The following is a 57,671-nucleotide window of genomic DNA, read 5'->3' on the forward strand; positions in this document are numbered from 1 at the left end:
CGCAAGCTGCTCGGGGACGACGTCACGATCGAGCGTCGGCAGCCCGGCTATCTGCTGCGCGCGCCGCACAGCAGCGTCGACCTCCTGGAGTTCGAGCGGCTGGACGCCATGGGACGCGCGGCGCTGCGGCGCAAGCGCTTCGGCGAGGCGGAGGCGCTGCTCACGGAGGCCCTGGGCCACTGGCGGGGCGCCGCGCTCGCCAACGTGACCGAGCACCTCGCCGACGCCGAGTTCCCCCAGCTGGAAGAGGCGCGGACGCTCGCCCTCGAAAGCCGGATCGAGGCGGACCTCGCGCTCGGGCGGCATGAGCAACTGACCGCCGAACTCACGGGGTTGGTGGCGCAGTTCCCGCTCCGGGAGAAGTTGCGGGCCCAGTTGATGACGGCGTACTACCGCAGCGGGCGGCAGAGCGACGCGCTGCACTGCTACTACGAAGGCCGGGGCCTGCTCGCCGACCAGTTGGGCGTCGATCCCGGCGAGGCCCTCGGCTCGACCTACGCGGCCGTGCTCGCGGGTCACCGGGGCGCGGGATCCGGAGCGGGATCCGGGGGCGGCGCTGCCGGCCGGCCGGGACGCCCCGGCCACTCCGCCTCTCCGGCCGCCATCGCCTCTCCCGTGAACTCCACGCACCCCGGATACGAGGACGACGACGTGCCCTCGATGCTGCCGCCGGACGCCGAGGAGTTCATCGGGCGGCAGCCCGAACTTGCCGCGTTACGCGCTCAGCTCGCGGACTCGGCGGGCGGCCGGGGCCCGCGCCACCTGCTGGTCACCGGCATGGCGGGGGTCGGCAAGACCGCGCTGGCGGTGCACGCCGCGCACCTGAGCGCCGCCCACTACCCGGACGGCTGCCTCTTCGCCGAACTGGTCGGGCCCGATGGCCGGCCGAAGCCGCCCGCCGAAGTCCTCACGGGGCTGCTGCGGGGACTGGGCGGTTACGTCGGCAAGGTCGGCGGCGGCCGGGCAGGCGACGGGGACCGGGGCGGGGACGGGGACGCCGAGCTGGACGAGCTGCTGCGCCTCTACCGGGCGCGCACGGCCGGCCGGCGGCTCCTGGTGGTGCTCGACGGCGCGGTGGACAGCCGCCGCCTCGACCCGCTGCTGGCGGGTTCGCCCGACGCCGTCGTGCTGATCACCGGGCGCGCCCGGCTCACACAGGTGACCGGAGCGCGTACGACGGCGCTCGCCCCGTTCGGCGACGGCGCGGCGTTCGACCTGCTGGCCGCTTCGGTGGGGCGGGCGCGGCTGCTGGCCGAACCCGACGCGACGGACGACGTCCTCGCCTACTGCGCGGGGCTGCCGCTCGCCCTGCGGATCACCGGCAACAGGCTCGCCGCCCGCCCGTACTGGCCCGTGGCCCGGCTGGCGGAGCGGCTGGCCGATCCGGCGAGCCGGCTGCCGGAGATGTCCTTCGGCGGCACGGACGTGCTGGGCGCGCTGATGCCCTCCCTCCAGCAACTGCCCGATGCCGACCGCGCACGGGCCACGCTCGTCCAACTGGCCGGTATCGGCGGGGAGTCGTTCCCCGCCCAGCGGGCGGCCACCTATCTGGGCACACGGGAGGCGGCGGCGGAGCAGCGCCTCGAACAGCTCGTGGACGGGGCCCTGTTGGACATCTGCGGCGTCGACCGCCAGGGCCGACCGCTCTACCGCTTCCATGAACTGGTGCTGCTCCTCGCCGGTTCGCTGAAGCACTCCGCGCATCGGGAACAGCCCGAACCCACCGGAGCCCGTTGAGCGTTGCGCCCCGAGGACGAGCGGCGACGAACGGGGGCGGCCCTACGCGTTGCCGGGCAGGTGCAGCCGTACCTGCCCCCGGGGCGTCGCGGCCCCACCCGGATCCGCGGGCCCTGCCGGTCCCGCGGGCTCGGCGACCGCCGCCGCCACGCCCGTGGACAGTGCCAGATCCTGTACGACCCAGGCGGTGCGGCCGCCCGTGCAGGGCGGGCCCGGACAGTGCAGCAGCACCGCGCCCGTCACCGCCGGGTACGACTCGATCCGGTCCAGCCGGATGTCGTTCACCCCGTGCCCCACCGCTTTGAGCACGGCCTCCTTCCGGGTCCAGCACCGGTAGAAAGCCGCGTCCCGGACCGGGCCCCGGGGCAGCGCCAGCAGATGGAGGGCCTCGTCGGGGGTGAGCCACGACTCGCTCAGCACGTCCTGGCGTACGGGCCGCAGCATCTCCGCGTCCACCCCTATCGCCGATCCGGTCCCGGCCGCCAGGACCGTGTGACCCCCGGCCCGGGCCAGATCGAGCGCCAGCGGCACCTCGGGCCGGCTCAGTCGCGTCGGCCCGTGCAGGGAGTCCCCGCAGGCCGGGCAGAGCGGCGGGCCGATGTCGACGTCCTCGGCGGCCATGCCGAGAAGTGCGCCGAGGGCTCTACGGGCGGTCGCCCGGGTATGCACGAACGCGGCCGCGTCCCGTTCCGAACGCAGACACAGCGCCTGGCGGAACTCCTCCGTGTTCAGCAGGGCGAGATCGGCGGGATCGGTGGACAAAGGCTGCCGCCACCACCAGATATGCGTATCGCCACCGGCGCGCAGCGCGCGGAACAAGGCCGCGGGGCTGTTTTCGGCCCCGCGGCCCCTGCTGTTCTCGTACATGTCGTGAGGCGGCGCCATGGCACTCTCTGTCATTTCGACTGCTGACTGCGTGGCGCGGACCGTACCGTCCCCGTATATACCGCGAATATATTGCCCGGCGCCGCGCCGCCGACCTCCTGTCCACAGCAGCGACTCCTCAGCAGCGGCGCCGCACCAGCAACCCCATGCCAGCAGGAGCCCTCAGCAGCAGCCCTCAGCAGCAGACGCCGGCAGCGGACGCCGGTCAGGGGCGTCCGCTGCCGGCGTCTGTCGTCAGTCGCCCGTGGTGACACGTCGGTGCTGCCGGGTGCGCGGCTTTGGCGCTGGTCGTGTCAGTGCCAGCCCTCGTCGGCGTTGAGATGGGCGAGCTCGGCGGTGCCGAGGACGCTTTCGACGGTGATGCCTGCGGACGGCGTCACGGACCGGCTGCCGGGCGTCGCGGCCGTCGCCGTACCGGCGCCGAGAAACGCGCACAGTGCTACGAGGGCAGTGGTGGCGGTGACCGTCGCGACGGTGTTGCGGACGTTCTTCATTTCTTCCCCCCTGTCGTCAACCTGCTCTGTGCTGAACAGTACGAGAGACGGGCTTCGGATCATTATCGCTCGGCTTTCGGTTTCCGCGGCCCCCGATATCCCGGACGGACCGCGAAGAAAAGGGATTGCGGGATTCCGGTAATAGCGGCCGAACAGTCAGGGAACCCCGGGCGTTTCCCCCGCCTCCGCGACACCGACCCCGGAGAGCGCGCGGCCGGCCCGTTCCGTCCACTCCTCCATGTCGATCCGTACGAATGCGTCCCGGGCTTCGGTGAAATGGCGGCGGGCGGCGGCGTACTCACCGCATTTCCGGCACGCCTCCCCGAGGGCCAGTTTGATTTTCCCCTCGACCAGGGCGCTGTCGACCAGCCCGGCGATTTTCAGCGCGTGCGTCAGGGTCGCCCTGGCCTGCCCCCAGCTCCGCGCGCCGAGCCTCGCCTCGCCCAGGCCGAGCAGGCCGTGGGCCAGCCCGAGCATGTCGGCCTTGTCCCGGACGATCCGGATCATCCGCAGGAACGCCGCCTCGGCCGAGCCGTACTCGCTCTGTGCGAGATACACCCGGGCCAGCCGGTGGAGCCCCAGCGCCAGACTGCGGGAACCGCCCTCGCCGATCGCCCGGGAGACCTGGAGGGACTCCAGGCTCAGCCGCTGCGCCGCGTCCGTACGACCCCGATCCAGCTCGATCTGCGCCATGTTGTTCAGCACATGGGCCTCCGAGGAGAGATCACCCACCGCCCGGAACGTCGCCAGGGCCAGCGTGCTGCGGTCCATCGCCGTGTCCAGCTCACCGCGCATCTCGTCGATCATCGCCATGTTGCGCAGCACGAGGGCGCGGCCGTGCTCCTCGCCCGCCCGCTCGTGCAGGACCAGCGCCTCGCCGAACAGGCCGTACGCCTGCGAGAAGTTGCGCAGCCTCATCTCCAGCGCGCCCAGGTTGTGCAGCATCGCCGCCTGCCCCCGGTCGTTGCCCGCCGCCCGGGTCGCCGCGAGCGCCCGCTCGCTGCACTCGCGCCAGTCGTCGAGGTAGTTGCGCGTCTCGAAGAGCACCACGGCCGACATGGTGAGATCCCAGGCGAGCTCGTCCAGGCCGAGCGTCGCGGCCTGGTCGACCACCGCCGTCAGCGAGAGCCGCTCGGTCTCCAGCCAGTCCAGCGGGGCGCTCAGCAGCCCGGCGCACAGCTCGTCGGGCAGCGGATGACGGGGGGCCGAACCGTGGATGATGCTGAAGTCGCCCCCGTACGCGCGCCGGTGGGCCTGCTCGGCGAGCGAGAGGTAGGCGCGGAAGGCACGTTCCTGCGCGGCCCCCCGGTCCTCGGCGCTCTCCTCCGCCTCGGCCCGCTCCCGGGCGAAGAGCCGCAGCAGGTTCTGGAACCGGTAGCGGGGGTGACCGGTGCCGTCCAGTCCGATGACGTCCAGGAACTGGGCGTCGACCAACTGCTCTATCAGCCGCTCCCCGGTGAGCGGATCGGTGTCCAGGAGCGCTGCGGCGACCCACGCCCCGAAATCCGGCGCGTCCAGCAGCCCGAGTCTTCGGTACAGCAACGCCGTCGCCGCCGACAGCCCCCGGTACGTCAGGGCGAAACTGGCCCGCACCTGCGACTCGCCCGAGCTGAGCTCGTCCAGCCGCTGCCGCTCGTCGCTCAGCCGGCGCACCAGGTGCGCGACCGTCCAGTGCGGCTTCGAGGCGAGCCGGGCCCCCGCGATCCGCAGCGCGAGCGGCAGCAGGTCGCACAGCTCCACCAGCCGGGCGGCGGAGACCGGGTCGGCGCAGACGCGGTCCTCGCCGACGATCTTCCCCAGCAGTTCGACCGCCTCGTACGGGGACAGCCGTCCCAGCCGCACCCAGGCCCCCGGCGGCCAGGCGAGCATCTCGGAGAGCTGCTCCCGGCTGGTCACCAGGACGCAGCAGCCGTCGCTGCTCGGCAGCAACGGGCGTACCTGCGCGTACGTGCGAACGTTGTCGAGGACCACCAGCACGCGGCGGTCGGCCAGCAGGCTGCGGTACAGCGCGGCGCGTTCCTCCGGTTCGGCGGGGATCTGGCCGATGGGCACCGAGAGCGAGCGCAGGAACCGGCCGAGGATCTCCCCGGCGGTCGTCGGCTCCAGGTGTTCGTCGTAACCGCGCAGGTCCGCGAAGAGCTGCCCGTCCGGGAAGCGGTCGGAGACGCTGTGCGCCCACTGGACCGCCAGACACGTCTTGCCGACCCCGCCGACCCCGGTGATCAGGCCCGTCGCCGGACCGTGCGCCCCCGCGCCCAGGTCCAGCATCTCGTCGAGCTGGGCGAGCTCCTGCTTGCGGCCCGCCAGCCCCTGTATGACCGGGGGCAGTTCCAGCGGGTCCCCGACCGGTTTCGGCGGCGGGCCCTCGCCCTCCGCGCCCCCGGGTTCGCGCGCGGTGAGGGAGGGCTCGTCCTGGAGGATCGCGTCGTGCAGCTTGGACAGGGCGGGGCCCGGCTCCAGGCCGAGCTCGTCGATCAGCCACCGCCGCCCGTCGCGGAACGTCTCCAGCGCCTCCGCCCGCCTGCCCGCCTGGTACTGGGCGGTGATCAGCTGATGCCGTGCGCGCTCGCGCAGCGGGTGCTCCCGGACCATCGCGGCCAGGTCCGGGAGGATCTTCTGGTGGTCGCCGAGCCTCAGGTGCACCGCCGTGGCGTTCTCGTACGTGTCGAGCCTCAGCTCCTCCAGCCGCCGGGCCTCGTCCTCCACCAGCCGGCCGGTCACGCCCGCCAGGGGGCGGCCGCGCCACAGGTCCAGCGCGTCCGCGTAGCAGCGGGCGGCCTCGGTGAGCCGGTTCTCCCGGACGGCCAGCTCCGCCGCCGACACCAGCCCGGAGAACTCCTCCGAGTCCAGCCGGTGCATCCCGACCTGGAGGAGATAGCCGGGGTGCGCGGTGACGATGACCTCGCCGGGGAAGCCGGCGGACTTGAACGTCTTGCGCAGCGCGGCGATGCAGATCGACACCTGGGTGCGCGCGGTGGCCGGGGGACGGTCGCCCCACACGGCCTCGATCAGGCTGTCGGCGGCGACGATCCTGCCCGGACTGAGCAGCAGCACCACGAGGATCGTCCGGTGCCTGGGCCCCCCGACGGGCACCTGTTCGTCCCCCGACGTCACTTCCAAGGGGCCTAACACTTTGAAGTTCAGCCGCTTTTCCATGTGACCCTGCATCCCCCTTGCTCCCGGACGAAAGAAGCAACCGTTCCCCTGACGCGACGGGCCGCCCAGCCTGCCGCGCGCCTTGCGGCCCCACTCCCGCCGGGAATGCGGGAGCTCCGAACCGTTCGGTCGTGCTTTTCGAGCCAGTTCTTTGAGCCACGATACGGCGACCGGGCGATGTACCGCCCGGTACCCCGCCAACTACTCCGGAGTAAGGGGCGTTTTGCCCTGGGTAAATTCCCTGTCACCCGGCCGCGACGCTTCGAATATGCCGGGGGAGCGTCGGGCGAGTGGATTCTCGACGTCATCGGCGGGGATGGCGAGAAAAGGCCCCCGTGTCGATTCAAAGTGAGTTCTGTTCATGTTTCCCCCGGTAGCCAATTCCCCGGCCGTCGCCGCGGGAATCAATCGGACCACGACGGCGGAGAGGGGCGAAGGGATAGGCGCGTCCGGGAGTGTCGGGAGACGGCGAAGGCCCCGCACACCGTGAGGCGTACGGGGCCTTCGCACCACCGGTCCTTCGAGGCTGCCCCGAGGCTACGGAGCAGCTCGGAGGGCGTGCGGCAGCAGTGATCGAGGGCGGGCGGCAGCCGTGGTCAGAGCCGCTCGGGCGTCCGGATGCCGAGCAGCGCCATGCCCCGGTGCAGGGTCCGGGCGGTGAGGTCGACGAGGAAGAGCCGGTTCTCCACGACCTCCGGCGCGTTGTCCGGGCTGAGCACCTGGCACTGGTCGTAGAAGGTCGTCAGGTGCGACGCCAACTGGTAGAGGTACGCGGCCAGTTTGTGCGGCTCGTACCCCGAGGCGACCTCCGCGAGCACCTCGCCGAACTGGTCCAGGTGCAGACCGAGCGCCCGCTCCGCCGGGGCCAGCTCCAGCTCCGGGTGGGCGGCCGGCACCGCGTCGCCCGCCTTGCGCAGGATCGACTGGATCCGGGCGTAGGCGTACTGGAGGTACACCGACGTGTCGCCGTGCAGCGACACCATCTGGTCCAGGTCGAACTTGTAGTCCCGTACGGCGGAGGTCGACAGGTCCGCGTACTTCACGGCTCCGATGCCGACGTACCGGCCGTTCTCCACGATCTCGTCCTCGGAGAGCCCGACCTTGGCGGCCTTGTCCCGGACGACCGCCGTGGCCCGCGCGACCGCCTCGTCGAGGAGGTCCTCCAGCCGGACGGTGACGCCCTCACGGGTCTTGAACGGCTTGCCGTCCTTGCCGAGGACCGTGCCGAAGGCGAGCTGCACGGCCTTGACGCCGTCGTTCAGCCAGCCCGCCCGCCGGGCCGTCTCGAAGACCATCCTGAAGTGCAGCGACTGCCGGACGTCGACCACGTACACCAGGGTGTCCGCCTTGAGGTCCTGGACCCGGTCGCGGATCGCGGAGAGGTCGGTCGCCGCGTAGCCGTAACCGCCGTTGGTCTTCTTCACGATGAGCGGGACCTTGTTGCCGTCCGGGCCCAGCACATCGTCGAAGAACACGCAGAGCGCACCCTCGGAGCGGACGGCGACACCCGTCTCCTCCAGGATCCGGCAGGTCTCCTCCAGCATGTCGTTGTAGCCGGACTCACCGACGATGTCGGGGTCGCTGATCTCCATGTCGAGCTTGTCGAAGACCGAGTGGAAGTAGATCTTCGACTCGTCGACGAAGCCCTGCCACAGCTCCAGCGTCTGGGGGTCCCCGGCCTGGAGGGCCACCACCCGGTCCCGGGAGCGCGCCTTGAACTCCTCGTCCGAGTCGAACAGGACCCGCGACGCCTTGTAGACCCGGTTCAGCGTCGACATCGCCGCCTCGCCGTCCGCCGCGTCGCCCTCGTGCGCCAGGGCGCCCGGGTGCTCGATCAGATACTGGATGAGCATGCCGAACTGGGTGCCCCAGTCGCCGATGTGGTGCCGCCGGACGACGTTCTCGCCGGTGAACTCCAGGATCCTGACCATCGCGTCGCCGATGACCGCCGACCGGAGGTGGCCGACGTGCATCTCCTTGGCCACGTTCGGCTGGGCGTAGTCGACGACCGTGGTCCCGGCGTCGGCCTGCAGCGGCACGCCGAGGCGGCCCCCGGCGTCCGCCGACCGGGCGGCCAGCGTCTCGATGATCGCCTTGTCGGTGAGCGTGATGTTGAGGAAGCCGGGTCCGGAGACCTCGATGTCCTTGATCAGCTCGCTCGCCGGGAGGGCGGCCGTGACCCGGCCCGCGAGCTCGCGCGGGTTGCCCTTGAGCTTCTTGGCGAGCGCCAGGATGCCGTTGGCCTGGAAGTCGGCCCGGTCGCTTCGGCGCAGCAGCGGGTCCGCGGCGCCGGCGTCCGGCAGAGCTGCCGTCAGGGCGTCCGCCAGCTGCTGCTGGAGCGTGGAAGCGAGGGAAGGGACCGAGCCGTGCTCAGGCATGGGACGGGCTGCCGTTTCCGTAGGGGTACAAGGGATCCCCCCAAGTATCCCACGGGGTGTAAAGCCGTTTTCGCGCTGCGGGGGGTACCTGGGAGAATGGTCCGTACCCCGTCAGGAACCGACAGACGAGAGAAGGACGTGCCGACCGTGGCCGAGAGTCAGACCAGCACCGAGACCGACTGGGTCTCCCGCTTCGCGGACGATGTCATCGCCGAATCGGAGCGTCGTGCGCCTGGCAAACCGGTCGTCGTCGCCTCCGGTCTTTCCCCGTCCGGCCCGATCCACCTCGGCAACCTCCGCGAGGTCATGACCCCGCACCTGGTCGCCGACGAGATCCGCCGCCGGGGTCTCACCGTGCGCCACCTGATCTCCTGGGACGACTACGACCGCTACCGGAAGGTCCCGAACGGGGTCCCCGGCGTGGACGCGTCCTGGGCCGAGCACATCGGCAAGCCGCTGACCTCGGTGCCCGCCCCGGCCGGCTCCGCGTACGCGAACTGGGCCGAGCACTTCAAGGCCGCCATGACGCGGGCCCTGGACGAGCTGGGCGTCGAGTACGACGGGATCAGCCAGACGGAGCAGTACACCGCCGGGGCCTACCGTGAGCAGATCCTGCACGCGATGAAGCACCGGGGCGACATCGACGCCGTACTCGACCGCTACCGCACCAAGAAGGACCCGGCGGCCGGTTCCGCGCCCCAGAAGAAGAAGCCGCAGCAGCAGAAGAAGGTCGACGAGGCCGAGCTCGAGGCCGCCGAGGGCTCCGGCGCGGCCGAGGAGGACGACGGCAGCGGCAACAGCGCCGGCTACTTCCCGTACAAGCCCTACTGCGGCAACTGCGAGAAGGACCTCACCGTCGTCACCTCCTACGACGACGACACCACCGAGCTGAACTACACGTGCTCGGCCTGCGGCTTCGCCGAAACGGTCCGGCTCAACGAGTTCAACCGCGGCAAGCTCGTCTGGAAGGTCGACTGGCCGATGCGCTGGGCGTACGAGGGTGTGATCTTCGAGCCCAGCGGCGTCGACCACTCCTCGCCCGGCTCCTCCTTCGTCGTCGGCGGCCAGATCGTCCGCGAGGTCTTCGACGGCGTGCAGCCCATCGGCCCCATGTACGCCTTCGTCGGCATCTCCGGCATGGCCAAGATGTCCTCCAGCAAGGGCGGGGTCCCCACCCCGGCCGACGCGCTGAAGATCATGGAGGCGCCGCTGCTGCGCTGGCTCTACGCCCGCCGCAGGCCCAACCAGTCGTTCAAGATCGCCTTCGACCAGGAGATCCAGCGGCTGTACGACGAGTGGGACTCGCTGGGCCGCAAGGTCGCGGACGGCACGGTGCTGCCCGCCGACGCCGCCGCGTACACGCGCGCCGTCCGCACGGCGGCCGGGGAGCTTCCCAGCACCCCGCGCCCGCTCCCGTACCGGACGCTCGCCTCGGTCGCCGACATCACCGCCGGCGCGGAGGACCAGACCCTGCGCATCCTCAGCGAGCTCGACCCGGAGAACCCGCTGACCTCGCTGGACGAGGCCCGCCCGCGCCTCGACCGCGCCGAGAACTGGATCACCACCCAGGTCCCGGCCGAGGCCCGCACCATCGTCCGCGACGAGCCCGACAAGGAGCTCCTGGGCTCCCTCGACGACCAGGGCCGCGAGTCCCTGCGCCTCCTCCTGGAGGGCCTGGACGCGCACTGGTCGCTGGACGGGCTCACCACGCTCGTCTACGGCGTGCCGAAGGTCCTGGCGGGCCTCGACGCCGACGCCAAGCCGACGCCCGAGCTGAAGGCCGCCCAGCGGTCCTTCTTCGCCCTGCTCTACCGGCTGCTCGTCAGCCGCGACACGGGCCCCCGCCTGCCCACGCTGCTGCTCGCGGTGGGGGCTGACCGGGTGCGGAGGCTGCTGGGCTCGTAGGGCCGTGGCACGCGTACGCACACGGGTACGCGTGCGGGTGCGCACAGCGAAGGGCCGCCGCCCGGGGAGTCCGGGCGGCGGCCCTTCGCCGTACGGCGCGCGTCAGGGGAACTCCGGGCCGCCGGGCGGCCGACCGTACGTCAGGCGCTCTGGTCGGCCGTCGTCCGCTGCGAGTAGTGGTCCCTGAACTGCGGCATCAGATGCTGGAGCAGCTGGGTCGAGCGCGGGTGGTGCAGATCGTGCCGGTCGGCCAGGTGGATGTCGAGGGTCTCGACGTTCGGGTACTGGCCCTCCTGGTCCGTGTACGCGCTGAACTCCTCGTAGGCCCGGTTGGCGAAGTCCTCGTCCTCCTGGGACCACGGCTCCAGCTGCGGCGCCTCTCCGGACGCGGCGGCCGGCTCCTCGGACGCGGCGATCGGCTCCCCGGACCCGGCGGACCGCTCCTGACCGGCCGCCTGCTGCATGTGCTGCTCTGCCTGCTGCACGTGCTGCCCTGCCTGCGGTACGGGCTCCGCCTGCTGTACGTGCCCTGCCCGCTGTACCGGCTCCGCCTGCTGTACGGGCTCCGCGGCCGCGTGGGGTCCCGTCTGCTGCGGGAGCTCCTCGCGGCGGGGGTGCGGCACCGCGCCGATCGTGCCGACGTTCCCGAGGGGGCGGGTGCGGCCCGGGCCCAGGGGGACGGCGGCGGGGGTGGGCTCCAGGCCCTCGACATACTGCGGGTCGTACCCGCCGGCGTGCGTGCCCTCCGGCAGCTTCTGGGCGGCGAACCAGGGGCTGTCGTGGGTGGGCGGGACCTGCGGGGTGTCCGGGGCCTGGGGCTGGGGCTGTTGTTGTTGCTGTTGTCCCTGCTTCTGGAGCGACATCGGGTTCTGCGGCTGGGACTGGAGCTGGGGCTGCGGCTGCTGCGCGTGCTGTTGCTCCGACTGCTCCGACCGGTCCGATTGCTGCTGCGGGTGCTGCTGGGCCTGCTCCTGCTGCGGCCCCTGCTCCTCGCGCCCCCGGGCGTGTCCCTGGCCCTCCGCGCGGTCCTGCTCCCGCCGGGGCTCGTACGCCAGCTCCGGCAGTTCCGCCTTGGGGGCGGGCGGCAGCAGGGCCGGTTCGATGCCGGCGGCGGCGAGCCCGGCCGGGGCGGTCTCGGCGAGCGGGACCCCGTACTTCGCCAGTCGCAGCGGCATCATCGACTCGACCGGGGCCTTGCGACGCCAGTTGCGGCCGAACCGGGCCTGGAGGCGGGCCTGGTAGATCAGCCGCTCCTGTTCGAGCTTGATGACCTGCTCGTAACTGCGCAGCTCCCACAGCTTCATGCGCCGCCACAGCTTGAACGTCGGTATGGGGGAGAGCAGCCAGCGGGTGAGGCGCACGCCCTCCATGTGCTTGTCGGCCGTGATGTCCGCGATCCGGCCCACCGCGTGGCGGGCGGCCTCCACGGAGACGACGAACAGGACCGGGATCACCGCGTGCATCGCGGTGCCGAGCGGGTCGGGCCAGGAGGCCGCGCCGTTGAACGCGATGGTCGCGGCGGTCAGCAGCCACGCCGTCTGCCGCAGCAGCGGGAACGGGATCCGCATCCACGTCAACAGCAGGTCCAGCGCGAGCAGGACACAGATTCCCGCGTCGATGCCGATGGGGAAGACCAGGGAGAACCGGCCGAATCCCTTGGCCTCCGCCAGCTCGCGCACGGCCGCATAGGAGCCCGCGAAACCGATCGCGGCGATGAGCACCGCACCGGCGACGACGACTCCGATGAGTATCCGGTGCGTGCGTGTCAGCTGCATCGCTGCCACCGGCGATCCCCTCCCCGACTTCTTCTCCGCCCGGCATCCGACGTCCGGCGCTGGCACAGCCTGGCACATGTGTACGAGCGTTGGCGCGCGGGGAGGGGCGAAGCCCGGCCCCCGGGGGAGGGACGGGCTCCGGAAAAACCGTGCGGTACCTGGGAGTTCGACGCTCCGGTTCCGCTCAGGTCACGACTTGGGCGTGGCCTCGGAGCCGGGCTTCTCGTCGCCCTTCTCCTTCTCCTTGTCCTTGCCGCTCCCCTCGCCCTTCTTGTCGTCCTTGGCCGGGGGAGTGGCGTCGGCGCTGCCGGACTTGGCGGTCGCGTCGACGGCGGCGACCGCTTCCTTCGCCGCCTTCTGGGCGCCCTTGAGGACGTCGCCGGCGGACGGGGTCTTCGCCCCCGCGTAACCCGCGCCGTTGTACGTCAGGGTGACGACGACGTTGCCCGTACGGGCCAGGACCGTGGCGTACTCGAAGTCCTCGCCCGTCTTGGAGAGCTTGTACGTGATCACGGTGGCCTCCTCCCCGATGCCGGGGGCGGCCTTGGCGGCGACCTTCTTGGCGCCCTCGCTCGCCTTCTCCTTGACGATCTGCTTGGTGTAGTCGTCGGTGGCGCGCTGGGCGCCGCTGCCCAGCGACTGGTCCGACTCGAAGCGGGTGAAGCCGACGTTCAGCCAGCGGTACTGCGAGCCGTCGACGCCCTTGTCGTCCAGCCCGTTCCACGAGCAGCTGCCGCGCGCCGAGAGGTCGCTGGACTGTCCGGCGTCGCCGCCCTTCTTCTTGGCCTCGGGCACCAGGTCCTCGATCGTCTTCTTCGCGATCGAGGAGCACGCGTCGGGCAGGTCGGCGAACTTCGCCGCCTCGACCGTGGGCTTCGTGGGCTCCTTGCCGGCGGGGCCGGACGAGGAGGAGCCCGCGTTCTTCCTGGTGTCGGAGCCGGAGTCGGAGTCCGACGAGCAGCCGACGGCTACGAGCATCACCGGAACGGCGGCGCAGGCGAGTATGCGGGACAGTCGCGGGGCTGATCGGTGCATGGTTCCTTCACTCGGACGGCACGGAGGTCTCGGTCGTGGAGGCTCGGTCGTGCGGTGTGCGGTCGGGCTCGGTTGCGGTCGGTCGGGCTCGGTGGTCCGGTCGGCCTCGGCTCCGGGCGGTCGGGGACGTCCTTCCGGGTCCGGGGTCTTCCGGAGAGCCACGTTACGACGGGCGGAGGCCAGGACGCGTCCCGGCCGCGTTCTGGCCGGGGGCCCCGGCGGACCGGAAACGGGCCGCCCGGGGTCCGCCGGGGCGGGCCTATTCGCTGATCACCTCGGCCAGCTTCCGGGCCAGTGCCTGGGCCTTCTCCTGGAGTTCCCTGCTGTCGGGCACCTTGGTGACAAGGGCCGGCTGCTCGGCGTACCGGACGGTCACGATCACGTTCGATGTGCGGAATACCACGCTCACCGTGCGGTGCTGTGCGGTGGAACCTGCCCGGGTGAGGAGATCGTCCAGAAACGCGGCATCCCCGAGCCCCTCGAGGACGCGCGGCCGGAGGTCCTCGTCGCCGTCGGGGCCGCCGGTGGCGCCGGGGCTGTCCGAGGCGGAGGGGCCGGATCCGGGCGCGGCGGGCGAGGAGGGGTCAGCCGACCCGCCCGCATCGCCGTCACCGGGCTTCGCGGAGTCCTGCTCCTCCCCGCCCGCGCCGTCCCCCGTACCCGCGTCCGCATCCGCGTCCGCATCCGTGTCCGCGTCCGTCCCTGCTTCCGCCCCCTCCCCCGTGCCCTTCTCCCCGCCCGAGCTCGGAGTGGCCGCCGCCGTGAGATCGGCGGCGTTCTCCTTCTTGACGTACACGCCGCGGGCCCGCTCCTCGTCGCTCACCTCGGGGTCGTACGACACGACGCGTTCGAAGTCGATCGAGAGGTTCCGTGAGGAGTCCGGCGCGTCGGCCTTCCAGCTGCACCCGACCTTGCGATCGGTGTCGTACGTGATGGTCGCCGAACCCCGCAACGCCTTCCCCTGCTGCGGCTGGGGGAGCTCCGCGACGCCCGGCAGCAGGTCCTTGAGCGTGGAGTTCGGCACCGCACGGCAGGGCGGGGGCAGGGTCTTGTACTTGCCCGGGGACGCGGTGGCGATCGTCGGGACGCCCGGCTTGCTGTCGGCGCCGCCCGCGTCGCCCTCGGAGCCGGCACTACAGCCGGCGGCGAGCACTGCGAGGAGTGCGACGCCGGGTACGTACGCCATGTGTCGCACCGTCCCAGGCTCCCTTCGGTACGAAAACAGGTTGCCGCTCCAAGGCGGCCGATGGACACAATGTGTATCGCACGCGCCGCTGTGAATGCCGGTCGGCCGACTCGTTTGCCGACCTTGGGCCCGGTTTTGCGCTTTCCGTCTTTTCGGGGGAATCTCGGGGGAATCGAGGAGTTATGTCGTACGTAGAGGTGCCGGGGGCGAAGGTCCCCATCCGGATGTGGACCGACCCGGCGTCGGTCGAGGACGTCGCGATGCAGCAGCTGCGGAACGTCTCCACGCTGCCGTGGATCAAGGGTCTCGCCGTCATGCCGGACGTCCACTTCGGCAAGGGGGCCACGGTCGGTTCGGTGATTGCGATGCAGGGCGCGGTCTGCCCGGCGGCGGTGGGGGTCGACATCGGCTGCGGGATGTCCGCGGTCCGCACGTCCCTGACCGCGAACGATCTTCCCGGCGACCTGTCACGGCTGCGCTCCAAGATCGAGCAGGCCATTCCGGTGGGCCGCGGCATGCACGACGACAGCGTGGACCCGGGGAGGCTGCACGGCTTCCCCACGGCCGGGTGGGACGACTTCTGGGGACGCTTCGACGGGATCGCCGAAGCGGTCAAGTTCCGCCAGGGGCGTGCCACGAAGCAGATGGGGACGCTCGGCTCGGGCAACCACATGATCGAGTTCTGCCTGGACGGTGATGGGACGGTGTGGCTGATGCTGCACTCCGGCTCCCGGAACATCGGCAAGGAACTGGCCGAGCACCACATCGGGATCGCCCAGAAGCTGCCGCACAACCAGGGGATCATCGATCGGGACCTGGCGGTCTTCATCTCGGACACACCGCAGATGGCCGCCTACCGGAACGATCTGTACTGGTCGCAGGAGTACGCCAAGTACAACCGCGCGATCATGATGGCACTCTTCAAGGACGTGGTCCGCAAGGAGTTCAAGAAGGCAAAGCCGGTCTTCGAGCAGGAGATCTCCTGCCACCACAACTACGTGGCGGAGGAGCGGTACGACGGAGCGGACCTGCTGGTCACCCGCAAGGGAGCGATCCGCGCCGGTTCCGGCGAGTACGGGATCATCCCCGGCTCGATGGGCACCAGCTCGTACATCGTGAAGGGTCTCGGCAACGAGAAGGCGTTCAACTCGGCCTCCCACGGAGCCGGTCGCCGGATGAGCCGGAACGCGGCCAAGCGCCGCTTCACGACACGCGACCTGGAGGAGCAGACGCGCGGCGTGGAGTGCCGCAAGGACTCCGGAGTCCTGGACGAGATCCCGGCCGCGTACAAGCCGATCGAGCAGGTCATGGAGCAGCAGCGGGACCTCGTCGAGGTCGTCGCGAAGCTCAAGCAGGTCGTGTGCGTCAAGGGCTGATCCGTAACGCGGGCCGATGTGCGCGGAACGCCGCGACGAGGGGCGCCGCCGTGCGGCGCGGCGATGCCCCTCCGGCATCCCGCTCAGCGCTACGGGCCGGGCGGGGCCTCCTCGGGACGCTGCACCTTTCCGGTCTTCAGCCGCCAGAGCCGTACCGCACAGGAGGCTTCGCTGCGGTCCCGTTCGGAAGCTGACGCGGCGTCGTCGTCCAGAGCCAGCAGGACGCGGTCCTCCCACGGCTTCCAGCGTCGGCCCGGCGGGCGGATGCTCATGGTCGTGGGGCGCGCCCATGAGGCCAGGGATGCTGCCGCGGTCCGCTTGCGCGCGAGAGACAGGCACCCCGGGTAGTAGAGGTGTCCGGCCAGCTCCACCGCCGCCTCCTTCGTGTACACGACGTTGTAGATCCCGTCGCGGGCATTGCGTCCGATTTGCCGGGCGGCTCCTGTGACCACCTTGGCGTACCGGCACAGGTAGGCGCCGACGGCGACGCTCGCCGTGGTCAGCGAGACGAACGGCAGCCCCTGCCCGGTGTAACCGACGGATCCGTCGGCGTCGATGACTCCTCGCAGATAGTCACGGCGGGAGAACGCCACCCGGGGAGGGGTGATCTTCTTCGACTTCCGGCCGTAGGGGAGACCCAGCCCGTTGACCTTCGTTCTGGCTTCCAGGGCGCAGAGGGTCCAGGTCGCCGAGTGGTGCTGCTCCGCGAAATTCGTGGCACGTACGCGCTCGGTGATGCTGCTGCGAGATCGCCGATCTCGAAGAGTGCGGGCGCGCTAGGGTCGTGTTCAGCCACGGGAAGCCCTACTTCCTTGCTGGTGAGGCCCTCGGACGGGACGGCAATCCTGACCGGGGGCTGCCCTGCGTTCTGTCACGAACGACCCTAGGCAGCAGCTTCGATACCCGGCCGGGCGATCGGCGCTTGATCACCCGTACGAGTGGCCGACAGGGGCAGCGCCACCCTCAGAGCACTCGGTGGACCTTCGTGTTGGACGCCTGGGCGCGGGGGCGGACCACCAGGAGGTCGATGTTGACGTGGCTGGGGCGGGTGACGGCCCAGCCGATCGTGTCGGCCACGTCCTCGGCGGTGAGGGGGGCGTCGACGCCCGCGTAGACCTTGGCGGCCTTGTCGGTGTCGCCGCGGAAGCGGGTGGTGGCGAACTCGTCGGTCTTCACCATGCCCGGGGCCACCTCGATGACGCGGACCGGGGTGCCGACGATCTCCAGGCGCAGGGTCTCCGCCAGGACGTGTTCGCCGTGCTTGGCGGCCACGTAACCGCCACCGCCCTCGTAGGCGGAGAGGGCCGCGGTGGAGGAGAGGATCACGATCGTCCCGTCGCCGCTCGCGGTGAGGGCGGGCAGCAGGGCCTGGGTGACGTTGAGGGTGCCGATGACGTTCGTCTCGTACATCTGACGCCAGTCGGCGGGGTCGCCGGTCGCCACCGGGTCCGCGCCCAGCGCGCCGCCGGCGTTGTTGACGAGCAGGGCCAGGGAGCGGAACGCGGTGGCGAACTCGTCCACGGCCGCCCGGTCCGTCACGTCCAGGGCGTAGGCCGTCGCCTCGTGGCCGGCCTCGGCGATCTCGGCGGCGAGCGCTTCGATGCGGTCCTTGCGGCGGGCGGTGAGGACGACCCGGAATCCGGCCGCGGCCAGCGTGCGGGCGGTCGCGGCGCCGATGCCGCTGCTCGCGCCGGTGACGACGGCGATGGGGGTGGCGGTCATGGCGATCGTTCTCCTCGGGCAAGGGGGCGGTGACGGGGAAAGGATAGGCAGCCGGGGCCGCCGGGCCGGGCCCGGCCTCTGTCTCCGCCCGTTTTTGGCTCTGCGTCGGTGTCTGCGTCCGCGTCTACGTCCCCGTCCGCGTCCCCGTCTGCGCCCCCGTCTCCGTCCGCGTCTGCTTCCCGACTGTGTGGCCGGAGCTGCGTTCCTCCGCCCCGCTCGCCGTACGGCCCCGCCTCCGCCGGTACGGCTACGCCGCCGCGCCGCCGAACTCGCGTACCGCGTCGGAGACGATCGTCTCCAGGTGGCCGTGGTGCGCGCCCCGCCAGTACACCCGGGCGCACGCCGTGCACTGGGCGAACACGTCGTACGCCTGCTGTGTGCCGTGCTCCAGCAGATCGCTCACCGCGTCCTTGGCGGCCGACGCGAGGACGCCGTTGCAGGCGGTGCAGCGGGTCCACGGGGCGAGGACCGGGGCGAAGCGGCCGAGGACGTCGCGGAGCTGCTCCTGCGGGCGGTCGCTGTAGACGTACGCCCCCGCCCAGATCTCCCGGCGGCGCAGCAGCCCGCGGTCCCGGGAGAGCAGGACGCGCCGCTCCCGCGCCGAGAGGGCGGCGAGGGCGGGGTCGCCGATGTCCTCGCTCTCGTACGCCGCGTCCACGCCCAGGAGGCGCAACCGCCGGGCCAGCGTGCCGAGATGGACGTCGAGGAGGAAGCGCAGCGGTGCGCCGGGGACCGGCTGCGGGCGCTCGACGGCCCGAACCTCGATGTGCTCGCCCGGCCCGGGGACGTGCGAGCGGGCCACCGGAGCGCCGTTCACCAGCAGGGCTCCGGCCTCGGTGAGCGGGACGCCGAGGGACTCGATGACGTGGCCGAGGGTGGAGGCGCCGTCCGTGGTGAGGGGCGTGGGTCCCTGGCGGCGCTCGTGGGGGACGAAGAGCCGCAGTTCGGGGGCGACTTCGAGGATGATCCCGGGTCCGTTCACCCGGCCAGGATGCCACCCGCGCGGGGCGGGCTGCCAGGGGATTGGGGCGGCCTACGGCGGTGGCGGCGGCTCCTACCGCTGCGGTGCGGCGAAGGCCGTCGGCGGCACGCCCACCGTGGCGGTGAAGTCGCGTACCAGGTGGGCCTGGTCGCTGTACCCGAGGTCCGCCGCCAGTCGCGCCCAGTCGACGGCCGGGTCCGACTCGGCGCGTTCCAGGGCCTCGTGGATGCGGTAGCGGAGGATGACCCACTTGGGGCCGACGCCGACGTACGCGGAGAAGAGCCGTTGCAGGGAGCGGGCGGAAAGCCCCGCGTCCCGGGCGAGCCCGTCGACCCGGCGCACCGTGCGGTCCGTGCGCACCCGGTCGACGAGGGCCATGGCCAGCGTCGCCTGCGGGTCGGGGCGCGGTTCCAGGGCCAGCAGGCAGGCGTCCAGCGCGGCGACCCGGGCGTCCTCGTCGTCCGGGTCGAGGACGGCGCGGACGGACGGCGGCGGGCGCAGTGCGTCCGCGGCGTCGATCCGCCGGCCGGTCCAGTCGGAGACCGGGCGGCCGGGGGCGAAGGGCCGGAACCCGCCGGGCCGGAACTGTACGCCGCAGACCCGGCCGCGCCCCGCGAGCTTCTGCGTGAAGAGGCCGAGCCCGATGCCCGCCACCTCGGCGTACCCGGCTCGCTCTCGGGCCGTCTCCCCGGCCCCGTACCGCTGGAGGACGAGGTTCACCGAGGGGTGCGGGACGACGTGGGCGGCGTAGGGCTCGGTGAGGTCCCAGTCGATGAGCCAGTAGTGCTCCAGGTACGGGCGCAGTGCCTCGGCGGGCTCGCGGCGGCGGAAGCGTACGTGCGTGAAGAGATGGGGGGCGTCGACGATGCCCCGGGTGTCGCGGCGGGGTCCGGAGGCCATGGCCACGATCCTAGGAGGCGCGTCCGCCACCTTGGCTTGTTGCATTTTTTGGGACGCGCCTGCCGCGTCCTTCCGAGAACGCGCCTGTCGTGTTTGTTCAAGACGTGGAGGGGTCTGCGGCGGAGGGTGGGAGGCATGACGCAGAAGATCAGTGAACTGCTGGAAGCGGCGGCGGGCCGGGCCCTTCCCGTCGTGCGGGGGATCGACGACGGGCAGCTGGGCGACCGTACGCCGTGCGACGAGTACGACGTACGCGGCCTCCTGAACCACCTGTTCCAGGTGGTCGTGAACTTCCAGGCCCTCGCGGCCCGGGAGGAGGCGGATTTCAGCCAGGAGCCGGATTTCGTGAGGGGAGCGGACGCGGGGGCGGACGCCGGGTCGGGCGACTGGAGGCGCCGGTTCGGCGAGGAGACCGCCCGGCTGGTGGAGGCGTGGGACGCGCCGGGGGCCGAGGAGGGTACGGCGGGGCAGATGGGGCTGCCGGCCCGGACGCTGGGGCTCATGGTGCTCGGCGACCTGACCGTGCACGCCTGGGACCTGGCGCGGGCGACGGGCACGGAGTTCGACCCGGACCCGGGTGTGGTCGAGGCGGTGGGCCCGGGGCTGGCGGCCCTCGCGCCGAAGGCCCGGGAGATGAAGGTGTTCGGCGAGCCGTTCCCGGTGGGGGCCGGTGCTACGGCTTTTGAGCGGGTGCTGGCCGTGACGGGACGCGATCCGGGCTGGCGGCGGCCCCGGAGCCGATGAGGGCGGGGTGGGCGGCGGCGGGGCGCGAGGTGGCCGGGGCCGGCGCGTCGTAGAGGGGGCCGAGCGCGGCGCGCGCGTCGTCGACGATCGCCTCGGCCAGGAGCAGCATCTCCTCCTCGGCGAGGCGGGCCGCCCGGTGGGTGTACGGGGACGGTGGGGCCGGGTGCCTGCGGCGCCACCAGCAGTCGCAGGCCGCGTAGATGCCGCCGCCGAAGACGAGGACGGGGATGGACAGAGCCAGCAGAACGTCGCCCACGGCAGACCTCCTTGAGGGTCGGTGTCCTCTGCATCGGCCGATCGGGCAGGTGAGCTGAAGATCAGCCTTCAGCCATTTATTTGGCGCGATTCGACCGAATGGGTGCGCGTGGGCGCGCGTGTGTGAGCGGTTCGAGCGGTTGTACGTCAGTGAGGCCCCGGCCGCCGGTCGACGGCGGCCGGGGCAGTGGTCGGACCGGTCAGTCCAGGGCCTCGGTCGTGCCGTCCGGGTGGATGGCGATGCGGATGGCGCCGCCGTAGCGATCATCGTTGATGACGGCGGGGGTGGGTCCGCCGAGCTGCTGGGCGCGCTGCTGGAGGATCGCGATGACGACGTCCTGGATGTCGCCGTAGGGCGGGGCGGTGATGGGTACGCCGTCGATCAGGGCCGCGTTGGGTGAGAAGACGCGGACGTCGGCGGTGGGCTGGCTGGGATGCACGGAGGGGCGTCCTTCAGGAGTGCGCCGCGAGGGCGTTGTCGGACGGGATGACCACGGCGTACGTGCCGCGGGAGATACGCCGCAGGCGTCCGGCCTTGACCATGGCGGACAAGGCGTTGCTGACCGACTTCGCGGGGTCCTGGTAGGCGTCCCGGTCCAGCGCCAGGAGGACGTCCCGGCCGGTGAAGGGGCTGGGGAAGGAGGTCACGGCCTGCTCCACGGCCCGGCGGAGACTCGGCGCGGCCAGGGCCGTGAGGGGGGCCGCGCTTCCGGCGGAGGCGGCGGAGGAGGATGCGACGGCGGCCCGGACGGGCGCGTCGTGCTGCGCGGGGGTGCGGGCGGCAGCGCCCTCCTGACTCGCGGCCGCGGCCGCTTCGTACCGCTCGATGTGGGACGCGAGGTCGCGGACGGCGGACCGAGCGGCCGCGAGTTCCCGGCCGCCGGGAGCCCCGGTGTCCGGGGGCACGATGTCCTGAGACTGGAGGCTGGGAGGTGTGCGGCCCGGCTGGGTCGGATCCGGCGCGGTCAGGAGGACGGCCGTGATCGCCTCGACGCGTCGGAGCGAGTCGGCGACGCGCCGCAGCAGGGGTTCGAAGATGTCCAGCCGCAGGGCGGTGAGCGGGTCGCTGGTCGCGAGCTCGATGCTGACGGATCCGGTGAGTCCGTTGTCCGAGGGGCTGTGGAAGGCGTCGTTCCCCGTCGCCGTACGCCATGACTCGAGGCAGTGGCGTACCCGCTGGAAGGCGTCGAGCAGCTGGGGCGTCACTCCTGCGGAGGGTATGTGCACCAGCATTCCGGCGAGCTGCTCGCCGACCTCCAGGGCAGGCAGGGTGGCATGCACCAGCGGGCCGAGGACGGCCTGTTCTATGGCGCGTGCCGGATCATCCAGCGAGAAGGAGATCCGTTCGTCGGCGGGGGCCGCCATTGCTACCTCGTTCAGGTTGACGTGCTGTTGAGGGGGGACCGCGCCCCGCCGCGCGTCACGTTCGCGACGGTCGCCGGGCCCGGGCTCCTCGGCCACAGGGGCGGCCGGGGGTGTCCGGTGCTCCTGGAGGGCTTCGAACGCACCGAGTACGGCGCGGAGTTCGACGCGGCGTCCGGTTTCGGAGGGGCCGGAGAGGTCGGAGGCTTCGAGGGGGCCGGTGGGGGTGGTGGAACCGGCGGGCCTGATGGCTGCGTCCGAACCGGCGGCTCCGGCGGCTCCGGCGGCTCCGGCGGCTCCGGTGGGCTGGTGGCGGGGGGCTTTCGGCTGCGTCGTCAAGTCGCCGCGAGCATCGCCGATTCCCAGCCGTCTGCGGATCGTGCGCCGGTCCTCCAGGGTGCTGGCCGCGACGTACCCTCCCGGGTCGGATCGAGTGACGGCGCCTTCAAGGCACGCCGCCCAGAGAGGGCAGTAGGAGCAGAGCTGCCGAGCCGCATGGGTGAGCGCCTTGAGGCTTCGCGACTGCATGGGGAGACCCGGGGCGCCGGCGGGCGGGTTCGCGAGCAGTGGATGCTGGAAGACGTCCGGGCGTCGTCGGCAGGGCAGCGAAACCGAAGTAGTTGCTGGTTGAACGAATTTGGGCAGCGCTCGATGAGCGGTCGTGACCATACGTGGAATCCCCCGTGTCCATATTGACCAGCGGGGACTCTAGAGGACGGCAATTGACGGATGCAAAGTGCTCCTGGACACAGTGCCCCTTGTATGCCGACCTGGAGCCGATTGCCCGTCAAGGCCCTAGTTCTCCGGGTCTGCGGCCGCCGTGGACGGTCGTACACGGAAGGCCCTCGTCCGGCTCATGCGCCGCCGCGCGGCGGCGAGACCGCCGCCGCGGGCCGCCAACACCGCGACCACGCAAAGGAATCCGAGCGGGACGGACGCGGCGGGAAGGACCGTTCCCGCGCCCGAGGCCGCGACGAGCCCGCAGTCGGCGATCACCACGGTGACGCCGCGTCGGCCGGAATGTTCCTTGACCATCCACGCGCCGAGGAGCGCCATCCCGCCGAGTGCCCAGTAGCCGAACACGGCCTGCCCGCTGAGGAGGCCGCTCGCCGTTCCCCGGGCGATGTCGCCCACCGCCGCCAGGTAGCCGGTGGCCGCGGCGGTGATGGTCGTGGACGCGAGCGCGAGCAGCAGTTGACCACGGCGGCGGAGCAGCCAGCAGGACGCGGCGAGCGCCAGTACGGCGCAGACGGCGATGAATGAGGACATGCCGCCCGACGCGAGGAGGAACAGCGTGTACGCGGCGGCCAGCCCGAAGACGACACGCGGAAGCAGCCGGACGGCCCAGGTGTCGTTGCCGTCCTGGCGGAGCAGGCGGCGCACGGGAACGAGCGATGCGGCGATGCGGGCGCTCCTGGTGCGGGGCGGAGTCATGTCGGGCCGTCCATTCCTTTTCCGGCGCTGATGGGTTCGGGGGCGGCTGTGGGGGCGGGGCCGGAGCTGCCGTGGGCGGCGCGGGTGGGTCTCGGGGTGAAGCCTGCCTGCCAGAGGGGTGGGGCGGCTGGTCTGGTGGGCGTAGATGCGGGGGTGGTTGGGGTTGGGGAGGGCGGCGTGGCTGCGTCGGGGGGTGCGATGGCGGGGGCCCGGGGGGTGGGCGCTTCGCCGGCCGGGGCCTCGACGGCCTTCGCGGTGGCTTCGGCGGTCTCCGCTCCGGCTTCAGCCCCTGTCGCGGCGGCTGCGACGGTCTTCGGCTCGGCTTCGGCCCCTGCCTCGGCGGTGTTCGCCTGCCTCTGAAGCTCCGCCGCCGCCAGGACTTCGCTGAGCATCTCCTTGCGGACCTCGGGCTCGTACGTCGCGTAGGCGGCGGGGTCGATGTACCGGGGGCGGCTCGGGTCGTCGAACTGCGCGGTGGCGCGGACGGCGTTCGTGCCGAGCTCGCTGCGGGCGGTTTCGGGCCAGTTCGCAGGTGCTTCGAAGGCGAAGTTGATGTTGTCCAGGCCGACGTTCGCGTTGGCTTGGAGTGTCGGGCTCTCGTCGTTGTGCAGGATGGAGCGCGTATGGGCGCTCTGGGCGAAGACGGCGACCGGGCCTTCGGCCGCCGTGGCGTACGTCTTCGACAGGTCGGCCCAGCACTGCCTGGTGAAGGCGCCGCCGACATCGATCTGCGTATCGACCGCGTTGATCGCACGCAGAACCTCGGGCTCCCAGAGGCGCATGTCGTTCAGTCTTCTGCCGGCCTCGGTGGTTTCGAGGGTCTGCGCCGACCCCGGACGTTCCTCGTTCTGAAGGTGCGCCCAAGCCTCCGCGATGTAGCGGTTGTCAAGAAAGTTCTGGCCGTCACTGTTCTTCGGGGCCTCTGGATGGTCAAGGCCGAAGGACCAGAAGGCGCTGGTGGTGGCGGTTCCTTCCGGTGGGGTTACGCCTTCGCTCTGCTGGACGAAGTCCAGCAGGTAATCATGGATGCTCATGTCCTTGGCCCGCGCCTCGGACATCAGACGCCGGACGATCTTCTTCGGGTTCTTCACGGCCATGGCCTTGGCCGCGTTTTCCCTGTGGGCCAGCTCAAGAGCCAGGGTCTCCACGTTCTCGGGTATAGCGCCCGGACTCACGGTCGTACGCTCCCCGAAGGCCCGGGACAGATGGTCAGGTTGAGGTTCGCGCCGCTGGGATTCTCCGTGCCGGTGACACCGAGGCCGGTACCGAGGTCCACGACCACCAATGGCCGGTCGGGGGAACGTGGCATCCAGTAGGCCAGGCGGTAGGGGTCTTGGTCCTCGATGCGCTCTGTGCGGTCCGGAATCCGGTAGCCGCCGAGCTGCTCGGGGAAGTCGTCGCTGTCCCAGGCGCCTTCCCAGGTGGGTTCTCCCAGCGCGGAGCACGCGGCTGTCAGGTAGAGCGGCCAGACGTGTTCGGCGCGCTCGAGCACCAGCGGATTGTCGGGTCCGGTCTCGGCCCAGGCCCCCCACTGATTCTGGACGACGGACAGGACCGGGGCCCAGCTGCCTCCGCTGGGAAACAGGGTGAGTTCGCCCTCGGTGTCAGTCCGGACGCTCAGGATCCGTTCGAAGCTGGTGGGTACCCAGTTGAACTGTGCGCACCACATGTCCAGGCCCTGCCCGGGGTAGGGGGGCCCGTTCCAGACGGTTTCCCAGTCCACGTCGGCCAGTCCGTGCAGCTCGTCGATCAGCTGCTGGGGGGTGCGGCTCACTCGTTCCAGCTTCAGGCCCATGTCGTACCCGTTCCGTGCGTTCCACGCGTCTCGTGCGTCTTGTGTGTCATCACAGCAGCCAGCCGGGACCTGTGCGTCCTTGCGGGTCGGCCGGGCCGTGGCAGGTGAGGGAAATCGTCGCACTGCCGGGCCCCCAGCCCGGAGCCGTACCCGGTGCGAGGTCCGCGCTCAGCTCGAAGACCGGGGCGGCCGGAGTACGGAAGCTCCACCGGGCGAACCGGTGCGGGGTCCGGTGCTCCAGTCGCCGGTCGGCGTCGCCCCGGTCGGCGGGGGTGTGCGGGGCCGGGAAGTCCGGCGCGTCCCAGGCACCGTGCCAGTCGGGAGGGCCCAGGACTTCCGTCACGGCGGCGAGGTGGGCCGCGTACCGGTCGACGGCTGCCGCCATGAGCGCCGGGTTCTCGGCAGCCTGGTCCGCCCGGGCCCGCCAGGCCGTGTACGAGACTGCGGTCACCGGGCGGCCCGGCGAGGCCGAGGTCAGGTGCAGGCGGCCATTCCGGCGGGTGCGGACCCACAGCCCCGACGCGAACCACAGCGGTTCCCAGCCGAACCCCTCGCACCAGCGGCCGCGCTCGGTGTCGTCCGCCGGGGTCCCGGCCCACACGGTGGGCCAGTCCACGTCGAGGAGACCGGTCAGCTCGTACGCGAGCGTCTGCGGCGGGTGGTCGGCGATCAGGCTTGCCATGGCTCGCGTCTCTTATCGGGGCATGCGGTGGTCGTTGCGGGGCGGCGGGGGCTGTGGGGGCTGCTGAGGGGTAAGGGGTTGTGGCTGCGGTTGTGCCTGCGGCTGCACCTGCGTCTGCCGGGGCCGGGGTTGCGGCTGGGGTTGTGCCTGAGGCTGGGGTGACGGCTGCTGTGCGCCGGGGGAGACGTGGGGTGCGGGCTGGGGCTGTCCGGGCACGGAGGGAGCCGGTGCCGGGGCGGCGGCGCTGACCCGGCCACTGCGGCGCGGCGGCTCCGCCTTCTCCGTTGCGGCGTCCGGTTGCGATTCCGTGGCCGGCTGCTCCCCACCCACGAGCTTGTTGTACTGGTCCTGCTGGATCGCCGCGGCCTGCTGTGCGGACTTGCGCTGCTTCCGCTTGGGGTTGGCGGGGCCGATCCATCCGCCGTTCTGCAACCGGCCCTTGAGCACCTTGGCGTCCAGACCCCGGCCGACGTTCGCCGCACCTCGTCCGGCCACCCGACCGGCTGTACCGGCGGAGCCGGAGGCGCCGGCGGCGACACCCACGGCGGCGCGGGAGCCGCGTTCGGCCATCTTGCCCCCGACGATGTTGGCCATGTCGCTCACGCCGAGCGAGTCCTGCGCACCCGCGATCTTCGGGCTGAAGTTCCCCCCGAGCAGTTTCTTGAGCATCATCACGACGGCGATGGTGATCAGTAGGAGCAGCAGGAGCTGCATGCCCAGGGCGATGTTCGCGGGAAGGATCATCTGGTAGAGCACGAGCAGCACGGTGAGGATGATTCCGAAGCCCGCCCGCAGGACGAAGCTGTGGATGAACGTCTCCAGCCAGCCCTTGAGCAGCTTCTGCTGGGACGGATGGATGCCCAGAGTGGCCACCAGCGGCAGCAGGATGATCAGGATCAGGGTCACCGCGTGCCAGAGCAGCGTCAGGGCGCTGAGGACGATCACCATCAGGCCGACGATCAGGGAGGCGATGAGGGAGTAGAAGGCGAGACCGACCCTTGTCCCGGAGTTCTTTCCGGACCAGTCGTTGAAGGCCACTGGATAGATGCTCTTGTCGGGGGCGTCCTCGCCAACGGCGATCTCCTTCCGGATGTCTTCCCACTCGTTGTTGAACTTGTCGAAGTTGCCGTCCTCGAGGGCCTGCTTGCTGAGCGCCTCCTTGTTCGTCATCGACTGGGCCACCGCCTGCTTCGCCCTGAGGTCGTCGCAGCGAACACCCTTGCCGTAATGGCACTCTGTCGTCGTGTAGTCGGACCTGCACCTGGCGCTCTTGGCGCTCTCGTCCTCGTTCCCGTCCTCCGGCACCTTCCCGACATGATTCAGGAGAATGCAGCGCGTCCCGACTTCGCCGAACTGGCCCAGAGCCCAGGGGCGGAAGGCCAGAGTGTCGTACATAGCGCAACTCGAGATGCGCAGGCCGCGGTTGTACGCGGTGTCGGGCAGATCGCAGGGGGTCTGCATCTCTCCGGTGGCACCGGAGAGTACGGCTTCGGTCAGTCTGGAGTTGAACTGCGCGATACCGGAGTCCGCTTCGGTGACGAGCTTGTCGTAGTTGCCGCCGGTGAGCAGGGCCACGACCGCGACCGTGGTGAGGCCGGCCCAGCCGACGCCCGCCCAGACCTCACGCATCTCGCCCTTGCGCCACTTCGTGAACACCCAGAGCCCGGTAAGGGCGATCATCACAGGGACGGCGGGCACGAAGACGTTGTCCTTGAGGGTCTTCACCACGCTGTCGCGACTCTCGTACAGACCGCTGAGCGGGCTGGGATTGGAGGCGGACTCCTTGATGGAAATGGCCGTACGCGTCAGGAGCTTGGTCCCGTTGAAGACCATGTCGGCGATACCGTTGTTGACGTAGTCCATGATCGCGCAGTCATCGGCACCGCTGCCGACGTCGCCGTTGCTCTCGGAGGCGTCACCCTTTCCCTTGAAGGTCATGGACCAGTTCATCCCGCGCATGCCGTTGAGCTCGTACAACGTGTACTGGTCGGGAGATTTCGGCATCCTGACCGCCCCGGTGACCAGGCCCGTGGTGTCGTTGAGGTTCTTGGCGCGGTCCGCCTTGCCCTCCCACTGATTGACTGCGGGCATGATGGATTCGCCGTTCGACCCCGGCGAATCCATCTGATAGCTGTCGTCGCCGGTGAAGTCGCAGGAAAAGCCCGCGTGCGCCGTGCCCGGCACGGCCAGCGTCAGCGCGAGCAGGGCGAGCACCACGAAGGCCCCGGCCCTGGACGCCCGTCCCACGCGCATCACGCGGTCGCGGAGCGACGGGGCGGCGGTGGCTCCGCTGGACTTGGCGCTAGGGCGCACGAACATCGGCTTCCTTTGAAGTTGCGCGGCAGGGGACAGAGGCCGAACGGGCCTGTCAGCTCGGGATGTAGTCGGTCATGAAGCAGCCCTTGGCCAGCCCGTCGTGGATCTTGTAGCCGCTGGGGATGTCGGACTTGTTGTCCGGATCGCAGCTCGTGATGAAAAGCCCGCCGCCGGTCATCAACGGCCGGACCGTGTCGTCGGCCGTGGGTACGACGGCGAAGTTCTGCCCCACCAGAAAGTCCTTCTCATCCCCGTTGGCTTGCGCCTTGCTGGTCGCCGTCTGGAACTTCGTCATATCGGAGATCGTCAGCAGAGTGATCTGTCGGCCGTTGTCGTCCTTGCAGAGCGCACGTTCTTTGATGGCCCAGTCGGGGTTCGCGGTCTCTTCGCTCAGGTAGGCGGGGTCCCACTGGTCAGAGACGCTGTTGCTGGGTTCGCTGGGGCCCTGGGTCCCCTTGCTCAGCTTCTTGCACACCGCGTGCTCGTTGACGATGCTCGCTACGGAAGCCATGTCGTCCGCCGCCGGAAGCCCGAGGTCGTCCATCGGGCCGCTGCTGTCACCGCCGCAGCCGCTCAGCGTGGTGACGGCGATGAGGGCGGCAGCGGTGGCAAGGTGCTTGGGGAGGCGCATGGCGGCTCTTTCTGCGGTGGGTGGGGGCGTGGTGGTGCGGGGGTGGGACAGGACCCGTCAGCCCGGGAGGTAGTTCGTCAGTACGCAGCCGTCCACCAGCGCGTCCTGCATGACGTATCCGCTGGCCGGTTTCAGATCGGGATCGCAGTTCAGCACCAGCAGGCCGGTCCCGAGCAGGCCGCTCTCCCGGAGCCTGGAGGTCGGATCCACCACGAAATCCGCGCCGATGAGGAAGCGGCCGGAGCGCAGGGTGGTGTTGTCGGTCGTCTTCGACGCCTCCAGGACGTCGTCCCGGTAGACCTGCTGGAACGTCTTCATGTCCTTCGGCAGATAGACGAGCCAACTTTCGCGGTACCGGTTGCCGCAGACGCCCTTCTCCTTGACGCCCCAGGACTTCTGGAAGGTCTTCTGCTCCTCGCTGTCGTCGGGCCACTCGGAGTCGACGAAGCCTTCGATGGGCAGCCGGTTGTCACCGCGGTCGGTGCCCCAGTCGGTGCAGGGCAGTCCGGCCCCCGCGATGAATTCCTGTGCGCCGCGCATGGTTCCGACCCGGGGGAGCCCGTTGTCCGCCGCCTCCTGGCCGTCACCCGACGAACCGGCCGTCGCGGAACCGGAATCCGAACCGCAGCCGCTCACCGCCGCGAGTGCGACGAGGACGGCTCCGGCGGCAAGGTACTTGGTCAAGTGCATGAGACGTGCTCCACGGTCGGCCGGCACACGTGTGCCGGGAGGGTCAGGCTGAGGTCGTCGGACGGGTGTCCGGCTCCGGGTCGGCCTCCTGCATGAAGGTCCAGTCCCAGACGCTGAGCGGCGGGTTGACGCCCTGGCGGGCGGGTCGGGTCGTGCCGTTGGTGTCCGTCGCTGCGAGGATCTCCTTGAAGACCAGGTCCACGGCGACGGTGCCGACCCGCTTGTCGGCGTCGCGTTGCAGGCAGACGCCGGTGCGCAGCTCCTGGAGGGCCGAGATCACCTTGGCGTCGTTCTCGGGGCGGCCGAGCAGCGGCGCCACCAGGGCCGCTTCCTGCGGGGACTTCTGCTTGAAGGCGAAGACGGTGTGGATCTGGTTGGCGCCGCCGCTGCGGGCCTCGGAGTCCTCGATCTGGACGAGGTCGATGGCCTGCTGGGTGATCAGCACGGTGACCGCCAGGTAGGAGCGGCCCTGCTTGAGGGCGCGGCGCATCAGGTCGCGGCCGCTCTCGGTGGCGGTGACGACGTACGCCTCGTCGACGAAGAGCGCCTTGGGCCGCAGGCCGATCTCACCCGTCACCGGGTTCTTCTCGTACCCGACGTCGAGCATCTGGCTGCCCAGCTCCACGACCGCCATCAGCGCGGTGGCGGCCAGCCGCTCCGCCGGGTTCCAGTTGCGCGGGTCGGAGGCGGCCGGGGACTGGAAGCCGCGCAGGGTGATCACGGTGCGGCGCTTGCGCATCGCGGACAGCTGCTGTGGCTGCTCGGCGAACGCGAGCCGGGCGTACGGCAGGGTCCGCAGCTCGGTGAGGAGCATCTGGGCGAGCTTGAGCTCCTTGGCGGCTTCGCGGTCGCCGCCGGCCACCGCCTCGTCGTAGGCCCGTACGACCTCGTCCACGATCTGCCACAACGTCGGTCTGGGAACGGTGAGTTCGGCCTCGCGGGCGCTGAGGCCGCGCTCGGCGGCCTGCCGGATCGCGGAGTTGTACCAGCCCACCACCGTCGCCATCGCCTCGATGACGGGCAGCCGTACGCGCTGGTAGTCGTCGTCGCCGAGGAAGCCGCGCAGCATCGACTCCGCCAGCAGCCGGCCCGAGGGGACGTCGCGGGCGATCACCCACGGGTCGAGCACGCCCGCCTGGCCCTTGAGGAGGTCCACGACCTCCGTCTCGGCCCAGAACTCCGGGTTGACCGGCTGGAAACTGCTCTTCGCGGTCCCCAGGATGCCCGTCTCCGCGTCATGGGCGAAGGCCGGGTCGTTCACCTGGGAGCCGAAGCCCAGGTAGTAGCAGAGCTGGGCGAAGTCGGTCTTGGGGTCGATGACCAGGCAGCGCACGCCCGACTCCGACTCCTCGTAGAACTTCTGTAGCGCGAGCGAGGACTTGCCGCCGCCGGACGCGCCGACGATGGCCAGTCCGCCGCCGTCGTTGCGCGCCGGACCGACGTGCAGGGAGTAGTGGACGGGCATCTTGCCCGCCCAGCCGACCAGGTTGCCCACCCAGCCCAGCCGCTTGCCGGACCGCTGCTCGGGGTTGTCGCCCAACTCGGTACCGGCGGTGGGCAGTCCGGCCCCCAACTGCTCCACCTCCTGGAGCCGCAGGTACGGCGCGATGGGCATCTTCGGTGCGTCGCCCGGCAGTTGGGACTGAAGCAGTCGCCACTGCTGGCGGGTGGGACGCAGCAGGGTCACCTTCAGGTCCTGCTTGAACTGCATCTCCAGGATCCGGCGGCGGCGCTCCAGTTCGGCCACGTCGGGCGCCGAGATGGTGAAGCGGATCTGCGCCTCCATGCCCGGCATCTTGTGCTCCTCCACGTCGTCCAGGAGGTGCTGGGCACGGGTGACCTGGGCGGCGAGCATGCTGTCGGGCGTACGGCCGGAATTGGCCATGTCGTTCATCTCGTCGACGAGGTTGCCGCTGATCTTCCCCGCGCGGTCCTTGAACTTCAGGTACGGGATCAGGGTGAACCGCATGTCGATCTCGACCGGGAACTCGACGTGCTGCGCGGCGTAGCGGGCCCAGGCCGTGGACTGCCGGAACCGGGTCTCGGCGGGCCAGTTGGCGGCCACCAGCGTCGTCGTGTAGTTGGTGTGCTTCTCGCCGGTGACCTCGTCGTACTGGTGCAGCACGATGTGCGTCTTGCGGTTCTCGCCGGAGAAGTCGACCACGAGGTCGAACTGGTCCGGGCCCCAGGACCGGGAGCCGAGCACCGGCTCCGGCGGCACCGGCAGCTCGCCGTGGAGCGGCTTGCGGATGAGCCAGACCAGCTCCTGCCGGGTCAGCGGGGCGCCGCCGAGCGCGTCGAGGCTCTCGTGGACCTCGCGGGCGACCTGCGTCCACTGGGCGAGCACGCCCGGCGCCAGGTACTCGTCGTGCACTCCGGTGGCGGCCGCGGCCGCCTTGTCGGCGGCGGCGCGCAGGGAGCGGGTCAGGCCGGGCTCGTCGATGGGGTCGTCGTCGCCGGGAAGCACCCCGCTGCCGCCGCCCGAACCACCCGAGCCGCGCTTGAGCGAACCCAGCTTGACCAGCAGTACGTTGCGCTCCCGCATCGCCCCGATGCGCTCCTGGTACTCCGCCTTGCGCAGGTTGTACGCCTTGTAGTTCTCGGTCGGATCCCAGGCCACGACGTTGAGTTGCTCGGCCCACTCCACGGCCGTGATGGGCCGGTACACCTTGCGGTAGTGGCACTCGACGTTACGGTCCCCGCGGGCGAGGTTGAGCAGCCCGCGCGCCGGGCCCTCGGCCATGGCCTGGAGCTCGGTCGCGTTGAGGTACTCGTCGATGGCGGTGGGCAGGACGAGCCCCGTCCAGACCGATTCGCCGTGGACGAAGATCATGTCGTCGGCGTAGCGGTAGGGCAGCCGCGTCTCCTCGCGCCGGGCGGGCTGGCCCTGGCCCCGGGAGCCTCCGGAGCGCCGTGCGCCCCCACCGGAACCCCTGGAATACGCGGAGTTCGCGGAGTTCTTGGAGTTCTTGGAACCCGAGGAGGTGGCGGCCATGACCATGGCGATCAGGAAGAAGGCGACGGCCCCGCCCAGGAGGATCAGCATGAACATGGAGGAGTCATCCCGCGGTCTCGGAGTGTGCGATGGGGTCCTGCGTCGCGGCGTCCTGCTTGCTGAGGCTCAGCGCCGTGGGGTTCGCGGTGGGGTTCTGCGCCGGTGCGTGCGCGGCGTACGAGGAGGGGTGCCGGTCCGCGTGCGCGGCGTACGAGGAGCCGTGCCGGTCCGCGTCCGCGGCGGCCTTCTCGTAATCCCGCTGCCAGCGCGGTGAGCCCGGCTGCCAGAGGATGACCTGCCAGTGCAGCTCATCGGGTTCCCGGTCGGCAGCCAGTCCCTGCAAGCGCTTGGGCTGGAGCCAGTAGTCGGCCCAAACCACCAGCTGCTGGCTGAGGGTGAGGGCGGACGGCAGCGGCCGACCCCAGACGAAGTAGACGGCGACGGGCGGACCCAGATAGAGGATCGACGTCATCATCGACAGACTCAGGAAGGGGACGAAGGCGGAGACCGACAGCATCGCCACGAGCCACACCACCCCGAAGCCGAATGCCGCGCCGAGGGCGGGCAGCAGGAGGCCGGGGAGCGGGATGTTCCCCCAGTTCCAGATCCGCTTGGGACGGTTGAGCAGATCCGTGTGGTCGTACGCGACCATCGGCTCGGGCGCGTCCGGTGCTTCCGGCGCCATCTGCCGGTCCCCCTCTCTGACGTGGTTGCGGATGGCAGGGGGGCTGCGGGCTGTGGATGGCCCTGCCGCCCCGAGGGCTCAGCCCTTGTCGCCACCGCCGCCGATCTGGCCGCCGAGGTCGATGAGGAGGCCGGCCAGGCCGGTCGCACCGCCGATGATCAGTGCGGCGAGCGCGATCATGCCGAAGCCCTGGAATGCCTCGCGCATGCCGTCTCCCCGCTTCATCGACAGGAGCATGCGGATACCGAGGATGAGCAGGGCGATCACCGCGACCATGGTTCCGGCGTTGCGGAGAATGTCCTGAATCTCGCCGAACATGCTGTCGAGAGAGGTTGCTGCCAGGTACATGGCATGGGTCCTTCGCTGTGTTGGTGGGTGAGGAGGAGGTGCGTCGATACGCGGAAGAGGTCGATACGCGAGGGTGTCGAGACGCGGGGGTCAGGAGGACTTCTCGGGCTTGCCCGGTTTCGTGGGTTGACCCGGCTCGTCCGCGCCGTCAGCAGCGGGCGGCCCGCTCGGCTCGACCGGCGGCACAACAGGATCGCCCTCGTCCGCGCGTCCGCCCTGCGGGTCGAGGACGCCGCCGCGGATGTCCTTGATGAACCAGCCCTGGGCGGTGTTCACCACCGTCACCCGGTACGAGCGCTGGGACTTGCTGATCGCTTCGGCGCCGCTGCCCTGACCGCCGCTGCTCTGAGCGCTGCCGCCCTGCGTGCCGCCGCCCCATACGACCGTCACCCGGACCTGTACCGGCTGGCCGTCCTTGTAGGAGATCCCGTCATCGGTCTCGGCGCCCGGCGGGGCCAGCGCCACCACCGTACGGATCTCCGGAGCGGACAGCGCACCGGCCAGGCCGGAGGTCGCCGCCTGGCTGGCGTCGGTGGTGGTGAACCGGGTCATCGCGGTCGCGTCGGACGCCCCCCAGGCCCCGAAATAGCCGGGCAGCACCTTCGCCCGGAGCTGCTCCGACAGGGCCCGGTCGACGATCTCGTCGTCCTGGTCCACCTCCGGCGCGCTGCCGCGTACGGGCAACGGCATCTCGCCCACGTCGCCCGCGACGCGCAGCCCCGACCCTTCGGCCAGGTCCTTCACGTACACCGGTACGGACAGGGTGGTGGTGCGGCCGGTCGACAGCTTGACCCGGACGCCCATGTACCGGCCGTGCTTCCCGTACTCGGCGAGCTCTTCGACCGTCCCGTCCCAGGTGGCCAGGCGGGCGGCCTGCGTACCCTGGCCGCTCCAGCCGCAGTCGGCGTCGACGCCCGCCGAGACATAGCGGGACAGCGTGGCGCGGCGGGTGTCCGCGGTCTGCGGGGAGTACGTCATGCAGAGCATCGCGTACTCCTCGGCGAAGGTGGCCGCGGCTCGGGTCGGGAACTCGGTGAGCCGGTAGCGGTCCACGTCCTCGGTGTCCAGGGCGGCGGTCTGCACGCCGGACGACGCGCCTACGGCCAGCCCCAGCACCCCGCAGGAGCCGAGCGCGAAGGCGCAGGTGGTGATCAACAGGGTGGCGCGCAGGGCGACATGGGTACGGCGTCCCGTCGAGGGCAGCCGGCCGCCGGGACGTGGCACGTCGAACCCGGCCCGGTCACGTGCGGTGGCCGCGGACGCCGACGCGGAGGATGCGGGGGAGGAGCGGGAGGGGGCCGCCGTGGCCCCGCGCTGCTTGCGCTCCTCGCGCCCGGCCTTCTTCTGCTCGTACGCGGCCTTGCGCTCGGCCTTCGCCCGCTCCCGCTTGTCCTTCTTCGACGCGCCGGGGGCGTCGTCCGCGCGCGGCGGCAGGGGCGGTACGGCGGCCTGACTCGGCGGCACGGCGGCCTGCGGGGCGCGACGCACCCAGGCGGCGGCCACCTGCGCACGGGCGGCGTCTGAGGGCTGGGGGTGGGGCTGGGGGTGGGGAGGCGCGGCGGTGGCGGCCGGATAGCCGTACGGTCCGGGGTTCGGCTGCTGCTGGTAGGGAACGTGCGCTTGCTGCGTCTGCGGCGCTTGCTGCCCGTGCCCCTGCGTCTGCTGCGCCTGCTGCGCGTGCCCCTGCTGCCAGGCGGCCTGCTCCGTGGAGCCGGGGTGGGCGGGGCCTGTGGGGCCGGGCTGGGCGGGGCCGGGCTGCGGGGGCTGTCCGGACGGAACGCCGCCGGGAGCCGCGTCGGCAGAGCTGTGGTGATCCGTCATCGAGTCGGTCTCTCCCCCGCGTGTGATCCCCGACCGCCGGTCGGGCGCGCGGCGGGCCCTGGTGAGGCCAGGTGCGGACGGCAGTGTGGCAAACGGAACGTGCATCGCCCCCCTTCCTTTCCCCACCCCCGGGGGAGTGGGGAAAGTCGAGGAAAGGTGAGGAAAGCGCGCGGATTCCCCGCGAGGAATTCCGGTGAAGGCGGCTCGGGCCGTGAAGTCTTGCTCTCCGCCACAATGCGGGGTTGTGCCCGGGTGACGGGCGCTGAGCCGTCACCGACCGCGCGAAGGACAAGAGTTGAGCGACCAGCACGTCCACCCCTACCCCCACCCCCAGCAGACCGAGGCTGTCCCACCGGTCGTCGCCGCACCGTCCGCCGGAGTGCCCGCGCAGGCCGTCGACGCCCAGAACGCCTGGATCGACGGCTACGAGCCCGGCAACCCCTGGCAGGCGAAGCTGTGCCTTCAGACGCCGTACGGCACCGTCGCCTATCCCCTCACCCCCCACACCATGCCCGAACTCCTGGAGGGGCTGGTCATGGTCGCGCAGGAGCAGCAGGGGGCCACCGGAGGATCGGTCGCGGCCGAATCGGAGCTCGGCGGCACCGGCGGCGAACGGCCGGAGCCCGCCCGCAACCCGAGCGTGCACGACGGCCGCGCCGCACGCCTGACGGGCTGGGCCCTCGTCCACGACCTGTGGGAGCGGGACGACCCGAGGGTGCGGTTCATCATGGGCGCGGTGGTGGTGGGGCTGCTGATCCTCGGCATCTTCCTGACCTGACCGATCCCGGCCGGGATCATGACCGGGATACGGTCGAACGCACGTACCGAATGAAGGAGCGCGTGATGCTGAAGGAGACGACGGGCCGCACCGCCCAGGACCTGGCTGCCGAGTTGGAGGGGCTACGCGGTGTCGACTGGGCTTCGGTGTGGGCGGGGCCGCCGCAGGGGGGTTCGCCGGAGTTCGACGCTTGGTGTGGTCGGTACGGGTGGGAGCCGAAGACGGTTGAGGGCAACCTGATCGTCCGGACACGTAGTGGCGGCAAGATGACGCTCTGGTCGGGTGGCATATGGAACCCGGTCAGGGGACTGACGCATTACGCGTGGGAGGTGATGGCGGACGCACCTGCTGAGAATCCGGACGTTCTCTCGGCCGGGAACACGGCTTGGCCCGAGATCCTGCAGGCGGCCGTGAGTGTGTTGGGTGCCCCTGTGTGGAGTGGTGCTTGGGATGCGGAGGATTTCCCGGAGCCGCCGGAGTCCAGGTTCTGGCGGGGGAAAGAGTCACGGCTGCAGACCCGAAACCCGTACCGGCTGGCTTTCTGGGAGCCCGTGGGTGAGCACCCTGGTCAGGTGTTCTTCACGTTGGAGCAGTCCGTTGCGTTCCCGACCTGGACTGTCGACACGCCGGGCGGTTCGACGATTGCGCTGGACGTGTACGCGCCTGAGGGCTCGCGGCGGCGCTGGTGAGGCTCGATGCCCCTCCTACCCAGGAGGAGATAGCGAGATCTCTGGAGCTGGAGGACGCGCACCAGGCTACGGCCCCCGGTAATCGGGACGAGGCGAGTGTGGTGGCTGCCCGGATTTATGGGGACTGGCGGGCGACGCACGAGCAGGGCCGGGGCACTCCGGACTTGGTCTCGTTCCTTCGGGACGTTGCTGAGAACGGTTCGGTGACGGCTGAGGACAGGGGGCCCACTCGTGCGTTCTGGTCCTTCCGCTCCGAGCATCCGGGGGTGGAACGGCCTGTGCAGCACCGCTTCCTGGCGCGGGCCTGCGGTGAGTCGCGCAACCTTCAGGTGCTGGAGGACACGCCCGCCGGCGGGCAGATGGACTCCTACCACCTCGCGGACGAGAACGTGGTCGACGTCCTTGCCCGCGACTATCGGGTGAAGCGGGACGATCTGGAGAAAGCCGTCCCGGAGGTATGGGCCACCCTCTCGGAACGGTACGCCGAGGCCGCCGAGGGGCCGGTCATCGCCTTCGCCGCCGACATCACGGAGGATTCCGTCCTGGGCAAGGACGAGTTGCGGGTTCTGCTCGCGCATCCTGAGGTTGGCAAGGAAGGCGTGAAGTTCCCGGTGCCGATGCCCCGACATGAGCATCTTCCGCCGGAAATCGACGAATTCATCGCCGAGGATGCGGTGCGTTGTCAGGTCCGGATGGGTGACTTCGACGTTCGCAACTCGCCGAGAGACTTCGCCGCGAAGCTGGGTGCCATTGATGTGCCCGAGGGCCGGCAGGCGGCGCATGCGCAAGTGCTGTCGCGGTTGTCGGCCGCCAGCACCTACGACGAGCCGAACGCGCCGCCGCCCGCCGAGCCGAAGCAGCAGTCGGCGCGGGCCAGTGCCTTCATGCCCGGTGTGACGGTTCGCCCGACCGCCGCTCCGGCAGCCCCGCGCGGCCCGACCGGCCACGGTGTCATCAATCCGATGGCCGTCGACCTCGCGGCCGAGCCGGCCGGCGCGGAGATCTGAACCATGCCCAGTACGAAAGGTCCGACATGAGCACCGCCCCCGAGGTGAAGACGGCGGCCGAGGAGGACGTGGAGTTCTTCTACGCCGACGTCTTCGTCTTCGTCTCCGACTACCTGTCGCCGATGGTGCGCCGCCGGATCAACGGCTCGTCCGCCACCTGGTGCCCCCGCTGGTGGGAGCACCCCGAAGCGGGCGCCCGGCTCTCCGCCCTCTGGCTGGCCTGGGAGCACCTGCGCCACGACCCGGCGCTCGGCATGTCCACCTGGTGGCTGCACCACGCCGACCCGCACCTGCGGGTGCTGATGGATACGGACCTGGGCCCGTTCGCGGCATGTTCGCCCAAGGACGGGCATACGGCCTACCCCTTCGAGCCGCTTCCCGTGGAGCCGTACGATCCTGGCCCGGGCGGGGCAGGGTGAGTTCCCCCGGGATGAGGCCGACCGCCGCAGCGTCCTGGGCGCTCCCGTGTGGAAGGGCTCGTGGGACGCGGAGGACTTTCCGGAGCCGCCGGAGGCAGGTTGCCGGCCCGACAGGGGGTCGCGAGCGCTCAGCCGCCGCCCGTGCCGGTTCGCGTACTGGCGAAGTGGTGACGCCGCTGCGGCGGATCCCTGCATCGTGCTCGGCCAGTCGGTCGCCTTTCCCACCTGGACGGCCGAGATGCCCGGAGGCTCCGCGATCGCGTTGGAGGTTCACGCGCCCGCCGGGTTCCTGAGGGCCCGCCGATGACGACCTGCCCGAGCGGTCACGGTGTCATCACCCCGACGACCGTCGACCTCGCGCCGAAGCCGGTCGGTGTGGAGGTCTGAACCCCGCCCAGCCCCCCGACCCCAGCGCCCCCGGCCCCCGGGCCCTCGCCGCCGCTCCCCCTCCCGCTCTCCCTTCCGCTCACACTCCCCCTCCCGCCCCCGGTGAGTTCATTCGAGGAGAATCGGTGAGAGATCGACCCCGGTTTCTTCATTGGCTCCCCCCACCTCGCCTCCGCGCTCCGCCCCCCTCGATTTCCTTGAATCCCCAGGCGCTTTCCTCGTCTTTCCTCGACTTTCCCCGTGAGGAAAGTTCGCGCGTCGTCAGCCCGTTCGCCACCTACCGTGTCCCGGCAACCTGACTGAGGGAGGCCCGGGACGGTGGAGTCACCCGCCGAGAACAAGCGAAGTGCGGTACTCGCCCTGGCGGCGCTGGGCGTTCTGCTGGCCGGCGCCCTCGTCGTCCTCACCGTCTTCGACGGGGAGGACGACGACACGGACGACGCCCCGTCCGCCGCCGAACCCACCGCCAGCGCCCCGCAGGATGCCGGATCCGCCACCGGGGCCCCGTCGTCGCCCGCCCCGGGCGCGGTCACCCCGATCGTCACGCCGGACGAAGTGGTCGAGGCCCATCAGGCGATGGCCGGCTATATGGCGGGCCTGAACACGTACCGGCACACCGACCAAGGAGCCTCCTGGGCACCGCCGTTGCTCGCGCTGACCACCGACGACACGCGGATGCGGCAGGAGACCGCCCTGCCCACCGGCAAGGAGTGGGACGGCTGCGCGGTCGCCCGTTGCTCGTCCGAGGGGAAGGCCACCGTGGTCCGCGACGCCATGATCGCCGACGACATCACCCGGGGCAGCGGTCAGATGATCTCCAGCGTCGTCAACGTCACCGCGACCCGTGCCGAGAACGGCGCGACGACCGGTACGGAGACCAACTCCTGGCTGGTGACCGCGAAGAACGATTCCGGCAAATGGAAGGTCTCGGGCTTCGATCTGTACGGCCTGGGCAACGTGGGATCGTCCGACCGAACGGGGGACTGAGACACCGATGGTGGCTCCTGCCGTCCTCGCGGCCGCGGCGAAAGCGGCCGAAGTAGCCAAGTCCGCCAAGGGTGCTGCCCAGTTGGCCGCCGGTCAGGGCGAACCGGACGGTGGCGGCAAGGACAAGAAGAAGAGCACGGGCAAACTGCTGCTGATCATCGGCGGCGGCGGTGTCCTGCCGGCCGCCGGGATCTGCTTCATCGCCGTCGCGGTGGTCGCCGGCCTGCTGGGCGGCGTTGGCAGCGGATCGGCTCAGGCGTCCTGCGCGGACTACGGCGACAACGCGCAGGCGGGCAACACCGGCGACGCGGCCGCCACCAGCCCGATCATGCCCGCGGGCAAGGTCTATCTGCCCAATGCTACGGCGCGCAACGAGATACCCCCGCGGATGATCCTGGCCTCCATGCGGGCGGCGGCACGGTACAAGGGCCTCGACTGGACGCTGATAGCCGGGCAGATGTACCAGGAGACCAAGTTCGGCCAGGACCAGTCGGCCGCGCCCGGTGGCCGCAACAGCGCCGGATACATGGGGCTGTTGCAGTTCGGCAAGCCGGCCTGGACGGACTACGGCGCGGACGGCAACGGCGACGGCGAGAAGGACCTCTACAACATCGACGACTCCGCCTTCGCCGCCGCCAACTTCCTGCACGCCAAGGGCGCCGAGACGAACGCCGGCGAAGCGCTGCGGATCTACTCCGGCTCGACGAAGTCCAACACCATCTACCTGCGCGTGGTCCTCACCCAGGCCGCCCGCTACCGCGGCAGCCTCACCGGCGACAAGGACCTGGTGAAGGAGTGGTACGCGCATCTGAAGAAGACCGTCGACAAGAACCCGTCCTTCCCCACCCTCGGGGAGCAGTCGGACATCCCCGAGCCGGTCGGCAACAACGCCGACCCGGGTACGGCGCTGAGCATCCGGTCGTCCCCGGCCCGCTCCTGGTCGACCCCGCCCCTCGGCCGGGGAGACGACGACACCACGGTGGCGATGGCCCCGGCCGCGTACTCCCGACCGCTGACCGGGCCGTCCTCCGGAACCTCCGGGACGACATCCCCCGGAACCTACGGAACGACCTACGGGCCCCCCGGGACCGCTTACGTGACCAGAGCCGCCGCCCTCTCCGCCCCCGCCGCCCTCCCGGCGCGCGCCCCCGCCGCGCCCCCCACACCCCCCAGCGGCAAGGACTGGCAGTGGCCGATGAAGAAGGGCACGTACACGGTCGGCACCCCCTACCGCAAGACCGGGAACATGTGGAGCCTCGGCTACCACACCGGGCTCGACCTGGTCGCCCCCAGCGGCACCCCGATCTACGCCGCCGCGGACGGCAAGGTGACCGTCGCCGGACCCGGCGGGTCGTACGGCAACCAGACCCACATCACCCACGCGGGCGGCACGATCTCCCTGTACGCCCACCAGACCACGATCTCCGTCTCGGTCGGCGACACCGTCAAGCGCGGCGACCGGATCGGCACGGTCGGCGCCACCGGCAACGTCACCGGCGCCCACCTCCACTGGGAGGTACGGGTCCCCGGCGTCGACAACCCCTTCGTCGGCGGCATGGACAGGGGCCCCGGCATGGTCGACCCGCAAGCCTGGCTGGAGGGCAGGATCTCGGCCAGCCCCGACTACGGCGGCGTGCCCGGCGGTGACGGCGACCAGAACGGCAGGGACGCCGAGTACGCCGGCTGCGCCGAGGACGGCTCCGGTACGCCGGTGGCCCCGGACGGCGCGGGGGTCACCGGCGTACTGCCCGACTCCGACGACCCGGTGGTCCGGGCGGCGCTCGGCTGGGCGCAGCGCGGCATGGGCACCCCCTACGTGCTGGGCGCACCGCGCCTCCAGGGCGTCAACCCGACCGCCTTCGACTGCTCCAGCTACACGCAGTGGGCGTACTACCAGGCGAGCGACGGCAAGATCGACATCGGGGCGACCACCTACGAGCAGGAGAAGAAGCTCCGCGCGCACAAGGTCGCCCTGAGCGAGGCGCAGCCCGGCGACCTCATCTTCTTCCGGCCCAGCTCGCGCGGGTCGGAGCACGTGGGCATCGTCTGGGAGCCGGCCGGCAGGAAGATCGTCCACGCTCCGCGCAGCGGCAAGAACGTCGAGTTCAGCACCTGGGACGTACAGGACGAGATCACCGCCGTGTACCGGGTGCCGATTCCGCAGGGCAGCAACGCGGTCGAGGCGGACGGCAAGGGCGACACCGAACACGCGTAACCCGAAAGGGACGGAAGGAACCTCCTGACCATGACCGTCGAACAGCCCAAGAAGCCCCGCGCCGAGGACGACTGGACGACCGAGATCGTCCTCCTGGTGGTCGCCGTCCTCGTCCTCCTCGGGGGCGCCTGGCTGGCCGCCCGTTTCGGCGCGCCGTTCAACGACGAACCGGCCCCGCCGGGCGACCCGTTCTCCTTCGCCGTGGCCCTGGCCAAGGGCTCCTACGTCTGGCCGGGCGGCGCGGCGAACGCCATCGCGGCCGGGGAGGCGCTGCTCGCCGGGATCCTCGTCCTCGCCGGGTACCGGATCCGCCGCCGCGTTCGCGACAAGCCGGACGTCGACGGCGCGGCCCGCCACCTCGCCAAGGGCGAGGACCTCGGCAAGCTCACCATGAAGGGGGCCGCCGCGACCGCCGAGCGCCTGGGTGTACGGGGCAAGACGCCGGGCGTCTTCATCGGGCGTTCCGTGCGCGGGAAGCAGCCGCTGTTCGGGTCCTTCGAGGACATGCACATCGACATCTGGGGCCCCCGCACCGGCAAGACGACCCGGCGCGCGATCCCCGCGATCCTGGACGCCCCCGGCGCCGTACTCGTCACCTCGAACAAGCGGGACGTCGTCGACGCCACCCGCGGCCCGCGCCAGGCCCGCGGCCCGGTCTGGGTCTTCGACCCCCAGCAGGTGGCGCAGGAGCCGCCCGTGTGGTGGTGGAACCCGCTGTCGTACGTGACCGACGTCGCCAAGGCCCGCAAGCTGGCCGACCACTTCGCCTCGGGCTCGCGCGCCGCCGACGCCTCCACCGACGCGTTCTTCGACCCGGCCGGACAGGACCTGCTCGCCAATCTGCTCCTCGCGGCGGCCACGGCCAAGTCCTCGATCACGCAGATCTATACCTGGCTGGCCAACCCGAAGGACGACACCCCCGAGCGCATCCTGCGCGGAGCCGGGCACCTCATGCCCGCCGACGCCCTGGCCGGTGTGATCACCGCCCCCGACAAGCAGCGCAGCGGCATCTACGGCGTCGCCCAGCAGATGGCGTCCTGTCTGGTCAACCCCGAGGTGAACCGGTGGGTCGCGCCGACCGGCGACGCCGACGACCGCCCGGAGTTCGACCCGCACGAGTTCGTCCGGGACGGCGCGACCCTCTACTCGCTCTCCCGCGAGGGCAGCGACTCCGCCGGCCCGCTGGTGACCGCCCTGACGGTCGCGGTCGTCGAGGCGGCCGAGGAGTACGCGACCACCCAGCGCGGCGGCAGACTGGCGCTGCCGCTGGTCGGGGTGCTGGACGAGGCGGCGAACGTCTGCCGCTGGCGCGCCCTGCCCGACCTCTACTCGCACTACGGGTCACGGGGAATCATCCTGATGACGATCCTCCAGTCCTGGGCGCAGGGCATCGAGGTCTGGGGCGAGCGCGGCATGGAGAAGCTGTGGTCCGCCGCGAACGTCCGGGTGTACGGCGGTGGCGTCTCCGACACCCGCTTCCTCGGCGACCTCTCGGAGCTGGCGGGCGACTACGACCTGAGGGAGTTCTCGACGACCCGGGAGTCGGAGTCCGGCGGCTGGTCGGGCCACCGCACGGTCAACGAATCCGTACGGCGCGAACGCGTCCTGCACGTCTCGGACCTGGGCTCGATGCCGCCCGGCCGGGCCCTCGTCCTGGCCTCTGGCACCAAGCCGGTCCTTGTGGAGACCATTCCCTGGTGGGAGGGGCCCCACGCCCGCTCGGTGCAGGCGTCGTTGGCGCGGTTCGACCCGGGGGCGCGCCGCTGAGGGGGGTTGGGGGCGGGGCCCTGAGGGCGGCCGGGGCAGGGCCGGGCGGTGACAGCGACCGGAGCGGGGCCGCGACCATGAGCGCGCCCGCGCGGCAGCCCGTACGGACAGTGGCAGCCCCTCAGCAGCCGGAGGCGGGGCCGGCGCTCAGGGCCTCGGAACCCCAGGCGAGCTTGCGCAGGGAGTCCTTGGGGTCCTTGCCCGCGGCGGGGTCGCCGTTCACCTTGACCCGGACCGTGACGCCGGAGGGGTCCAGCGCGACCAGTTCGCCGCACACCGTGCCCTGGCGGGTGTGCACGGTGACGGTCGCGGCCCCCTTCTCGTTCGCGGGGGCCACCCAGGTCGCCAGCACCCCCGCCGCCGTGGCCAGCACTCCGGCGACCGCGAGCCAGCGGGCGCGGTTGACCAGGACCCCGATGCGTTCGCACTCCTTCTCCTCCCACCGCAGGAGCCGCGTCTCGTCGGCGTACCGCAGCGCGTCCTTCGGCCGGCCGTGCGCGGCCGAAGCGGCAGCGAAGGCCGAGGCCAGCAGGGCCAGCAGGCCGAGGGCCATGGCGAGTACGACGCCCCACCGGTAGCCGGGGGCCAGCTCGGCGACGTTCTCGCGCCCCTTCAGCACCAGGACGGCCGCCAGGAGCGCGGTCGCCGTGGCCAGGAAGTTCCGCCAGCCCTCGGCCTGGTGGCGGGCGATCTCCAGCTGCGACTGGAGCATGTCGTACAGCCGCTGCCGGGCCTGGAGGCGGAGGGCCCGCGCGGAGATGCGGGGCGGGACGGCGGTCATCAGGACCCCTGCGGTGCGGCCGGCTGTACGACGACCGTCCACCACGCGCCACAACCCCCGTGCTCCAAGGGGTCGTTGGGGTGGGTCACCGGGCACTCGCAGTCCATGCGGTGCTGCTCGGGGCCCGGGGCGGCGGAGCCGTCGTTCCGCCGCCGCAGCCACCTCTTGGGCACGGTGCCGGGGGAGAGGCGGGGGAGCGCGAACACGTTCCCGCCGCGGCAGGCCGGGCAGGTGCCGGTGAACTCCGGGACGCCCGTCGCGTCCGTGTGCTGCCGCAGATCGTCGGGAGGTGCAACCTGGTGCTCCCGGTAGGGGATGTCCTGATGGTCTGTCACGTGGACTCCTTCTCCGCCTGGGTCTCGGCCTGGGTCTCGGCCTCCGCCTCTGCGGTACGGTCCGCCTCCCCGGGAGGGGCAGGGACGCGAAGGCCGAACAAGGGCGCGTAATGGGCCAGTCGCCGGCGGACCTCGGGGGTGTCCAGCTCGGTCTCCTCGGCCGCCAGCCGGATGTGCTCCTCCGCCACCTCCCCGGCCAGGGCCGGTTCCCTCCCGGTGAGGTGCTCGGTGAGGATGACGACGTCCCGCCAGTCGGGGGCGTGGGCGTCGTCCGGGGCCGGGTCCGGGGGCACGGGACAGTCCATGAGCAGCCCCAGTTCCGCGTAGCAGGCCAGCGCCCGGTAGGTCTCGCCCAGGCCGAGGCTCATTCGTACGGCGGTGACGGTGAGCTTCAGCGGGGTGACGCTCCCTCGGGCCAGGGGCTCGAACTGGAGCAGCTCCACCAGGGTGGCCCGGACCGTCGCGTCCAACGCGTGGCTGGGCGTCGCGTCGCCGGACGGTGCGGCGACGACCGGCAGCGCGGGGCCGCCGAGGGGCTCGTAGGCGCGCAGTTCGGACATCGCCGCGTCCAGGGCGACTCCGCACCCCCGGGCGTAGGTGATGATCTCCCGGCGGGTGATCTCGGTCTTCCACTCCTGCGCCCAGGACGTGCACAGTGCTTCGACCACCCCGAGATGGGGCCTCAGATCCCGGGTCTCCTCGGGCACGAGGGCGACGTCGATGCCGTAGGGCTCGGCCTCCCGGCGAACCCTGTTGAGAGCGTCACCGACCGTGGTGCGCAGCTGGGCGGCCAGGACCATGAGGAAGAGGGTGCCGACGCGGTTGGACATGGGGTCGTATTTGGCCGAGAAATCCCAGCCGCTGCTGCGGAAGCGCAGCGACCTGTGGTTGTGGACCAGCACTTCCGGGCGTTCGCGGGCCGGGGTCCGCCACCACATACGCACCGCTTCGACGGCTTCGGCCTGCACCAGTCCCGCTGCGGCCAGGGCCTTGGCCGCTTCGATGTCATCCTCCACCGACTCGGGTTCCGGACTGTCCCACAGGGCGCGCAGCACGGTCCAGGTGCTCAGCGGGCCGTCGACCGGCTCGCCGTCCTGCCCGAGGGCGGCCCACCACGACGGTGCTTTGACCGATGAGAGGGCACCACCCGAGGGGTCGTCCATCGGCAGGCGCAGCCGCTCGGCGATCTCTCGGACGGAACGGGCCGTGTGTTCCACCGTCGGGTCACCGCGCTCGACCGAGAGCAGGACCAGTTCCAGCAGGCTGATGGAGGGCTGGGTCATCAGTTTCACCATCGACGCGTCGTACCTGAGCCCCAGGATCGCTTCGTCGCCGTCCAGGACCCGGACGTCGCCCAGGTCGCCGCTCACCCGGAAGCCGAAGCGCTCGTAGCGTCGGGCGACGGCCACGACGGCGGCGGGCTCGATGCCGAGCCGCTCGGCCATGAAGGCGGCTATGTGAGGCGTCACGACTTCGGGAAGCGCATCGAGATCCGAGAGCTGCTCAGCGCCGAGGACGGCAAGTTCCTGCTGGTCGGGGATGTGCCGGGCGAGCTCACCGAGATCCGGCGGCTCGGGGATGTGGGGGTGGAGGGTCCGGAGCCGGTCGACGAGCTCGGCGATCTCCTGGAGTGTCTTGCCGTGGCGGCCGGCGATGAGCGGAAGGAGGGCGTGAGCCGGTGGCCTCAAGCCCTGCATGGCCGCGGTGTAACGGTCTCGCGCGGTGTACGCCTCGTCCAGTTCGGCCAGCAGCGGGCTGATGTCGAGGTCGGCCAGCCGCGGGATGTCGGCCACCTCGGGGACCGGGACCCCGGCGACGGCGTAGCGCCGGAGGGCTCGTGTCGCGGTCCGCAGGTCGTGCCCGCCGTCCACAGCCGCCCTGAGCGCCGCTGCCATGGGGCTCCAGTGGACATCAGGCATGATACGGAAGAGCAGCGCGTCCAGGGCTGTGGGTTCCGGGAACCCGGTGGGGCGGACGACGACGGCGCGGATACCCCTCGGCCGGCGTCCCTGGCCGAGATCGTCCACGAGCTGCGACCGCCACCAGCGGAAGAAGAAGGCGGGAGAGCCGATCTGCTCGGTGTCGGTGGACGAGATCGATGGCGGCCGATCGTCGGCGGGGAGACAGCCGAGCGAGGCCAGGGCCACCGAGTGCCCCGGGAAAATCACGGTCCTGTTGTGCCATTCGCCGAATGTGACCCGGACGTCGCTGCACAGCAGGCGCTGGAGAACGGCCTGACCGACGCGGGCGTCGTCCCTGACGAGCGCCCACAGCCAGTCGAGCGAGATCGGGTCCCAGAGCCTCAGCGCTTCCACGGCCTCGGCCAGTTCCTCGCGGACCAGGTCGGCCGCGAAGTCCTGGAGCCGGTTGCGGTCGACGCTGAGGTCCGGTCGGTGACGGCGGCGCAGGTTGATGACGTAACCGTGTGGCCGTTCGTCGCCCCCCACGAAGATCCCGTCCACCAGACGCGCGCCCTGGCCCCGGACCCACCACGGGCCCTCGGGCGACTCCTGGGACACCACGGTGGTGATCGACTTCAGGACGCCCGGCTCCCATTCGTCGTGGTCGTACGGTTCGGTGAGACGGTCCTCCACGCGCAGCCGCACCTGGGTGTGCCAGATCTGCTCCCGCAGGATCTTGATGACGGAGGGGGGCGTCTCGGTGAATTCGGGGCGCAGATAGAGGCGGATCCGGGTGCCGGCCTCCATGGACCGGTCGGCGGACGTGCGCATCAGGCCGGAGTCCGACGTGACATGGACGTGGTGGCCGACCCCGCCGCTGCCGACTCCGCTCTCGTCGGCGGGCCGGGTGGTGACCTCGATCGTCTCGGCGAGCATGAAGTAGCTGAACACGCCGATGCCGAAACGGCTGTTGAGTTCGGGTTTCACGCCCTTGCGTCGCCAGCGGCGCAGTTCGCGGACGTGCTGCGGTGACTGTTCGTAGCGCCGGCCGGCCCGGGAGAAGAGTTTGTCGAGCTCCTCCTCGGTCATGCCGATGCCGTTGTCCTCGCACTCCAGGTAGATCCGCCCCTGCTCGTCGCGGTCGAGGACGAAGGTGACGGTGTAGTCGGCCAGCCCCTTGACGGGGGTGCCCGGGCGGAGGCCGCCCTCCTGTTGCGGGACGGTGGCGGCGTAGTTCTGGCGGGCGTGGCGTCGGCGGCAGGCGTCCAGCGCGTTCTGGTAGAGCTCCCGCAGGGCGAGCATGTGGTCGCCGTAGAGCTGGGTGCCCATGATGAGGGGCTTGACGCCGTCCTCCGCGAGCTGGAAGCGGGGCGGTGGCGACTTGTAGCCGCCGTCCCGCGGTTCCAGGCCGGCCGTGCCGATGCTCCGGGGGAGCCGGGCGAACAGCGCCGCCCCGCGATGGGCTTCCCGGAGGTCCTGCGCGGCGGCGGACGCGGCGTGCGCGTGGCGGTCCAGCGCCACATGCAGGGCGGCGCCGGGGCACTCGAGCACCAGCCCCCACCCCTGAGCACGGGAAGGGGCGAAGCCGCCGTCGTCCATCCCGGCGGCGAGCGCCGCCACATCGGCCATGGCACCGTCGTCGCCGAGGTGGTCCACGACGATGCCGTCCAGCATCCGGGGATCGATGGCGAGCAACTCCGCCATGTGCAGGAGTCCGGCGAGGTGGGCGGGACGCCAGGACGTCGTGTCGGACAGTGCCAGGCGCTCCGCCAGCTGGTCCTCCCAGGGCTTCCCGTCCGGGGCCTTCACGGACGGGCGGGTGCGCATCTGGGAGGCCACCTGGAGGAGCGCGTCACGCACCCGGTTGCGGCGGGTGGACTTCGACGAGATGTCGAGGGACGCGGCGTACTCGGCGGCGTCCGTCAGCATGTCGAGGACATCCGTCATGCTCTCCAGAGCGCCGATCACGGGTTCGGGACCCGGGTACCAGAGCTGGTCCCAGTCGGCCAGGAGTCGGTGGCGCAGCCACTGTTCGGCGGCGACCGCCGCGGCGTGCGCCCCGGCGCCGCGCAGTCTGAGGCGCTTGGCGTCGATCTGCCGGTAGGCCCTGCGGACGTCCTCCATGTCCTGTCCGAGGTAATGCCTGAAGACGTCGTCGTCGCCGGACAGCGCGTCCCCGTTCTCGTCCTCGGAGGGTCCGGCCGCCGGGTGGAGCTCCGCCAGGGCTCGGCGGCTGCATGCCACGGCGGCCTCCCGGACGAAGGGCGTCGCCACGAGGACGACCACTTCGAGAGGGCTCAGCCGTCCCTCGGGGCTCTCCGGGACGAGCCGGTGCAGCTGGGTGAGGATGCGCTCGGGGAACTGGGGGTCCTCCCAGGGATCCGGGCCGGCCTTGCGCTCCCGGTTCGCGTCGTGCCGGATGCGGAGGACCCTGTCGATCAGCAGACTGATGCGGTCCTTGAGCCGGCCGGTCACCATGTCGTCGCCGGCGACCCTGCCCCACAGGGGCGAATCGTGCATGGCGGCGGTCCATCCCCGGGCGCCCGGCCCGGACGCGCAGATCTCCCGCCGGGAGGGCTCGGCCGGGGCATCGCCCAGGGGACTGCCCAGCCACGAGACCTCCACCGGGTGCCGGCTCCCGTTGTCCCGGGCTATCTCCTCCGTACGGTGCTTCACCTGGGTGATCACCTCGGCGACCGTGCGCCACGGGGTGTCCGGGGACAGCGCCTCGGCCAGCGCCCGGCCCATGAAGCTGCCGTCCTCCGTGCCCATGGCCCGTTCCCCCGCCACGCACGCCTGGAGCAGAACGACGTTGCGGCGCTGGGGCGACACCTCCGGCGGGGGCGGGGTCCCGATGTCCGGGTCCGTCTCGTCCCGGCACGCGTCGAGGCAGAGCATCACGGTGGCCGCCGAACCCAGCTTCTCCAGCAGCTCGTTGGGCGCCACCTTGATGAGGCTGCGCAGCGCCGCGGGGTCCGCGTCACTGGGTACGAGGAAGTCCGCGTCGCCCCTGCGCACCCCGTGACCGGAGAAGTAGACGAGGGCGAAGTCGTCGTCCTGGCACTGGGCCAGAAAGGTGTTGAGGGCCGCGACGATCTTGTTCCCGGTGGTCTGCTCCTCGGTGTCCAGCACGGTGATGTCGCCGTCCGAGTAGCCCGATCCGAGCAGGGCGTCCCTGATGCGGGACGTGTCCCGGCGGACGAACTCGATTTCTTGCTCGGGGGCCGCGATCAGCAGCGCCCGTGACACGCCCTTGCCCATGACGGAGCGGTCTCCTCCCCCTTGGCCGAGAGAACACCCTCCTCGGCGCCGCGCTGTCGTCAGGGCAACAGTACGGCTGTACGCGCCTGGCTCAGGGGCACTCCGGGGAATCCCGCCCCAGCCGCACGGGACTCCGGGTCACGACCACATCAGGCTCTGGCTCGCAGTCACGCCAAGCGTCAGCTCACGACCACATCAGGCTCTGGCTCACAGCCGCACCAAGCGTCAGCTCACTGCCACTTCAGGCAGCAGCCCACGAGCTCACGGCGCCAGGCAGCAGCCCACAGCCACACCAAGCAGCAGCTTCTTCACCTGGAACGGGTCGGTCCGAGCTCAGCGCCTTGGGTGGCTGATGTTCTGCTTGTCGCGCCTCATGGCTGCTCCGGGCAGCGACTCTGACCGTCGCTCACTGCGTATGTCGAGAATTCCGCCGAGCGCACGGACATTACGGGATCGGGTCCGCCATGTTCCCGGAAGCGCGCCGGGTCCCACAGGTAGAGGACATCGCCATCTGTGCTGAAAGCGAGCAGCGGATGATTGGTCGGGAGCGGCCCGTTGTGCACGGAAAGCTTGCTTTTCAGTGGCTGTACGCAGATCCGCACTCCCTGGATGCCGAAGTAGGAATCCGGTGCAGTCGCGTTCACTACGTCACGGGCCGCGCGGTGGGCCGCATCGGAGGTCCGGCTCATGAACGCAACTCCTCCAGTGACGACGAGCACGACTGCGGCAACAGTGGACACGACGCTCACCATGCTCTTCTCCCAGGCCCAGTGGAAATGGCGAGCCCAGCCGTAGAGAGCCAGAGGTGGCAGGAGTAGCCCTAAGCAGCCGAGAGTAGGGAGCAGCGCAGCTGCGCCGGTCCAATAGACGGGGGCGGAGACCGAGTCGGCGGGGATTCCGAAAGCGTCCTCCACGTACAGGAACTGCAAAAATGAGCCGACGAACGGCAGGACCCACGGCAGGGGCAGGACGAGCACGGTAAGCAGGCCGACGGTGTGCCTGCTGATCCAGGTCTGGCGAACGGCGAACCAGCAGCCTCGGGGTACAGACCACAGCAGAGTCAGACAGGCGAACGTGAGCAGAACGCTTCTGATCTGCGCGGCGGCGCCATTGGGGTTCTGTTGGTGCAACATGTATCCGGGCATTGCGCCGCTGGCGAGGATCAAGGTCCCGGCCGCCCAGCGCAAGGGCCAAGGGCGACGCTGATTACTCGTATACCAGTTGCCGACGAACCATGCGGCGATGGCGAGCGGCGCGAACATAGCCAGCTGGCCGACCAAAGAGCGGTCGTACGCGAGCCAGCCGTAGAACATGAGTAGGAATGCCAGGGCGAGGTGGGGCGCTTTCCCTCGACGGCCGTGCCACCAGGGATTCTCGTCCACATCCGTCTCATTGGCCTTGGGCCCCACGCTTTTGCGCACGCCGTGGCGCGACTCATCAAACTCGAAGCCCCCGAGCCGCTGTCGCCCAAGTAGCTCGCGGACCTCCGGTTCTTCGACGGATGGAGCAACACCGATGGTGCGCTGCTCGTCGGCGAGCCCCGACTGGGCACGCAGCGAGGCCAAATAGCCGAGGCCCCGCCTGTTTCGCCAGCTGGACTCCCGAAAGACGCGCCAAGTCACTATCGGCTCAGACACCTCGGCACGGACGAGAGACCCTCCCACGATGGTTACGGATACGTGCTTGCCCACAACCTCCAGCAGACGCTGGCGGGCAGCGGTTTCAGCGCCCCAGCGCGAGCCGGGGAGTCGCACTTCTACGACGTATGCAACTTGGTCCTCCGGCCATCCGGGATCTTCCTGCTCATGGGCCGGCCGGATCGCCCAACTTTGTTGCTCGCACAACCCCTTGGCGAGCAACTGATCACGCCCACGCTTCGGAGCCCGAAAGACCAGATCTACCCGCTCGTCGAACCCTGCGGTCGGTAGAGGGACCTCCAACTCGTCGACAGCTGCGCTGATCGGAGGCCCGCCGGACGGAGAATCGTCGATCGTCCTGCGTGGACCGGGAACCCCCAACCGTGTCTCCGTCCTCGTCCTCCGTTCATTATTCGACGACGTGAGACGGCGAATGAGCAGCGTGCCGAGGCGCATTGCTTTGACATCCCCTTTGTGGTCGGCGCTTTGCCAGCGGATGGGACGGCCGTGCATGGAGCCATGGCCGTCCCATAACCCAAGTGCGATTACGGTCGCACGGTGCACTGACAATGCCGCCCGCCACTGCCGCCGCTTACTCCGCCATTCCCAACCTCCGTGGTGGTCAACGGTTGGTGTGGATCATGACGGTAAGCACAGGTGAGGCTGGCGATGGCTGGCTCTGCCCGATGTCCTCGTACCCCCACGACTTGTAGAGCGCGTGGACCTTTCCGTCACCAGCCGCCGGGTTGACCATGAGCGTGACGAACGGCTCGTCTCGTGCAGCGAGGAGGGCGTCATGGATACGTAGGGCCGTGCCGGTCTTCCTCCAGGTCGACCGGACGCCGATCTCCTTGAGAGCCACTGCCGGTCGCGCGGTGTACCTCTCCGCCGGCGTCGGGCTGGTGCGCTGCCAGTAGCGGTCCCCGTGCTCGATGGTGTTGCTGTACGCGTAGCCGACCGGTTGGCCGGCCGCGTACGCGAGGACGGCTGTAAAACCTGGTTCGGAGGAGTGCCGGTCGATGCGTTCGCCGAACGCGGTCACCGCGTAGTTCGGCAGGTGGAGCAGCGGGGCGCGTACCTCGGCGTACACGTCGAGGAGGTGGCCGCGAGCGGTGTCCAGGTTAGTGAAAGTGCGCAGCTCGGTGGCGGGTGCCGTGGTCATGCGGCCGTCCTCCATGTGGTGGTGTGCTCGGTCCAAACCTGGACGGTGGTGCTGCGCGGGGCAGTGGCGCGGAGGGCTGCCCCGAACTCCTGAAGCATCCGCGACACGCGGGCGTGGCGGGTGGCGGCGTCGATGGGGACTTTCATCGCGGTGGCTGTTGCGGCCTCGGCGGCGCCCTGGGCGAGCAGGGCGTGTGCGAGACGGGTCGTGGTGATGGCCCGGGACCTCAGCATGTGGGGGCGGAGCGAGGACAGGCAGCGGTGAGCGTGGTACTCGGCCGTTGGGTAGTCGCCGAGCGCCAGGTACGCGGAGAGGGCCAAGGAGTCCAGTTCGGCCTGGTCGTAGAAGGCGAGCAACCAGACCGGCCGGTGATCGGCGGGATCGGCACGCAGCATGGCCTCCTGCGCCTGCTCGAACGCGCGACGTGCATCGGTCCGGTTCTGGGCCGTTCCGTGGATGGCGCCTTGGCGGGCCAGGCCGAGGGACGCGAACAGCGGGTCGCGGCGGGTGAGGTGCAGGTTGCGGGCGACGTCGTTGGCGGCACACGCATCAGCGGGGCGGCCCATGTGGCGGTACATCGTGCCCGCGTGACTCCAGATGCGGAACTTGATCGCCTGGTCCCCCGACATCTCCGCGAGGGCCTGGGCCTCGCGCATGTGCGCCTTCGCGACGTCGTAGCGCCGGCCGTCGATGGCGGCCCACATCGCAGACGAGCGGAATGCGGCTCCGGAGGCGTAGAGACTGCTGCGAACCCGCTGCGTGGCACTGCCTGCGTTCTGGAGGTTGAGCGCCTCGTCGGCGAGCGCGGCGGCCCGCTCCTCGATGCCAGGTTGCCCGCCGTGGCGGTGATCGCTGGCGATGATCTCGGCGAAGCGCTTGTTCAGCCGGTTGACGTCGCTCATGCCGATTCGGCGCGGTGACGCGGTCCCTGGGGTTGCTGCTGCGGCAGCCGCAGCAGCGATGCCGCCGACGAGGGTACGGCGCTTCATGTCGGGCTCCTCCTGCTGCGATGGCGCTGGGGTGGGCGAAGGCCGGCCCCGTGGCACGAACCCTAAGGCGACGGCGGGTAATCCGGAGACGACCTCAAGTGCGGTACGAGTTGCTGACTTTGGCCAGGTGACTCGGCCCGCTTTCCACGCCCTGACCGATGACCCGTCGAGCCCGCCTACGTGTCCCGTCAGCTGTTCAACAGCCCTGTTCACGGCGTCGGCCAGGCTGTTCGAGCTGTATCCGTGCTCGGTCATCCACGCCTCAAGGACGGTGTTGCGGATCGCGTCCATGCGGGCACGGTAGCCCGCGCGCTCCCTGCCCACCAGGTAAAGAGCAGGTCAAAACGTCCTAGGTAAGCCCGTCGGACGAGCACCTGAAAGCCCTAACCAGACCTCCAGGCAACGGAGTTATGTGGGTGTCGGCCACTCCCCGCGAGCGGCTGTTGACGGCTCGGTCCGCCCCTGGGAAGCCGCAAGGGGTGGAGCGAGCGCCGAGACGACACGAAGGCTCCATCCCATGCCGATTCTGAAGAAAGCAGTCGAGACGGTCCTCGCCAGCCACCCCACGTACAGCGAGGTCTTCCCGTGCGTGCCGTCCACGGCCGAGACCGGACGCAGGCTCGTCCGGGGGGTTCTCGGGATGTGGCACCTGGATGTCCTCGCTGACCGCGCCGAGCTGATCGTCACTGAGTTGATCGCGAATGCCGCCAGGCATACCCCCTGCCCCGAAGTCCGTCTCGTTGTCGGGCGGCCAACTGCGACACGGGTACGCGTCGGGATCGTGGACGAGGAACCGTCGCGTCTGCCGGAGCTGAGCCAGGCGGGCGACGAGGACGAATCGGGTCGCGGGCTGTTCCTCGTCGAAGCTGTAGCCGACCGCTGGGGCTGTGACCTTCAGAGTGCAGGCGGACGTCTGCGTGGCAAAGAGGTCTGGGCCGAACTCCATACCGAGGGCGACGAGTGAGGGCCTGGATGCGATGCCCTCGCTTCTTCTGGGCCCTGCCCGCCCGCCGTTTCAGGTCTGGGCCGACACCGCCAGATACCAGGCTGCCGGATCGGCCGTCACGGCCAGCCGGGGGAAGGCCCGTTCCTCGATGAATTCATCGTGGATCACCGGTGACTGCTGGCTCGGCTGCGAACGGACCGGAGTGCGGGTGACCTGGCTCGGCCCGGTTCAGTGGGACGGGCAGCACGCCCCCTTCTACGCATGTGAGCTGTGCCTTGATCGTCTCAAGGCACAGGCCCTCACCTACCTCATGGGGCATTGATCGGCCTCGGCTCGATCAGCCCCTCGTATACGACTTCCCGGCGTGAGCGGGCGGTCCGGCCAGCGCTTTCTGTGCGGGCCGCGCCCCCTCGTGCCGGGCGGCCAGGAGCTGGTCCGAGGGCCAGCCGTCCGGTATCGCTCTTCTGGCGGCTCCTGGTGGGCATTCCAGCCCAGCTCAGCAACAACCAACGATGAAGAGGAGTGCAGCATGACGCGCAGCACCGTGGTGCCCAGCCGTACCGAAGTACGACCGCAGATTCCGGGTGCATCAGACGGCTTCGACCTGGATGTCTCGCTCGTGGAGATCGCCGACCCGACAGGTCTGGTCAACCTGACCGACGACAACTGCGGTTCCACCTGCGGCGCCTGCACCACCAACGTCGCCTGACGCCTGAATTGAAACCCCAGGTCACCTTCGGTCTGGTGCCGTCGCGCTCCCGCGCGGCGGTGCCAGCCGCCCATCCCTTCGCCCATGGAGGTCATCGGTGGTTGCTCAACCCACAGTGTTCCGGGCCGGTTCCACCGCTCTCGTGCGCGCCGTGGCCCGACCGTTTCTGCCGGTTCCTCCGTGCCCTGACCCGGATGACCACTCTTCCGACGGCTCCTCTTCCTGCGTGACGTGGCTTCGCGCGGTCTGGGCGGACCAGCACATCGCCGGCGCCGTGGCGCACTCCAGCCCAGCCTTGGCCATGCAGGTGCGGGCCGTGTGTACCACCGAGAGTCCTCCCCTTCGAGACATACAGCGCGTGGCGCTGTCGGTGTCCCGATACCTCCTGCGGGCCCAGCACCGGGCCACGCCCTTCGGCCTGTTCGCCGGAGTGACTACTGTGGCGTTCGGCTCGCAGGCACGTGCGGAGTGGGGCAAGGCTCACGTGGCCGTGGGCCGCGCGGGTGCGGAGTGGCTCGCCGCTGTGGTCGAACGGCTCGAGTCCTGCCCGGAACTCCTCGACCAACTGCCCGTCGTCGTCAACAACACCGTGATGAGCCGGGGGGACCGGCTCATCGTGCCGTTCCAACCCGATCCGAATGACGACCGGATGCGCGCGGTCGAGGCATCCCTGGCTCTGACAGAGCCGGTGCGTGCGGTCCTCGCCGCGGCCCGGACGCCGATTCGCTGCGGAGCTCTCGCGGAAAGGCTCCGGGCGGAGTTCCCCGAGGCCGATACGGAGAAGGTGCACCGTCTGCTTGCGGAGCTGGTCCGGAGACGAGTGCTCATCACGAGCCTGCACGCTCCAAGTACCGAGACCGACGCCCTCGGGTATCTGCTCGACCAACTCGACACGATCGGCGTCGACAACCTTGCGTCGGTAGCGGAGACGGCACGCGAGCTGCACGCGGTCCGAATGGGCTTGAAGGAGCGCGCCACGCGCGGCGGCCGGGACAGCACCGCAGCGCGGATGCGGGCCCTCGTGCCCGGCCTGCGTCGACACCCTGTTGCGCTTGACCTGCGGTTGGATGCGCGTCTCCTCCTACCGGAGGAAGTGGCTCGGGAGATCGAGCGCGCCGCCTTCATCCTGACCCGGGTGAGCACCCGCCCGTACGGGACAGCCGCGTGGAACGCCTACCACCAGCGCTTCTACGAGCGGTACGGGATCGGCACGATGGTCCCGCTCGCGGAGGTCGTCGCGGACAGCGGGACTGGCTACCCCGACGGCTACCCGGGCAGTCCTGACGGTTCGCGTCGGCCCCGCGTCTCCGCTCGGGATGACGCCCTCGTACGCCTGGCGCAGGGTGCTGCGCTGGACCGCCGCGACGAGGTCGTACTCACTGACGAACAGATCGACGTCCTGGACGTGGGGCCCGACGAGCCACGACTGCCGCCGCATCTGGAGGTAGGGGTGCGAGTGCACGCCGCCAGTCTGAAGGACTTGCAGCGCGGACGATTCCAGCTGGAGGTCGTGAGCGTGTCGCGCGGGGCCGGCGTTTCGACAGGCCGGTTCCTCGACGTACTGGCACCCTCCGAGCGTCAGGCCCTGGCCACGGAGCTGGCCGATCTTCCGGCTGCGGACAGCGACACCGTGCCCGCCCAGCTCTCCTTCCCGCCGCTGCTCCCGGAGAGCGCTCATGTCACCCGCGCCCCGCAGGTCCTGCCTACCCTGATCAGCCTCCAAGAGCACTGCGCGCCGAAAGACACCGTTCTCACCCCGAAGGACCTGGCCGTGGGGTGCGATGGCCGCCGCATGTACCTGGCCGCTCCGGAACGGGGGCACCGCGTCGAGGCCGCCGGCATGAACGCGCTGAACCTGCACACGCACACTCCACCGTTGGCACGCTTCCTCACTGAACTGTCCCGTGCCCAGTGCGCGCAGGTCACCACCTTTGACTGGGGCGTCGCAGCAGCGATGCCGTTCCTGCCGCGCCTGCGGTACGGGCGTACGGTGCTGACCCCGGCGCGCTGGCGTCTGGAGGCGTCCGAATTGCCCGGCCGTGCTCGTCCTCGCGCTGAGTGGGACACCGCGCTCTCCGAATGGCGGGCACAGCGGGGATTGCCTCGCCGCGTGCTCCTTGTGGAAGACGACCGGCGTCTCTTCCTCGACCTCGACGAAGGCGGCCATCGGACGCTCCTGCTCCGACACCTCGACCGCGCTCACCAGGCCGTGCTCACCGAGGCCCCGGAACCAGAAGCGAACGGCTGGTGCGGCGGGCGAGCCCACGAGATCGTGGTGCCGCTCAAAGCGACCCGGCCGCCGTCCTGGCCGCCCCTGCCTGTTCCCACTGAGGCTCGCGCCCTCTCGTCGGCCCAGCTGCAGACTCCCGCTGCTTCATCGGTGTTGCTCGCCGCCTTGTACGGAGATCCCCG

44 protein-coding genes and 1 pseudogene (2 of these 45 cut by a window edge) are annotated in these 57,671 nt (G+C 70.7%); 14 read left to right on the plus strand and 31 right to left on the minus strand.

Translation table 11 applies throughout. From position 1 onward, the window contains the following. On the plus strand, positions 1-1,737 hold the 3' portion of the coding sequence (locus tag ACLJPL_RS29545) for a BTAD domain-containing putative transcriptional regulator (RefSeq protein WP_411084005.1). Its footprint begins 207 nt before the window's first position; only the last 1,737 of its 1,944 coding nucleotides appear in the window; the start codon falls outside the window, past its left edge; the stop codon is at positions 1,735-1,737. A 42-nt stretch (positions 1,738-1,779) separates the two neighbouring features. On the opposite strand, the gene ACLJPL_RS29550 is transcribed toward ACLJPL_RS29545, so the two are convergent. From ACLJPL_RS29550 to argS, 4 genes are all read right to left on the minus strand, one after another. Further along, complete coding sequence (locus ACLJPL_RS29550; protein WP_411084006.1) at positions 1,780-2,622, minus strand: 4'-phosphopantetheinyl transferase family protein; 843 nt, start codon at positions 2,620-2,622, stop codon at positions 1,780-1,782. A gap of 293 nt (positions 2,623-2,915) precedes the next feature. Then, positions 2,916-3,116 carry a hypothetical protein gene (locus tag ACLJPL_RS29555; protein WP_411084007.1) on the minus strand — a complete coding sequence of 67 codons (201 nt, stop codon included), beginning with the start codon at positions 3,114-3,116 and terminating at the stop codon, positions 2,916-2,918. Between the two features lie 156 nt (positions 3,117-3,272). Continuing rightward, positions 3,273-6,284, minus strand: coding sequence for a BTAD domain-containing putative transcriptional regulator (locus ACLJPL_RS29560; protein ID WP_411084008.1), 3,012 nt, complete (start codon positions 6,282-6,284; stop codon positions 3,273-3,275). Positions 6,285-6,868: 584 nt separating this feature from the next. Beyond that, positions 6,869-8,650 (minus strand): arginine--tRNA ligase, encoded by a 1,782-nt coding sequence (gene argS / locus ACLJPL_RS29565; protein WP_411084009.1) that lies wholly within the window; start codon positions 8,648-8,650, stop codon positions 6,869-6,871. A gap of 138 nt (positions 8,651-8,788) precedes the next feature. Here argS and lysS point away from each other — a divergent pair, with 138 nt between their 5' ends. Continuing rightward, positions 8,789-10,555 (plus strand): lysine--tRNA ligase, encoded by a 1,767-nt coding sequence (gene lysS / locus ACLJPL_RS29570; RefSeq protein ID WP_411084010.1) that lies wholly within the window; start codon positions 8,789-8,791, stop codon positions 10,553-10,555. Positions 10,556-10,695: 140 nt separating this feature from the next. On the opposite strand, the gene ACLJPL_RS29575 is transcribed toward lysS, so the two are convergent. The 3 genes from ACLJPL_RS29575 to ACLJPL_RS29585 form a co-directional block, all read right to left on the minus strand. After that, on the minus strand, positions 10,696-12,339 hold the full coding sequence (locus ACLJPL_RS29575; protein ID WP_411084011.1) for a DUF2637 domain-containing protein: 1,644 nt from the start codon (positions 12,337-12,339) through the stop codon (positions 10,696-10,698). Between the two features lie 180 nt (positions 12,340-12,519). Beyond that, the gene (locus tag ACLJPL_RS29580; protein ID WP_411084012.1) at positions 12,520-13,365 is read right to left on the minus strand and encodes a DUF3558 domain-containing protein; all 846 of its coding nucleotides are present in this window, start codon (positions 13,363-13,365) and stop codon (positions 12,520-12,522) included. Positions 13,366-13,624: 259 nt separating this feature from the next. After that, on the minus strand, positions 13,625-14,551 hold the full coding sequence (locus ACLJPL_RS29585; protein WP_411084013.1) for a DUF3558 domain-containing protein: 927 nt from the start codon (positions 14,549-14,551) through the stop codon (positions 13,625-13,627). 182 nt (positions 14,552-14,733) lie between these two features. On the opposite strand from ACLJPL_RS29585, the gene ACLJPL_RS29590 reads away from it, so the two are divergent. After that, entirely contained in the window at positions 14,734-15,927 is a 1,194-nt protein-coding gene (locus tag ACLJPL_RS29590; RefSeq protein ID WP_411084014.1) for an RtcB family protein, read from the plus strand. 89 nt (positions 15,928-16,016) lie between these two features. On the opposite strand, the pseudogene ACLJPL_RS29595 reads toward ACLJPL_RS29590, so the two are convergent. From ACLJPL_RS29595 to ACLJPL_RS29610, 4 genes and pseudogenes are all read right to left on the minus strand, one after another. Next, a pseudogene (locus ACLJPL_RS29595) lies at positions 16,017-16,670 on the minus strand (hypothetical protein); the annotation flags it as partial. 220 nt (positions 16,671-16,890) lie between these two features. Beyond that, positions 16,891-17,649: an SDR family NAD(P)-dependent oxidoreductase gene (locus tag ACLJPL_RS29600; RefSeq protein ID WP_411084015.1), complete on the minus strand. Its 759-nt coding sequence runs from the start codon at positions 17,647-17,649 to the stop codon at positions 16,891-16,893. Positions 17,650-17,896: 247 nt separating this feature from the next. Next, complete coding sequence (locus ACLJPL_RS29605) at positions 17,897-18,631, minus strand: Mut7-C RNAse domain-containing protein (protein WP_411084016.1); 735 nt, start codon at positions 18,629-18,631, stop codon at positions 17,897-17,899. Positions 18,632-18,703: 72 nt separating this feature from the next. Continuing rightward, positions 18,704-19,531, minus strand: a complete 828-nt coding sequence (locus ACLJPL_RS29610) for a DUF6597 domain-containing transcriptional factor (protein ID WP_411084017.1) — start codon at positions 19,529-19,531, stop codon at positions 18,704-18,706. Positions 19,532-19,666: 135 nt separating this feature from the next. Here ACLJPL_RS29610 and ACLJPL_RS29615 point away from each other — a divergent pair, with 135 nt between their 5' ends. Then, on the plus strand, positions 19,667-20,275 hold the full coding sequence (locus ACLJPL_RS29615; protein WP_411084018.1) for a TIGR03086 family metal-binding protein: 609 nt from the start codon (positions 19,667-19,669) through the stop codon (positions 20,273-20,275). Here ACLJPL_RS29615 and ACLJPL_RS29620 read toward each other — a convergent pair. From ACLJPL_RS29620 to ACLJPL_RS29685, 14 genes are all read right to left on the minus strand, one after another. Continuing rightward, positions 20,205-20,531, minus strand: a complete 327-nt coding sequence (locus tag ACLJPL_RS29620) for a hypothetical protein (RefSeq protein ID WP_411084019.1) — start codon at positions 20,529-20,531, stop codon at positions 20,205-20,207. The two genes, ACLJPL_RS29615 and ACLJPL_RS29620, sit on opposite strands and share 71 nt — an antisense overlap. 199 nt (positions 20,532-20,730) lie before the next feature. Then, positions 20,731-20,970 (minus strand): hypothetical protein, encoded by a 240-nt coding sequence (locus ACLJPL_RS29625; RefSeq protein ID WP_411084020.1) that lies wholly within the window; start codon positions 20,968-20,970, stop codon positions 20,731-20,733. Positions 20,971-20,983: 13 nt separating this feature from the next. Then, a complete protein-coding gene (locus tag ACLJPL_RS29630; protein WP_411084021.1) occupies positions 20,984-22,231 on the minus strand; it encodes a hypothetical protein in 1,248 nt (415 codons plus the stop codon). 456 nt (positions 22,232-22,687) lie between these two features. Beyond that, a complete protein-coding gene (locus tag ACLJPL_RS29635; protein ID WP_411084022.1) occupies positions 22,688-23,326 on the minus strand; it encodes a hypothetical protein in 639 nt (212 codons plus the stop codon). Beyond that, positions 23,323-24,501 (minus strand): hypothetical protein, encoded by a 1,179-nt coding sequence (locus ACLJPL_RS29640; RefSeq protein ID WP_411084023.1) that lies wholly within the window; start codon positions 24,499-24,501, stop codon positions 23,323-23,325. Before ACLJPL_RS29640 ends, ACLJPL_RS29635 begins: the two co-directional genes overlap by 4 nt. After that, on the minus strand, positions 24,498-25,121 hold the full coding sequence (locus tag ACLJPL_RS29645) for a hypothetical protein (protein WP_411084024.1): 624 nt from the start codon (positions 25,119-25,121) through the stop codon (positions 24,498-24,500). The genes ACLJPL_RS29640 and ACLJPL_RS29645 overlap by 4 nt, the downstream gene beginning before the upstream one ends. A 49-nt stretch (positions 25,122-25,170) precedes the next feature. Then, positions 25,171-25,803 carry a hypothetical protein gene (locus ACLJPL_RS29650; RefSeq protein ID WP_411084025.1) on the minus strand — a complete coding sequence of 211 codons (633 nt, stop codon included), beginning with the start codon at positions 25,801-25,803 and terminating at the stop codon, positions 25,171-25,173. Positions 25,804-25,815: 12 nt separating this feature from the next. Further along, a complete protein-coding gene (locus tag ACLJPL_RS29655) occupies positions 25,816-28,122 on the minus strand; it encodes a hypothetical protein (protein WP_411084026.1) in 2,307 nt (768 codons plus the stop codon). Between the two features lie 49 nt (positions 28,123-28,171). Continuing rightward, positions 28,172-28,750, minus strand: coding sequence for a hypothetical protein (locus tag ACLJPL_RS29660; protein ID WP_411084027.1), 579 nt, complete (start codon positions 28,748-28,750; stop codon positions 28,172-28,174). 57 nt (positions 28,751-28,807) lie between these two features. Then, on the minus strand, positions 28,808-29,440 hold the full coding sequence (locus tag ACLJPL_RS29665; protein WP_411084028.1) for a hypothetical protein: 633 nt from the start codon (positions 29,438-29,440) through the stop codon (positions 28,808-28,810). A 43-nt stretch (positions 29,441-29,483) separates the two neighbouring features. After that, positions 29,484-32,492, minus strand: a complete 3,009-nt coding sequence (locus tag ACLJPL_RS29670) for an ATP-binding protein (RefSeq protein ID WP_411084029.1) — start codon at positions 32,490-32,492, stop codon at positions 29,484-29,486. A gap of 7 nt (positions 32,493-32,499) precedes the next feature. Then, positions 32,500-33,120 (minus strand): hypothetical protein, encoded by a 621-nt coding sequence (locus ACLJPL_RS29675; RefSeq protein ID WP_411084030.1) that lies wholly within the window; start codon positions 33,118-33,120, stop codon positions 32,500-32,502. A 78-nt stretch (positions 33,121-33,198) separates the two neighbouring features. Then, the gene (locus tag ACLJPL_RS29680; RefSeq protein WP_411084031.1) at positions 33,199-33,468 is read right to left on the minus strand and encodes a TrbC/VirB2 family protein; all 270 of its coding nucleotides are present in this window, start codon (positions 33,466-33,468) and stop codon (positions 33,199-33,201) included. Positions 33,469-33,558: 90 nt separating this feature from the next. Continuing rightward, positions 33,559-35,289 carry a conjugal transfer protein gene (locus tag ACLJPL_RS29685; protein ID WP_411084032.1) on the minus strand — a complete coding sequence of 577 codons (1,731 nt, stop codon included), beginning with the start codon at positions 35,287-35,289 and terminating at the stop codon, positions 33,559-33,561. Between the two features lie 295 nt (positions 35,290-35,584). Here ACLJPL_RS29685 and ACLJPL_RS29690 point away from each other — a divergent pair, with 295 nt between their 5' ends. From ACLJPL_RS29690 to ACLJPL_RS29720, 7 genes are all read left to right on the plus strand, one after another. Then, the gene (locus ACLJPL_RS29690; protein WP_411084033.1) at positions 35,585-36,067 is read left to right on the plus strand and encodes a hypothetical protein; all 483 of its coding nucleotides are present in this window, start codon (positions 35,585-35,587) and stop codon (positions 36,065-36,067) included. A gap of 65 nt (positions 36,068-36,132) precedes the next feature. Beyond that, positions 36,133-36,756 carry a hypothetical protein gene (locus ACLJPL_RS29695; protein WP_411084034.1) on the plus strand — a complete coding sequence of 208 codons (624 nt, stop codon included), beginning with the start codon at positions 36,133-36,135 and terminating at the stop codon, positions 36,754-36,756. Between the two features lie 278 nt (positions 36,757-37,034). Further along, on the plus strand, positions 37,035-37,763 hold the full coding sequence (locus tag ACLJPL_RS29700; RefSeq protein ID WP_411084035.1) for a hypothetical protein: 729 nt from the start codon (positions 37,035-37,037) through the stop codon (positions 37,761-37,763). Between the two features lie 26 nt (positions 37,764-37,789). Beyond that, entirely contained in the window at positions 37,790-38,182 is a 393-nt protein-coding gene (locus tag ACLJPL_RS29705; RefSeq protein ID WP_411084036.1) for a DUF4913 domain-containing protein, read from the plus strand. A 705-nt stretch (positions 38,183-38,887) separates the two neighbouring features. After that, positions 38,888-39,556, plus strand: a complete 669-nt coding sequence (locus ACLJPL_RS29710; protein WP_411084037.1) for a hypothetical protein — start codon at positions 38,888-38,890, stop codon at positions 39,554-39,556. Positions 39,557-39,563: 7 nt separating this feature from the next. Beyond that, positions 39,564-41,771 carry a peptidoglycan DD-metalloendopeptidase family protein gene (locus ACLJPL_RS29715; RefSeq protein WP_411084038.1) on the plus strand — a complete coding sequence of 736 codons (2,208 nt, stop codon included), beginning with the start codon at positions 39,564-39,566 and terminating at the stop codon, positions 41,769-41,771. A gap of 30 nt (positions 41,772-41,801) precedes the next feature. Next, on the plus strand, positions 41,802-43,538 hold the full coding sequence (locus ACLJPL_RS29720; RefSeq protein ID WP_411084039.1) for a type IV secretory system conjugative DNA transfer family protein: 1,737 nt from the start codon (positions 41,802-41,804) through the stop codon (positions 43,536-43,538). Between the two features lie 121 nt (positions 43,539-43,659). On the opposite strand, the gene ACLJPL_RS29725 is transcribed toward ACLJPL_RS29720, so the two are convergent. From ACLJPL_RS29725 to ACLJPL_RS29750, 6 genes are all read right to left on the minus strand, one after another. Beyond that, complete coding sequence (locus ACLJPL_RS29725) at positions 43,660-44,319, minus strand: hypothetical protein (protein WP_411084040.1); 660 nt, start codon at positions 44,317-44,319, stop codon at positions 43,660-43,662. Beyond that, the gene (locus ACLJPL_RS29730) at positions 44,319-44,654 is read right to left on the minus strand and encodes a hypothetical protein (protein WP_411084041.1); all 336 of its coding nucleotides are present in this window, start codon (positions 44,652-44,654) and stop codon (positions 44,319-44,321) included. The genes ACLJPL_RS29725 and ACLJPL_RS29730 overlap by 1 nt, the downstream gene beginning before the upstream one ends. After that, positions 44,651-49,816, minus strand: coding sequence for a caspase family protein (locus tag ACLJPL_RS29735; RefSeq protein ID WP_411084042.1), 5,166 nt, complete (start codon positions 49,814-49,816; stop codon positions 44,651-44,653). The genes ACLJPL_RS29730 and ACLJPL_RS29735 overlap by 4 nt, the downstream gene beginning before the upstream one ends. Positions 49,817-50,187: 371 nt before the next feature. Then, on the minus strand, positions 50,188-51,966 hold the full coding sequence (locus tag ACLJPL_RS29740; RefSeq protein WP_411084043.1) for a hypothetical protein: 1,779 nt from the start codon (positions 51,964-51,966) through the stop codon (positions 50,188-50,190). A gap of 109 nt (positions 51,967-52,075) precedes the next feature. Then, positions 52,076-52,615 (minus strand): GNAT family N-acetyltransferase, encoded by a 540-nt coding sequence (locus tag ACLJPL_RS29745; protein WP_411084044.1) that lies wholly within the window; start codon positions 52,613-52,615, stop codon positions 52,076-52,078. Next, on the minus strand, positions 52,612-53,895 hold the full coding sequence (locus tag ACLJPL_RS29750; protein ID WP_411084045.1) for an XRE family transcriptional regulator: 1,284 nt from the start codon (positions 53,893-53,895) through the stop codon (positions 52,612-52,614). Before ACLJPL_RS29750 ends, ACLJPL_RS29745 begins: the two co-directional genes overlap by 4 nt. A gap of 226 nt (positions 53,896-54,121) precedes the next feature. Here ACLJPL_RS29750 and ACLJPL_RS29755 point away from each other — a divergent pair, with 226 nt between their 5' ends. The 3 genes from ACLJPL_RS29755 to ACLJPL_RS29765 all read left to right on the plus strand — a co-directional run. Then, the gene (locus ACLJPL_RS29755) at positions 54,122-54,568 is read left to right on the plus strand and encodes an ATP-binding protein (RefSeq protein ID WP_411084046.1); all 447 of its coding nucleotides are present in this window, start codon (positions 54,122-54,124) and stop codon (positions 54,566-54,568) included. 511 nt (positions 54,569-55,079) lie between these two features. Beyond that, complete coding sequence (locus ACLJPL_RS29760; RefSeq protein WP_411084047.1) at positions 55,080-55,259, plus strand: FxLD family lanthipeptide; 180 nt, start codon at positions 55,080-55,082, stop codon at positions 55,257-55,259. Positions 55,260-55,485: 226 nt separating this feature from the next. Beyond that, on the plus strand, positions 55,486-57,671 hold the 5' portion of the coding sequence (locus ACLJPL_RS29765; RefSeq protein ID WP_411084048.1) for a lantibiotic dehydratase. Its footprint extends 769 nt past the window's final position; the window shows 2,186 of its 2,955 coding nt (coding positions 1-2,186); the start codon lies at positions 55,486-55,488; its stop codon lies off the right edge, out of view.

The sequence above is a fragment of the Streptomyces sp. cmx-18-6 genome (genome assembly GCF_046548915.1).
Classification (GTDB): Bacteria; Actinomycetota; Actinomycetes; order Streptomycetales; family Streptomycetaceae; genus Streptomyces.

Excerpts from the sequence above, each read along its gene's own strand:
- ACLJPL_RS29670 (WP_411084029.1), bottom strand. The coding sequence starts at position 32,492 with ATGTTCATGCTGATCCTCCTGGGCGGGGCCGTCGCCTTCTTCCTGATC.
- ACLJPL_RS29680 (WP_411084031.1), bottom strand. The coding sequence starts at position 33,468 with ATGTACCTGGCAGCAACCTCTCTCGACAGCATGTTCGGCGAGATTCAG.
- ACLJPL_RS29615 (WP_411084018.1), top strand. The coding sequence starts at position 19,667 with ATGACGCAGAAGATCAGTGAACTGCTGGAAGCGGCGGCGGGCCGGGCC.
- ACLJPL_RS29735 (WP_411084042.1), bottom strand. The coding sequence starts at position 49,816 with ATGGGCAAGGGCGTGTCACGGGCGCTGCTGATCGCGGCCCCCGAGCAA.
- argS (WP_411084009.1), bottom strand. The coding sequence starts at position 8,650 with ATGCCTGAGCACGGCTCGGTCCCTTCCCTCGCTTCCACGCTCCAGCAG.
- ACLJPL_RS29580 (WP_411084012.1), bottom strand. The coding sequence starts at position 13,365 with ATGCACCGATCAGCCCCGCGACTGTCCCGCATACTCGCCTGCGCCGCC.
- ACLJPL_RS29650 (WP_411084025.1), bottom strand. The coding sequence starts at position 25,803 with ATGGCAAGCCTGATCGCCGACCACCCGCCGCAGACGCTCGCGTACGAG.
- ACLJPL_RS29655 (WP_411084026.1), bottom strand. The coding sequence starts at position 28,122 with ATGTTCGTGCGCCCTAGCGCCAAGTCCAGCGGAGCCACCGCCGCCCCG.
- ACLJPL_RS29555 (WP_411084007.1), bottom strand. The coding sequence starts at position 3,116 with ATGAAGAACGTCCGCAACACCGTCGCGACGGTCACCGCCACCACTGCC.
- ACLJPL_RS29665 (WP_411084028.1), bottom strand. The coding sequence starts at position 29,440 with ATGCACTTGACCAAGTACCTTGCCGCCGGAGCCGTCCTCGTCGCACTC.
- ACLJPL_RS29755 (WP_411084046.1), top strand. The coding sequence starts at position 54,122 with ATGCCGATTCTGAAGAAAGCAGTCGAGACGGTCCTCGCCAGCCACCCC.
- ACLJPL_RS29660 (WP_411084027.1), bottom strand. The coding sequence starts at position 28,750 with ATGCGCCTCCCCAAGCACCTTGCCACCGCTGCCGCCCTCATCGCCGTC.
- ACLJPL_RS29745 (WP_411084044.1), bottom strand. The coding sequence starts at position 52,615 with ATGACCACGGCACCCGCCACCGAGCTGCGCACTTTCACTAACCTGGAC.
- ACLJPL_RS29685 (WP_411084032.1), bottom strand. The coding sequence starts at position 35,289 with ATGACGGATCACCACAGCTCTGCCGACGCGGCTCCCGGCGGCGTTCCG.
- ACLJPL_RS29675 (WP_411084030.1), bottom strand. The coding sequence starts at position 33,120 with ATGGCGCCGGAAGCACCGGACGCGCCCGAGCCGATGGTCGCGTACGAC.
- ACLJPL_RS29600 (WP_411084015.1), bottom strand. The coding sequence starts at position 17,649 with ATGACCGCCACCCCCATCGCCGTCGTCACCGGCGCGAGCAGCGGCATC.
- ACLJPL_RS29715 (WP_411084038.1), top strand. The coding sequence starts at position 39,564 with ATGGTGGCTCCTGCCGTCCTCGCGGCCGCGGCGAAAGCGGCCGAAGTA.
- ACLJPL_RS29695 (WP_411084034.1), top strand. The coding sequence starts at position 36,133 with ATGCTGAAGGAGACGACGGGCCGCACCGCCCAGGACCTGGCTGCCGAG.
- ACLJPL_RS29560 (WP_411084008.1), bottom strand. The coding sequence starts at position 6,284 with ATGCAGGGTCACATGGAAAAGCGGCTGAACTTCAAAGTGTTAGGCCCC.
- ACLJPL_RS29585 (WP_411084013.1), bottom strand. The coding sequence starts at position 14,551 with ATGGCGTACGTACCCGGCGTCGCACTCCTCGCAGTGCTCGCCGCCGGC.
- ACLJPL_RS29740 (WP_411084043.1), bottom strand. The coding sequence starts at position 51,966 with ATGCACGGCCGTCCCATCCGCTGGCAAAGCGCCGACCACAAAGGGGAT.
- ACLJPL_RS29635 (WP_411084022.1), bottom strand. The coding sequence starts at position 23,326 with ATGACTCCGCCCCGCACCAGGAGCGCCCGCATCGCCGCATCGCTCGTT.
- ACLJPL_RS29705 (WP_411084036.1), top strand. The coding sequence starts at position 37,790 with ATGAGCACCGCCCCCGAGGTGAAGACGGCGGCCGAGGAGGACGTGGAG.
- ACLJPL_RS29550 (WP_411084006.1), bottom strand. The coding sequence starts at position 2,622 with ATGGCGCCGCCTCACGACATGTACGAGAACAGCAGGGGCCGCGGGGCC.
- ACLJPL_RS29590 (WP_411084014.1), top strand. The coding sequence starts at position 14,734 with ATGTCGTACGTAGAGGTGCCGGGGGCGAAGGTCCCCATCCGGATGTGG.
- ACLJPL_RS29725 (WP_411084040.1), bottom strand. The coding sequence starts at position 44,319 with ATGACCGCCGTCCCGCCCCGCATCTCCGCGCGGGCCCTCCGCCTCCAG.
- ACLJPL_RS29750 (WP_411084045.1), bottom strand. The coding sequence starts at position 53,895 with ATGGACGCGATCCGCAACACCGTCCTTGAGGCGTGGATGACCGAGCAC.
- ACLJPL_RS29645 (WP_411084024.1), bottom strand. The coding sequence starts at position 25,121 with ATGGGCCTGAAGCTGGAACGAGTGAGCCGCACCCCCCAGCAGCTGATC.
- ACLJPL_RS29720 (WP_411084039.1), top strand. The coding sequence starts at position 41,802 with ATGACCGTCGAACAGCCCAAGAAGCCCCGCGCCGAGGACGACTGGACG.
- ACLJPL_RS29760 (WP_411084047.1), top strand. The coding sequence starts at position 55,080 with ATGACGCGCAGCACCGTGGTGCCCAGCCGTACCGAAGTACGACCGCAG.
- ACLJPL_RS29610 (WP_411084017.1), bottom strand. The coding sequence starts at position 19,531 with ATGGCCTCCGGACCCCGCCGCGACACCCGGGGCATCGTCGACGCCCCC.